The organism is Pseudomonas sp. CFII64 (assembly GCF_000416235.1).
Lineage (GTDB): Bacteria > Pseudomonadota > Gammaproteobacteria > Pseudomonadales > Pseudomonadaceae > Aquipseudomonas.
Genome location: NZ_ATLO01000028.1, coordinates 114,094 through 171,123 on the forward strand (window position 1 = coordinate 114,094; position 57,030 = coordinate 171,123).

Here is a 57,030-nt window from a genome sequence, read left to right on the forward strand (position 1 = left end):
TCGGTCGCCATGCGCGCCGGGCCAATTGGGCCAATACGTGAAACATCAGCAGGCTTTCGCGCCAGTAGGTTTCCGGTGCAGCGCCGAACAGCGCATGGTGCGCGATGGATTCGCTGGCCGAAGACCGGGACGCACCGAAACCAATCACGTAGGTATTGGCGTCCTGTGCTGCGGCGTTGCCCAGATAAGGCGAAGCGGCGTCGTCGGTGAGCACCAGTGCTCGCTGGCTGCCGCTGCGGCGCCGTGCATGCCAGTGCTCGCGGCTGCTGGCCAGACGTCCGGCAAACACTTCCACCTGCGCTTGTTCGCGGGCGATGGTGCGACGTATCCCGGCATCGCTGGCGGCTTGAGCAATGACTTTGGCCAGCGCTTGCCCGTGGGCGCTGGGGTCAGCGTCGATATGCACGCAGTTCCATTGCCTGCGCCTGAGCCAGGCGACCAGATCTTTGGCCAAATGCCGGTCCGCAGGGCAAAAGCGAAAGACATTGGGATTGTCCAGGGTCAGGCAATCAATGGTGGCTGCCGGGCTTAGCAAGCCGATGCCGGCCTGCCGATAGATATCCGCAGCCACCATGGCCGCGTCGGAGGAAAAGTGCCCGATAACCAGATCCACTTTGGCAGCGACCATTTGCCGGGCCACTTGCGCTGCGCGTTCGGCATTGGCGCCGTCATCGCAAAACTGCCAGTGCACCCGGTCAAAACCCGGTATGCCGTTGCGCGCCACGCTCATCGCCCGCAGAAAGGTTCGGGCGTGGGGGGTGTCCGCTGGATCGAACAGCGCGCTGACGCCAACCTTGAACCGGCTCATGGCTGCACGCTCGACAAGCTGCCCGCGCGGCCCATCGCTCGATTCGGCGACAACGCCGACCAGCTGCCATCCGCGTCCTGATGGCGCAAGTGCCGCTGCAGCTGCTCGAAGGCAATCTGCGCGATTCCCGGCGCCAGTTTGAAGCCCAGGCCACACAAGCCTGTTGCCAGATAAATCGGGCTTTGCTCGTTGCAAAAGCCCACCAGCGGCCGACCGTCCACGCTGTAGCTGTCGAAGCCTGGCAGCACGTCGAGCACCGCTGGGTCGTTGGTGCCAAGCAGGTGTTGCACCCGCTCCCGTGCGTCTTGCTGATTGCGAACATCGGGCCGCCCGAGATGTTCAGGAAACTCGCCCAGCTCGCGCAATCCACATCCGGCTTGCACCAGATGGCGACTCAGCGGAATGGCATATGCCTGGGTTTCGCTGTCGATGATCGGCATGCTGCAACCGCTGGCGGTGACGACCCGCGCCAAGGGAATCGAGCGGGTTTGCAATTGCAGTTCGGGCACGAGACGTCGGCTCCAGGCGCCTGCGGCAACCACCACCGCCTGACAGCGCAACGTTGCAGCGCCCAGATCAACATGGGCCTGGTGCCGCGAGCGACATTCAATGGCCTTGACCGCGCAGTGCTCCAGCAACAAACCGTCCCGGCGTACGCAATCGGCCAGCAACGCGGTTGCCAGGCGAACATTGCCGACGCACGCCTGGGGTTCATACAGATTCACCCGTTCCATGCTCGCAGCCTGGGGAAAATGCTCATTGCTGAGCTCTTCACTGGAGATCAGACGCATCGGATAGTGCGCGCTGGCGTGCTCTTCAATGGCCCGGGAAATCCGCTCCTGCTGGTCCAGCCCCGCTCGATACAGCACGCCGCTGCGACGCAAGGCGCGGGCATAAGTGCGGGCGAAAATCCCCTCGCGCATCAACCCAATGGAATAGGCGGCCAACTCCATCAGCAGCGGATCCGGGTCGTATAAACGCACCAGACCACCGGATAACGCACTGGCGCCGCTGGCCGCGCTGCCGTCCTTGTCAATCAATGCCACGGAAATTCCGGCGCGGCACAGCCTGGCCGCGATACTCGCGCCGATAATGCCGGCACCTATCACGGCAACCTGGTAATCCATGAACATCGCGTTCCAACCTGTCAGATGGAGTAATCGGGTGCGCAGCCGTTGAGAATCGTGGCGTTGACCCGATCCATTTGCAGCGAAAACGCCTCGGCGACGCGCTGCGCGGTGTCCGGGATCAGCGCCAGGCCGATGACCGCGATGAACGCGGCGAAATGGCTGAGCGCTCGACCTTCGGCCAGGCGCGGTCGAGTGATCGCGATCACGTCGAGCAGCACCGAGGCCATGCCTTTCATGGAGAACCTTTCTGGCCGGGACGCTTCAAGCCAGCGCAGACGCAGGGCTTCGAGCAGCGCGGCGTCGGGACCGCACATGCCGCTCCACCAACTTTCCGCGCTTGCCGCACCAGCGCTGAGCAACGCCGGGAAGAATCCGCCGAACACCTCTGCACGCCACGTCAGGAACTGCTGTAAACGGAAATCGCCTTCGCTTTCTTCCGGGGCGATGCTGGCCAGATACAAGCGTGCGCTGTCGGCGCAGGCCTGACGCGCCAGGTCCGCAACCCATATGGCGTGATCGCGACTGGTGGACAGGTTCAGACCGTCCAGCTTGAGGAACTGATTCGGCACGAAATGTTGGCTGACGCGCAGGTCATCCATCGTCGACAGCAGCGCCGGATAAACGATGGCGTGACTGAACACGCAATCGAAACCCAGAAAGTGCACCAGCGTGCCCTGCCCCGATTGCCAATACTGCTGATACAGCTCCGGTTTGCCGACTTGCGCGGCATATTCGCGAAAAGCCGCCATGTATCCGGCCAGCCCCATGAACCAGGTATGAATCCGGCACGAGCCATCGGCGGCGAGATCCAGCCCGGCATCGCCGGGGCGGGTCACACCCCAGTCATGCAGATGTTCAAGGGTGTCGACCAGCCAGGCATCCAGCGGCTGGCGCCATTGGTGATTGAGCAACACATCGCGCAACGCTGGTTTCAACTGCGCCAGCTTGAGAAAACCGCGATGCGCGTTTCGCCACTGCACAGGCTGGCCGCACAGTTTGCAGCGCAAATCAGCCATCAGTGGCGCATCCGGCGCCTGGGCGCAGTTCTCGCACTGGCTGGCGTCGGACTCCACGCCACAGTAATTGCAGAGGCCCCGGGCAAATGCCTCATAGCCCCAGACCGCGCAGTCCGGGCAATAGGCTTCCTGGGAATCCCGAAATTCGATGGCCCCGGCGTTCCGAGCCTTGTCGAACACTTCTCGCACGGCGTCTGCGAAAAAAGCGTTCTGGTACGGCCGCAGCCAGTTGTCCGGCGCAATATTGATCGCTGCCAGGGACGCTTGAATGCGGTCTGAATTACGGCTGGCGAGCAGCATCGGATCGACGCCCTGCTCCAGACCTTTGCGCAGCATGTACGACTGATAGTCGTCGGAGTAGGAAACCAGCACGCAATCATGACCGCGCTGGCGCTGCACACGGGTAAAAACATCGGCGGCGAGAAAAGGCCCGGCGATATGGCCGATGTGCAGGTCGCCGTTCGGCGTCGGCGGCGTGATGGTGACGATGTACTTAGTCATCCAGACACCCCGTTGTTTCGTCGTGCTGGGCCACGAAGTCGTTGACGTAGTTCATGTCCCACCAGATGACGTAGAAATGAAAATCGTCATCCGAGTCGTTGATGATGTAATGGTTGGTATGTTTGGGAATTGCAGCGATATCACCGACACTGAACTCAAGTTCACGTTCGCCAACGATCAATCGGGCTCGGCCTTTGATGGCGATGAATATTTCCTGATCAATCTGCGTGTGCGCTTCGCTGCGTGTTCCCGGACGCACCACGCACCAGCCGCCGGCAAACGGCATTGGATAGCCCGGCCACGGCAACAGGCGGCTGCCGTCCAGACCGTACTCATGAACGAGGCCGTCGAAATCGGTTGATCGGTGTATGGCGAACTTATGCATGGTTTGGCCCGTGCGTTTTAGATGGCCGCCAGCATGCAATCAGTGATAGTTTCCGGCTATCTCATCCATAGATATAACCCGCGTCACGTATCGATTTTTTTAATGTGCATCACTGCCAATGATGACGTGTATTGATAACCACCATTTCAGCGCGAGTGGATTGACGCCTAGAATTCACGGCAACAGCAAAGCAACCTTGAAGCTTTGCAGACCTGTTCATTTAATACTTTGGAGCTACTCATGAAAACTTATGCAATGTTCGCAGCGTTATCGTTGTTCTCGGTATTTGCCTCGGCCAACGGCCAGGTGGCTGATGCCAATAACGCCGCACAGCAAACGACTCCGGCCGTCCAATACAACTATTCACAACACCTTGATATCGCGAAAGTTATCAAGATTACGCCAAACAATGACAACGTCTGCGGCCAGGTGGATGCACACATGATCTACCTCGACAGCCAGGGCGTTCGCCACAATCTTGAATACACCCGCGCTGGCAACGGTTGCCAGAATGGTTGAGCGATCAACTACCGTAGTCGCCTGCAGGTTCGTTATTGCTGAGTCCAGTAACCCGGTCGGTTATAAACTTCTTTAAGAAACGCAATAAAGAACCTGACCTTGGCCGGAAGATAATGCTGTTGCGGATACACGCCTTGAATGTCGTAGTTGGGCAGCGCGAATTCATCCAGCACAGTGACCAGTTCGCCGGTCTTTAACTCATTCTGTATTTCCCATACTGAACGCCAACTCAATCCCAGGCCGCGTTTGGCCCAATCGAATAACAGCTCGCCATCGTTGCAGTACAAATTCCCCGCGACTTTTACCGCGACCTGCCTGCCATCGCGTTGAAACGTCCAGCCTCGGTGCTGCCCGCCTTGCAGGTTGAACGCCAGACAATTGTGCTCCGTCAGCTCTTCCAGGGTTTGCGGATAGCCGTGGGCGGCAAAATACGACGGCGCACCACAGACCACTCGCTGGTTTTCATACAGCTTGATGGCCACATAGTTGGGATCGAGCACTTCGCCAATGCGAATGCTCATGTCATAGCCCTCCCGCACCAGATCAATCACGTTGTCGGTGAGGTTGAACGACAGGTTCAGCTCGGGGAACCGTGCCTGGAATTCCGGGGCATGGGGCGCGACATGCCGCCGCCCGAAACCGGCTGGAGCTGACACCACCAAGTGCCCGCGCACCGCACTTTCGTGCTCGCTGACGCTGGCATCCAGTTCATCGAAGTGGCGCAACAACGCCCTGGCGTTCTCCAGATACGACTCGCCCAACTCAGTCAGGGTCAGGCCGCGAGTCGAGCGGTGAATCAACTTCACGCCCAACCTTGCCTCCAGCGCACTCAAGCGCCGGCCCATGATGACCGGCGTCACACCCTCGACCAGAGCGGCTGCGGCAAAGCTGCCCTGGGTGGCGACCAGGACGTAGCTGCGCAGTTCGATATAACGATCCATTCGATACTCCTGATACCGACAGAAATGCCCGGCGCTGCAATTCCCTTGGATATGGATTGAAAGCAGTCTAGGCCCATACAAAAACTATCGAGCTCAGGAGACTAACAAATGACCATCATGAGAGCCATCGAAGCCGCTGTACTGGTCATGCGTCGCGAAGGTATCGACAGTGCGTTCGGTATTCCTGGCGCGGCCATCAACCCGTTATACGCCGCGCTGAAAAAAATCGGCGGCATCGAGCATGTGCTGGCCCGCCACGTTGAAGGCGCGTCGCATATGGCCGAGGGATATACCCGCGCGGTGGCAGGCAATATCGGCGTGTGCATCGGCACTTCCGGCCCAGCCGGAACCGACATGATCACCGGCCTGTATTCGGCTTCGGCGGACTCGATTCCGATCCTGTGCATCACCGGCCAGGCGCCGCGTGCGCGAATGCACAAGGAAGATTTCCAGGCCGTGGACATTGCGAGTATCGCCGCGCCGGTTTGCAAATGGGCCACGACGGTCATGGAGCCGGGTCAGGTGCCCTATGTTTTTCAGAAAGCCTTCCAGCTGATGCGCAGCGGTCGCCCCGGCCCGGTCCTGATCGACTTGCCGTTTGACGTGCAGATGGCGGAAATCGAATTCGATATCGACGCCTACGAACCGCTGCCCATCGTCAAGCCGCAGGCCAGTCGCAAGCAGATCGAAAAAGCCTTGGCGATGCTCAACGCTGCCGAACGCCCATTGATCGTGGCGGGCGGCGGCATCATCAACGCCGACGCATCGTCGGCTTTGGTGGAATTCGCCGAGCTGACTGGCATTCCGGTAATCCCGACGTTGATGGGTTGGGGCACGATCCCCGACGATCACCCGCAGATGGCTGGCATGGTCGGTTTGCAGACGTCTCATCGCTACGGCAACGCCACGCTGCTGGAATCGGATCTGGTGCTGGGCATCGGCAATCGCTGGGCCAATCGCCACACCGGTACGGTATCGGTGTACAGCGAAGGTCGGCAGTTCATCCATATCGATATCGAGCCGACCCAGATCGGCCGCGTGCTCATGCCTGACCTGGGTATTGTCTCCGACGCAGGCGCGGCGCTGGACATGTTCATTGAGGTCGCCCGTGAATGGCACACCGCCGGCAAGCTGAAAAACCGCAGCGCCTGGCTGGCCAGCTGTCAGCAACGCAAACGCACCCTGCAACGCAAGACCCACTTCGACGACATGCCGGTCAAGCCGCAGCGGGTTTACGAAGAGATGAATCGTTTCTTCGGCAAGGACACCTGCTACATCAGCACCATCGGCCTGTCGCAGATCGCCGGCGCGCAATTCCTGCACGTCTACAAGCCTCGGCACTGGATCAACTGCGGCCAGGCCGGTCCGCTGGGCTGGACCATTCCCGCCGCGCTGGGCGTGGTCAAGGCTGATCCGGGCCGTAACGTGGTGGCGTTATCCGGCGACTATGATTTCCAGTTCATGATCGAGGAGCTGGCCGTTGGCGCGCAATTCAAGCTGCCGTACATCCATGTGGTGGTAAACAACTCGTATCTGGGCCTGATTCGCCAGGCCCAGCGCGGCTTTGACATGGATTTCTGCGTGCAACTGGCGTTCGACAATATCAACGCCCCCGAGCTGGAAGGTTATGGCGTTGACCACGTGGCGGTGGCCGAAGGGCTGGGTTGCAAGGCGATTCGGGTGACCGATCCGGCCCATCTGCAAGCCGCCTTCGCCGAAGCCCGGTCGCTCATGCAGCTGCACCGCGTGCCGGTGATCGTCGAGGTCATTCTGGAGCGCGTCACCAATATATCCATGGGCACCGAGATCAATGCCATCAACGAATTCGAAGCGCTGGCCGAAACCCGCGCCGATGCACCGACTTCCGTCAGCCTGATGGACTGACGCCAACTACACGAGGAACTGCCATGCCACGTCTTTGCGCCAACCTATCCATGCTGTTCACTGAAGTGGACTTTCTGCAACGTTTCGAAGCGGCGTCCCGTGCCGGCTTCAGCGGCGTCGAGTACCTGTTTCCGTATGAATTCAGCTCGGCACAGATCAAGGCAGAACTGGACGCCCATGGGCTGACCCAGGTGCTGTTCAATTTACCGGCTGGCGATTGGGCCAAGGGCGAGCGCGGCATCGCCTGCCACCCGGATCGGGTCGAGGAGTTTCGTTCCGGGGTCGATCTGGCCATCGCCTACGCCAAGGTGCTGGGCAACACCCAGGTCAATTGCCTGGCCGGGATTCCTGTGCCCGGAGCCAGTGCCAGGCTGACCGAGCAGACATTCGTCAACAACCTCAAGTTCGCGGCGGACAAACTGCAAGCGGCGGGCATTCGCCTGATCATGGAGATGATCAATACCCGGGATATTCCGGGCTTCTACCTCACCACCACGCGGCAAGCTCTGGACATTCTGGAGCAGGTTGGCAGCAGCAATCTGGCGCTGCAATACGACATCTATCACATGCAAATCATGGAAGGCGATCTGACCCGAACCCTTGAAAACAACCTGTCGGTGATCCAGCACGTGCAGCTGGCCGACAACCCCGGCCGCCACGAGCCAGGCACAGGCGAGATCAACTATCACTTCCTGTTCGGCCATCTGGACCGCATCGGTTATCGAGGCTGGGTTGGCTGCGAATACAAGCCGTTGACCAGCACCGAAGCGGGCCTGGGCTGGATGAAAGCCCATAACGTTCTTTGATCGCCAGCCTGTTCAATCACTCCAATAAGGAACAATTCCATGGCTACTATCGGATTTATCGGCACCGGCATCATGGGCTTGCCCATGGCCCTCAACCTGATCAAGGCCGGGCACAGCCTGCTGCTTTCCGACCATCACTCGCCCGCCCCAGAATCTTTGAGAGACAGCGGCGCGCACGTACTGCACAGCCCCAAGGCGGTGGCGCAGGCGGCTGAATTCATCATCGTCATGTTGCCCAATACACCCGATGTGGACCTGGTGTTATTCGGCGAAGACGGCATCGCTCTCGGCTGCGCTGAAGGTAAAGTCGTTATCGACATGAGTTCTATCTCCCCTTCGGCAACCAAGGCTTTTGCCGAGAAGATCAATGCCACGGGCGCCCGTTACCTGGATGCGCCGGTGTCGGGCGGTGAAGTCGGGGCCAAGGCCGCGACCTTGAGCATCATGGTTGGCGGGGATCAGGACACCTTCGAGCGCGCCCTGCCCTTGCTGCAAGCCATGGGCAAAAACATCACGCTGGTAGGTGGCAACGGTGATGGCCAGACCGCCAAGGTCGCCAACCAGATTATCGTCGCCCTGAACATTCAGGCGGTTGCCGAAGCGTTGCTGTTCGCCGCGAAGAATGGCGCTGACCCGGCCAAGGTTCGTGAGGCATTGATGGGGGGATTTGCCGGTTCGAAGATTCTCGAAGTGCATGGGGAGCGGATGATCAAGGGCACATTCAACCCCGGATTCCGCATTGCCCTGCATCAGAAGGATCTGAATCTGGCGCTGGAAGGGGCGCGTGAACTGAACCTGAACCTGCCCAACACCGCCAATGCTCAGCAAGTGTTCAGCACCTGCGCGGCCTTGGGCGGCAGCCAGTGGGACCACTCGGCGTTGATCAAGGGGTTGGAGCACATGGCGAACTTTTCGATTCGCGAGGATTGATAGATAGCAAGCCATCGAGCCAGGCCGCTCATTGCAAGCGGCCTGGCTGTCTTCAAATGATCAAGTGCAGCCGATCACGTTTAGCCGATCAGAAAATGTTGATCGGATAATCGGCGATCAGGCGCAGTTCGTTGTTATCCCCTTCCGCCTGATCCGCATTGCCTCGGTGAAAGGACTGCCGCATGCGCAATGCCAAATCCTTGACCGGTCCGGATTGCACCACGTATTTGGCTTCAATATCGGTTTCGTGGTGTTTACCGTCATCACCATAGCCGTAGTTGCGATACGGGCTGTTAGCGTCCATATGGCTGCCGTCGATATCATCACCGGTGATATAGCGTGCCATGAAACTAAGGCCCGGCGCGCCATAACTGGCCATGTTCAAATCGTAGCGAGCCTGCCAGGATTTCTCGCCCGGCCCGTTGAAGTCAGAATACTGCACGGAGTTGGCGACGAATATGGAGTCGGCAGTGTCACCTGGCCCATTATGGCCGAAGGCAACATAATCAAATGGCGTATCGCCATTAACTTTCTGGAATGCCAGGGTCACGGTATGCGCAGTCAGGAAAGAATAAGCAGCCGCCAGCGACCAGGTGGTGTTGCTGATATCCCCCGCCTTCGACTGACCCGAATCATTGGTGCGGTAGATATTGAAATCCAGATTCAGTGACTGTTGATCAGACAATGGCAGCGTGAAGTTGGTATTGGCGTAGTACTGGTTCCAGACATCTTCCAGGTCCGAACCGTACAGGCTGACGGTAAGGTTATCGTTGATAGCGTACTTGCCACCGGCGTAGTCGATGCTCTTGGCCGTTACACCCGCATAAGAGGCGTAAAGTTCCTGGCTGTTGTTGGTGGTGACCGGGCCGTTGCTGCTGGTGAAATGCCCAGCATCCAGGTCCAGGCCTTGAATTTCACTGCTCAACAGGTTGAAGCCTGTGGCCGTTTGCGGAAACAGGCGCGAGCCGCCAGCAGCAAATACCGGGGCTGTGGGTTGCAGGTTGCCCCAATGCAGCTCTGTTTTGGACAGCCGTACTTTCACCGAACCGCCAGCCGTACCGTATTCGTCTTCGGGTGAGCCATCGTTACGCACCGGCAGGTTGCCGGTGCCGGAGGTGCCTGCTCCGCCGTCCAGCTTGATGCCCCAGTAGCCATAAGCATCGACGCCGAAACCGACGGTGCCTTGGGTAAAGCCGGAACTGAAGTTACCCAGTACGCCCTGTGTCCAGTCCTTGCGATCGCCACCGCCGTTCTTGCCGTCGCGATTGAAGTAGTAATTCTTGAGGTGGACGTTCAGGCTGCTGCCTTCGACGAAACCGGTGGCTTCGGCCTGATCACTGACCGCCGCCGCAGCGGCGAGTTGACTCACGCCCACTGAAACGGCTAGCGTCAAGATATTGCACTTTACAAACTTCATTGTTTTCCCCTGTATCTCGAATAATTTTTATCGTTGCAATTCGCGAGTTGCGGGTTCACTCCGGACTCCACCGAATTCAACGATAAATGAGCATGTGATCGGCAGGATTACTTAAGGGTGTATAAGGTTGACAAGGCAGGATTGAGCAATGATTCTAGCGATCCGCTTCAATAGCCCGCTCCGCTCTACTGTGCACGGTGTGCTCCCATGCCCGGATTTTTTAGCATTTTTCGCCAAGTGCCATCATGTTAGTTTGATAATAGTCATTATCGATTATTGTAATAGTTGGACCCTATGATCCGGTGTTACTGTTTGCGGCGATGAAGCACAACGTTTCCATCACTTTCCGACTCCGCATCGGAAAGCAATCGAATACTTTGCTCCACTTCATCATTCCTTTGGTTAGAACTTTATAGCCACCACACGTTAGTGCGGTGGCTTTTTTTTGCGCGGTCTACAGCGCCAGGCTGCCCACGAAGGTCTTGATACGCTGGCATGCCTGAGTTAGATGTTTGTCGCTGACGGTGAAGGCCAGCCGCACGAAACCTTGCGACGGCTCACCGAATGCTGCGGCATCGAGTACCGAGACACCGCTCTCGCGCAATAATCGCCAGGCGAACTCCAGCGAGCTGAGCCCCGTGGCGCGAACGTCCAGCAGCACGAACATGCCAGCATCGGGCTTGAGCACGGTGATCGCCGGGCAGTCCTGCAACTCAGCCACCACCAGGTCACGCCGGCGCCGGTAAATCTTGCGCATGCCAAGCGTCACTTCAGCGTGGGCCGTCACTGCCACCAAAGCGGCCTCCATGACGAAACCGGGCAAGCCATACACCATGCTCAACGACAGATTTTCCGCATGGCGGATCAGTGCGGGCGTGGCGACTATCCAACCCATACGCCAGCCAGTCATCGCGTGCGACTTGGACAGGCTGCTGACCACGACGCAGCGCTCGGCCATGCCCGGCAAACTGGCCAGGCTGACGTACTCATGCTCATAGCAGAGGCTTTCATAGACTTCGTCGACAACGACCCACAAGTCGTGAGCAATCGCCAGGTCGGCGATGGTTTGCAGCTCGGCAACATCAAGCATCACGCCCGTCGGATTGTTCGGATTGGAAACAAATATCGCCCGGGTTCGCGGGGTAACTGCAGCGGCCAGCCGTGCAGCATCAAGGCGAAATCCAGAGTCCGGATCACAGGCGACTCGCACCAAGGTGGCACCGGAAGCCCTGAGCGTTGCCTCATAGGTGACATACATCGGGTCCAGGGAAATCACTTCGTCCCCTGCCTGCAGCAAACACAGGGATGCGACGAACAAGGCGTTCTGCGCCCCGGCCATGGTGATCACATTTTCCGCAAGCACCTCGCGGCCAAGGGATTTCGCGTAGCGTGCGGCAATCGCCCGACGCAACTCGGTACGCCCGGCAATGTGGGTGTAATGGGTATCGCCGGCGCGCAGTGCAGTGATTGCGGCCTCGGTAATAAAGTCCGGGGTTGCGAAATCCGGGTCGCCGACGCTGAGCAGGATCACATCCTCGCCGCGCTCCTGTGCCTCACAGGCCGCGTAATGAATGTCCCAGGCTGCAACGCCATGGCCGGCAATCCGGTCAACCAGAGGTGAAAAGCGCATATCCATGGCTCCCTGCTCAATGAATGAGCCGACGGCGCGGCGTCGGCAAAGGCCGAACCTTAAGGAAAACCTCAGGTTCGATCAACCGCAGCGTCCTGCTGCCGATTGATTAAAGGTCGAATCGGTCCACCACCCGCCGTCGTTCATTGTCGCCGCGCATGTCGTAGGCCGCCGTGGTGGCGATGTTGGTGTGGTGCGCGAGTTTCTGGGCAATGGAAAGATCAAACTCCTCGATTACCCGCGTGATGAAAGAACGTCGGAAATCGTGAGGCATGATCTCCACGCCGATCTGTCGGCCGCGCTGTTTGGCGATGAAATAGATGGCGTGTTTGGTGATGCGCTCACGAGTGATGTGGTTGCCGCGACGGATCCGGTTGAACAGAAACGGGTCGTCGTCCTGCCCTGCCGGCAAAACTGACCGGCGCAGTTCGAGCCATTGGTTGAGGGTGTCGAATGCCCATGCAGGGGCGTATTTGATCAACTGTTTATTGCCTTTGCCCAGCACCTGCAGGCTGCGTTCGACGAAATCGACCTGCGCCAGGTTCACGTTGACCGACTCGCTTTTACGCATCCCCGAGCCATACAGAATGGCGATGATGGCAGCATCGCGCCGTCCTTGGGGACGCGGGTCAGCGGCGCAGACTTCCATCAGTTCGCGGATCAGTGTGCGGCGGATATTCTTGCCCTTGGACAACCGGGTGCCGCTGACTGGCTTGACCGAGCGGATCTTCAGCAGCTGATCATGGCTGATCAGGTTCTGGCGCCACGCTTCATTCATGACGCCGCGAATGGCGTTGACGTACAGCGACGTGGTGTTGGGCGCGTAATCGTCGGCGCGCAAGGTTGCCACCAGTGCCGTCACATGCCCCGGTTCAACGCAATGCCAGGGAACGTCGTGAATGTCGATGTCGGCCATGCCCAGCCGATCCGCAGCGTCCTGCAGCACATAAGTCATGGTCACACGGCTCGAAGGGGCCAGTCGCGCCAGGTAGAGCGTCAAGGACGACGGCGGTTGGCCTGGAGAAATGCAATCGGTGATATTCAATGGATCGCGAATCGCTCAAAAAAACGCAACTTTACAGCAGGGCTGTATGGATATCCAGTAAACCTCAGGGCGCTCACCCGCCCATCACTAATTTATATAGCCATCATTAATCCAAACGACGACAGACATTCACAGTTGTTAGTGCAAACTGAACCAATAGTAGCCGTGTGATATCACATGGAGCCCCGCCTTCTCGGTTCAGGAAATTCGTCATGCTCGGACAACTTACAATAGCGAAACGCCTTGGGCTGGGATTCGGCCTGGTGCTGGCCTTGATGATCGCGGTGGCTGCCATCGGCGTGCAGCGTGTGGGGTTGATTGAAAACAGCCTCACACGGGTCAGCGAAGACGCCACTGTCAAACAGCGTTATGCGATCAACTTCCGTGGCAGCGTCCACGACCGGGCGATTGCCATTCGCGATGCGGTGCTGGTGCAGGATGATCAAAACCTGGCGATTCAGCTGCGTGATATTGAACGGCTCAACGGCCTGTACCAGATCTCGGCGACGGGCCTTGACCAGATCTACGCCAGCAAAGATGCCAACGCCGACGAAAAACGCCTGCTGGAGGACATCAAAAGCAGCGAACGGACCACGCTTACCCTGACCGCGCGGCTGTTGACCCTGCGCCAACAGGGCGATCTGGCTGGCGCTCAAGCTTTGCTGATGACCGATGTGTCGCCTGCCTACAAGGAATGGCTGAAGCGGATCAACGCGCTCATTGATAACGAAGAAGCCGCCATCGGTAGCGATGTCAGTTTCGTGCGGGTGACTGCCGCCAATTTCGCCTGGTTGATGTCGCTGGCAACCGCGGTGGCCGTGGCGATTGGCATCATCGCTTCGTTACTGATCATCAACAGCATCAAGTCGACCCTGGGTGCCGAACCCAACGAAGTCGCACGACTGATTCGCCGGTTGGCCAGCGGTGAGCTCAACGACAAAATCGACACCCGCTACCCGGACAGCGTCATGGGTGCGCTGAAAACAACTGCCACGCACTTGTCGGGCACAATCACTCAGGTTCGTTCGGCGGCAATGGAGTTGATGGGTTCTTCATCCCGTCTGCGGGCCAGTTCCGACAGCAACAGTGAGCAAATGCGTCTGCAAAGCAGCGAAACCGAACGCATGGCGTCGGCAATCGCTCAGATGACCGTTACGGTTCATGAAGTTGCAGGTTATGCGAGCCGGGCCGCGAACGCATCCCAGGCCGCCGATCAGGAAGTCGAGAAAGGTAAGCGCGTGGTGGAAGGTACGGCGCTGGCGATGGACGAATTGGCGCATGTTCTGGAAAACGCTGCGCAATCGGTTGGCCAGGTGGCGCAAGACAGCCAGCAGATCGAAACCATCGTCGCGGTGATCAATTCGATTGCCGAGCGCACCAACCTTCTGGCGCTGAACGCAGCCATCGAAGCTGCCCGCGCCGGTGAGTTCGGTCGTGGCTTCGCGGTTGTGGCGGACGAGGTTCGCTCGCTGGCGACGCGGACCCAGGATTCCACTCGAGAAATTCGCGAGATGGTCGGCCAGTTGCAGGCTGGCGCGGGCAAAACGGCAGATTTGATGCGTGATAGTCGTGAGATGGCACGGCACACTGTGGAGCAAACCCATCTGGCGGAAGCTGCCTTGATTCAGATTCGTCACGAGGTCGCGGCCATCAATGACATGAATGCGCAAATCGCCACGGCGGCCGCGCAACAAGGCGTTGCGGCCCAGGACGTCAGCCTGAATATCAATCGTATTCACGACTCAGCGATTGAAACTGCCGAAGGTTCCCATCAGGTGGCACGCTCCAGCAAAGAGCTGTCGACCCTGGCCGATGTGCTGACCGAACGGGTAAGTTTCTTCAAGGTTTAAGTCCAGGTTTGCGCAGATACGAGCACAGTCCTACAGCCCGGCTCGGAGGATTGTGCTCGCTTTTGTTGCCCTGTTCTTGACCTGAACACTGGAGTCGATCGGCAGTTTCTGGTCTAGTAGCCCGCTTAACTGCCGTTCACGCACCAATTCAGTTCAAGCAAACAGGTACCTTCAATGTCTGCCCTGCGCTTCAAAAACATCGCCCTCTCCCTCAGCCTTCTCGCCTCGGCGTCCCTGTCCAGCCTGGTTTTTGCCCACGCTCATCTGGAAAGTCAACTGCCCGCCGCAGACAGCACGGTCCCTGCGCCCAAGGAACTTCGCCTGCAGTTTTCCGAAGGCGTCGAAGAGAAATTCACCAAAGTCAGCATCACGTCCACTGCTGCCGGCGGCAAGACCATGGTTGAAGCGGTTCCCGAAATTGCCACCGACCCTGCCAATAACAAAGTCCTGATCGTTACCCCGGTCGCCCCGTTGAACGCTGGCGAATACAAAATCGAATGGCACGCGGTTTCGGTCGACACCCATAAAAGCGAAGGCACTTACCGCTTCACGGTAAGCCCTTAACTTCATGGCGACCGCGCTGATCCTGTGCCGATTCGTGCATTTTTCGGTGGTGCTGGTGTTGTTCGGTCTGTGTCTGTCGCGAGACGTTATTTTCCGTTCCAGCCTGGTTTCGGCGCGTCTCACCTTGCTGGACCGCCAGTTGCGCCGCGTCCTGTCATGGCTTGCGGCGTTGGGGCTGGCCAGCGCTGTGGTGTGGTTGTCGCTCACCGCCGCGAGCATGGCCGGGAATTGGCGGGATGCGGTTGATTCGCAGACCTTGCTGCTGGTGCTGGGCAATACGTTTTTCGGCAAGGTCTGGGTCTGGCATTTGAGCCTTGGCGTGCTGATGATTCTTGCGCTGGCGCGTTCGACCACAGGGTTTCCCGGCCTGAGGCTGATGGTCAGCGCGCTGCTGTTGGCAACGCTTGCTCCGGTTGGCCATGGCGCCATGTTCAGCGGCGTGTTTGGCCAATTGCTGATCCTCAATCAGACGCTGCACCTGGGTGCCGTGGCTGCCTGGCTCGGCGCATTGTGTTTGTTGCTGGCCCTGGTTTTACGGCCTGGAACGCTGGATGTGCGCGCGCTGCTGCTGAGGTTCAGCGGCATCGGTTATGGATTGGTGGCACTGATTATCGCCACTGGACTGATCAACGTTCGGGTCTTGAGTGGGGCTCCCTGGCCAATCCCGGCGTTTTCCGGATTTGGCTTGATCCTCGCCATCAAAGTCGGCCTGGTACTGTGCATGGTGTTGCTGGCGGCTCTGAACAGGATGCTGCTGCGCGGCGGTGACGTTCGTCTGGACAGGCTACGCATCAGCATTGCGTTGGAGTGTGCATTCGGCTTCGCGGCCGTTGCTGCCGTATCGTTGCTGGGTACGTTACCGCCCATGCTGGCTGCTTGAGTTTTTCGAGTTTGAGCGCAAGACTCGGAGTTCTCCTGGACTCGCAGCGCCCTACTCTAAGGTCATTCGAGTTCAGTCACAGGTAACCGAGCCATGAACAGCCTCCTTGCGATGACCAATCCCCTTGCTGAAGACGATCCGCGCTGGATTGCCGTGCAGGCTCGGGATGCCTCGGCAGATGAGCAATTTGTCTATGCGGTGCGCACCACCGGCGTGTACTGCCGGCCCAGCAGCCTTTCCCGCTTGCCACGCCGGGAAAACGTCGTGTTTTTCGACAGCGCGGCCGACGCCGAGGCCGCCGGATATCGCCCGAGCAAACGCGCTGCGGCCGATCAAACCCTGGTTGCAGCGCAGCACGCGGTGCTGGTCGCCAACGCTTGCCGCGCCATCGAACAGGCTGAACAACTGCCGAGCCTCAAGCAGTTGGCGGAGGTCGGCGGGCTGAGCCCTTATCATTTTCACCGGGTATTCAAGGCCGTAACCGGCCTGACGCCCAAAGGCTACGCCAATGCGCATCGAGGCCAGAAAGTCCGGCAGAGATTGTCCGCCAGCGGCTCCATTACCGATGCGCTCTATGACGCAGGCTTCAACTCCAACAGCCGTTTCTACGAAGCGTCCGGCACGCTATTGGGCATGAAACCCGGGCAGTATCGTGACGCAGGGGCCAATACTGAAATCCGCTTTGCGGTGGGGGAATGTTCGTTGGGGGCGATTCTGGTCGCGCAAAGCGCCTTGGGTGTCTGCGCGATCCTGCTGGGTGAAGATCCGCACACCTTGATCGATGACTTCCAGCACCAGTTTCGTAACGCCGCACTGATCGGCGCCGACCCCGATTTTGAATGGCTGGTGGCTCAGGTCGTGGGTTTCGTCGAGGCTCCGTCCAAGGGCCTTGATTTGCCGCTGGACCTGCGCGGCACGGCCTTCCAGCAGCGAGTCTGGAGCGCCTTGCAAGACATTGCGCCAGGCACCACGGCCAGTTATGCCGAGATTGCCCAGCGAATTGGCGCGCCCACGTCGTTTCGCGCCGTGGCCCAGGCCTGCGGCGCCAATCGCCTGGCCGTGGCTATTCCGTGTCATCGGGTGGTACGCAGCGACGGCAATCTTTCAGGCTATCGCTGGGGCGTGGAGCGCAAACGGGAGTTGCTGGATCGGGAAGCCAGATCGGCCCCGACGCCACCCCTCAACGCCTGACATCGACCACCACCCGGCCCCGAACTTCACCTTTGAGCAGTTGCGCAGCGGTTTCGATCACTTCGCTCAAGCCGATTTCATGGCTGATCAGCGGCAGCAGCAACAGGTCCAGGTCGCGAGCCAGCCGATCCCAGGCTTCGATACGGTCGACGCGAGGCCGGGTCACGCTGTCGATACCCGCCAGGGTGACGCCGCGCAAAATGAAGGGTGCCACAGAACCGGGAAAATCCATGCCTTGGGCAAGCCCGCAGGCTGCGACGGTGCCGCGATAACGCATGGCAGCGCAGACGTTGGCCAGGGTGTGGCTGCCGATGGAATCGATGGCGCCCGCCCAGCGTTCCTTGGTCAACGGCTTGCCTGGCTCGGACAAGGTTGCCCGGTCGATGACTTCAGCCGCTCCGAGTTTTTCAAGGTAAGCGCTCTCGTTCAAGCGTCCGGTGGAGGCAACGACTCGATAACCCAAGCGGGCCAGAATGGCCACGGCGAAGCTGCCCACGCCGCCATTGGCGCCGGTGACCAGAATGTCGCCCTTGTCGGGGGTTACGCCATTGCTCTCCAGCGCCATCACCGCCAGCATCGCGGTGTAGCCAGCGGTGCCGATGGCCATGGATTGAGCAGGCGTGAACGCTTTCGGCAGCGGGATCAGCCATTTGCCTTGCAAGCGCGCTTTTTCCGCCAGTCCGCCCCAATGCCCTTCACCCACGCCCCAACCATTGAGCAGCACGGCGTCACCAATGGCAAAATCAGCATCGCTGCTGGCGCTGACCGTGCCGACCAGATCGACACCCGGCACCATGGGAAAGCTGCGCACGATGGGGCCTGCGCCGGTAATCGCCAGGGCGTCTTTATAGTTCAGCGTGCTGTAGGAAACGTCGACGTTGACGTCGCCCTGCGGTAGCGAATCCTCGTTGAGCTTCGCCAGGGAAACGCGGTAGCCCGCCATGTCACGGCTGGCCGGGTCGTCTTTTTCGATCAAAATGCCTCTGAACTCAGTACCGTTGACCATGGTGCCTCCTGTTTAGACCGATCGTCTTTAAATATGCCGAAAGAATCACTGCGGCAGTCCGCGCAGAAATCCGCTGATGAATGTATTTAGGGGAACATCGCTTTTGACCAGCCGGGCGCGCAGTACCGCCCCTTCCCAGCCGATCCAGAAAAACGCGGCCAATTCGTCGCAGTCAGCGTCTCGGGCAAGCTCTCCGGCCCGCTGGGCCGCTCGCAGGCATTGGCTCAAACGCGCTTGCCAGGCGACAAAGATCGTTTCCAGCGTCTCTCGAAAACCTTCAGGGAGCATGCCGACTTCCTGCCCCAGGTTGCCCACCATGCAGCCACGTCGATAGTCATGCCTGGCCATCCCGGCCTTGGCGTTCTGCACGAAACCCACCAGCCGCTCCAGCGGAGTCAGGGTTTCGTTGAGCAGCCAGCGATCCAGCATTTGCGCGAAATACTCGGCGTAGTTGTCCAGCACCGCGCGCCCGAATGCCTCTTTGCTCTCGAAGTAGTGATAGAACGAACCTTTCGGCACGCCCACCTGCTTGAGAATGTAATCGATGCCGGTCGCCATGAACCCCTGCTCGGTGAACACTTCCGTGCCGCAGCGGATCAGTGCCGCGCGGGTTTCGAAGTTTTCCCGATCCACTTTGGGTGGACGGCCTGGGCGGCGGATTTTCCGGACGTCTGTGTGGTGAGCTTCTGTCGTCATGAACTGGATATTAGACCGATCGTCTTTTATGTCAATACGCCCTTTGCTCAGGTTGCCAAACGGCCGGAATCCACGCTCAATAGTGACTTCACATTTCGCGCGCAACGGAGCACACATGACTGCCTGGCCTGATCGTCGCATTCTTGAACTGTTCGATATCCAGCTTCCGATTCTGGAAGCCCCCATGGCGGGTGCCAGTGGTTCGGCGCTGGCAATCGCAGTTGGCAACGCAGGAGGTCTGGCCTCATTGCCCTGCGCGATGTTGAGCCATCAACAGATCCGCGATGAAGTCGCGCTTTTTCGTCAGCACAGCCAGGCACCGCTGAATCTCAATTTCTTCTGTCACCAACCGCCCGCCGATGACCCACAGCGAGTGGCTGGCTGGAAAGACGCGCTGCAGCCTTACTACCAGGAACTGGGCGTCGATTTTGCCGCGCCCTCGCCGGTGTCCAGCCGCGCGCCGTTTGATCCGGCCAGTTGCGAACTGGTGGAAGAGCTTAAGCCAGAGGTGGTCAGTTTCCATTTTGGGCTGCCGGATGCCGCGCTGCTGGCGCGCGTCAAAGCCACTGGGGCCAAAGTGCTTTCATCAGCAACCACCGTCGCCGAGGCGATCTGGCTGGAACAGCACGGTTGCGACGCCATCATCGCCATGGGCTACGAAGCTGGCGGGCATCGTGGCATGTTCCTCAGCGAAGAGCTGTATTCGCAAGTCGGCACGCTGGCCCTGGTGCCGCAAATCGTCGACGCCGTGAGTCTGCCGGTGATCGCTGCCGGCGGGATTGCCGATGGTCGTACGATGGCGGCGGCGTTCATCCTCGGTGCGTCGGCGGTGCAAGTGGGTACGGCATATTTGTTCTGCCCGGAATCCACCACCAACAAACTGCATCGGGAAGCACTGCGCACCGCCGACGAAAGCCAGACTGCCCTCACCAATATCTTCACCGGGCGTCCTGCGCGCGGCATCGTTAACCGGGTGATGCGTGAATTGGGGCCTATCAGCCCGATTGCCTCGGCATTTCCGCTGGCGGGCGGTCCGTTGATTCCACTGCGAGCGATTGCCGAACCGCAGGGCAATCCTGACTTCATGAGCCTCTGGGCGGGACAGGCCGTGGGCATCAAACATCAGTATTCGGCCGCGCAGCTGACCGAAACCATGGCGCAGCAAGCGCTGGAAAAACTTGTAGGCCGTTGAAACTCCGCTTCCCCTGATACGACCTGACGCTATATATTTCGATATATAGCGAATGGCCGGTAGCATCCGGCCAGTCATTCAGCGTGTCTCTGCATTCGGAGCTGTTCAATGGGTTTTCCCTCCACAAGTGTTGCGTTCAAATCCCTGGCTGGCATGCTTGCCGCACTGGCAATGGGCAGTGCTTTCGCCGATGAGGTGCAAGTGGCCGTCGCCGCCAACTTCACCGCGCCGATCCAGGCCATTGCCAAAGATTTCGAACAGGACACCGGCCACAAGTTGGTGGCTTCGTTCGGAGCAACCGGGCAGTTCTATACCCAGATCAAGAACGGCGCGCCTTTCGAAGTATTCCTCTCTGCCGACGACACCACGCCTGCCAGGCTTGAACAGGAAGGCGACAGCGTCAAGGGCTCGCGTTTCACCTATGCAATCGGCACTTTGGCGTTGTGGTCGGCCAGGGAAGGTTATGTCGATGACAAGGGTGAAGTGCTCAAGGGCAACTCGTTCGAACATCTGTCCATCGCCAATCCCAAGGCTGCACCTTATGGGCTGGCAGCGACTCAGGTGCTCGCCAAGCTGGGCCTGACCGACGCCACCAAGCCGAAGATTGTTGAAGGCCAAAGCATCACGCAGGCGTACCAATTCGTCTCCACCGGCAATGCCGAGCTCGGTTTCGTTGCGCTTTCGCAGGTTTTCAAGGATGGCAAACTCACCAGCGGATCGGCCTGGATCGTACCGGCCAACCTGCATGAACCGATCAAACAGGACGCCGTCATCCTGAACAAGGGCAAGGACAACCCAGCGGCCAAGGCGTTGATCGAATACCTCAAAGGACCGAAAGCCGCAGCCGTGATCAAATCGTTCGGGTACCAGTTGTAAATGCCACTGGACGCCTCTGACCTTGCTGCCATCTGGCTGACGCTGCAACTGGCGTCCCTGACCACGGCTATCTTGCTGGTGATCGGCACGCCCATTGCGTTATGGCTGGCGCACACCCGCTCGTGGCTCAAAGGCCCGATCGGGGCGATTGTCGCGCTGCCGCTGGTGTTGCCACCGACGGTCATCGGTTTCTATCTGTTGCTGCTGCTGGGCCCGAACGGCGCGGTAGGTCAATTCACCCAGTACCTGGGCATCGGCACGCTGACCTTCAGCTTTCCGGGTCTGGTGATTGGTTCGGTGTTGTACTCCATGCCGTTCGTGGTGCAGCCGCTGCAAAACGCCTTCGCTGCGATTGGCCCACGGCCGCTGGAAGTGGCCGCAACCTTGCGGGCCAATCCATGGGACACCTTTTTCAGTGTGGTTTTGCCCTTGGCCAAACCAGGCTTTATCACCGGTGCCATTCTCGGCTTTGCCCATACGGTCGGCGAGTTTGGCGTGGTACTGATGATTGGCGGCAATATTCCCGAGAAAACCCGTGTGGTCTCCGTGCAGATCTTCGATCACGTGGAATCCATGGAGTACCTGCAAGCCCACTGGCTGGCGGGTGCGATGGTGGTGTTTTCTTTCCTGGTTCTTCTGGCGCTCTACTCCAGCGGCAAGACCCAATCTGGCTGGAGCTGAGTGATGACGTCGCAAATACAGGTGCGCTTGCAGGTTGCCTACCCGGAGTTTTCCGTCGACGTAGATCTGGCCCTGCCGGGCAAAGGCGTTACCGCGCTGTTCGGTCATTCCGGTTCCGGCAAGACCACTTGCCTGCGCTGCATTGCCGGTCTTGAAAAAGCTCAAGGTGGTTACATCAACATCAACGGCGAGGTCTGGCAGGACAGCGTCAACGGCGTGTTTCTGCCACCGCATAAACGCGCGCTGGGTTATGTGTTTCAAGAAGCCAGCCTGTTTGCGCATCTGTCGGTGCAGGACAATCTCGAATTCGGCATGCGGCGGATCCGCAAAGCCGAGCGCCGCATCGATCTGACTCAAGCCACACAGCTATTAGGCATCGAGCATCTGCTGGGACGTCGGCCTGACAAGCTTTCCGGAGGTGAACGGCAACGAGTCGGCATTGCCCGGGCGTTGCTCACCAGCCCTCGCCTGCTGTTGCTCGACGAGCCGCTGGCCGCATTGGACGCCAAACGCAAAAGTGAAATCCTGCCGTATCTCGAGCGGCTGCATGACGAGCTGGACATCCCCATGCTCTATGTCAGCCACTCCCAGGACGAAGTCGCGCGCCTGGCCGACCATCTGGTGTTACTCAGCGAAGGTCGAGCGTTGGCCAGTGGGCCGATTGGCGAAACCCTGGCCAGACTCGACCTGCCGCTGGCCATGGGCGACGACGCGGGCGTCGTCGTTCAGGGTTTGGTCAGCGCCTATGACGCGGGCTACCAGTTGCTGAGCCTGCGCCTGCCTGGCAGTGATCTATTGATGCGCGTCGCTCATACGCCGCTGGCAACCGGCACGTCGCTGCGTTTCAAGGTCCAGGCCCGTGACGTCAGCCTCACCCGGCAACCGGACGAGCACAGCAGCATCCTCAATCGTTTGCCCGTCACGGTGATCAGCGAAGTTGCAGCGGACAACACTGCGCATGTATTGGTACGTCTCGATGCTGCCGGCACGCCATTACTGGCGCGAATTACCCGTTATTCTCGCGACCAGTTGCAGCTGTCTGTGGGCCAGCAGTTATGGGCGCAAATCAAATCGGTGGCGGTGCTTGCCTGATCAAGCGGCGCCTCGGGCGTTGTAAATAGTCGGCACCACTGAGCAAGGCTGCGGTCAATGGATTTAACTGCCTTACGGACCGATTGCCATGCCCGACACCACCGTCATTGCACAACTTCCCTCTGACCTGCACTACGTTGAAGATACCCAGGCTGGCCTGAGCCGGAAGATCCTGCGGGGCAAATTTGTCTATTTCGACGCGCAAGGCCAACGCATCAAAGATCAAGCTGAAATCAAACGCATCAATGCGCTGGTGATACCGCCCGCCTACACCGACGTGTGGATCTGCGCCGATCCGCAGGGTCACCTACAAGCGACCGGGCGCGACGCACGGGGGCGCAAACAATATCGCTATCACCCGCGCTGGCGGGAAGTTCGGGATCAGAACAAGTATTCACGCATGGTCCAGTTCGGTCTGGCCCTGCCTAAGGTACGCAAGAAAATCGAAGCGCAACTCGCGCAGCCGGGTATTGGTCGGGACAAGGTGATGGCGACAGTGATTTCACTGCTCGATGCAACCCTGATCCGCATCGGCAACAGTCAATATGCACGGGATAACCGTTCGTATGGATTGACGACCCTGCGCAACAAGCACGTGGCCGTGCGTGGCAATTCGATCCTGTTCGAGTTTCGCGGCAAAAGTGGCGTCGAGCATAAGATCAGCGTGACCGACCGGCGTCTGGCCAGAGTGATAAAGCGCTGCATGGAACTGCCGGGCCAGAACCTGTTCCAGTACCTGGATGACAACGGCGAGCGCCACACCGTGAGTTCATCGGACATCAATGCGTATCTGCAAAGCCTGACCGGGGCGGATTTCACCGCGAAGGACTATCGCACCTGGGCCGGAAGCGCATTGGCACTGGCGACGTTGCGCAAGCTTGATTGGGAGCCGGAGGGTGATGCGAAGAAGCATATTGTCGACATGGTGAAGGCGGTCTCCCGACAGCTGGGCAACACACCTGCCATTTGTCGGAAATGTTATATCCATCCCGCCGTCATGGAAGGGTTTCTACAGGGTGAGCTTGCCAAGTTGCCGCGCAGCCGACAGCGCAAGGGACTGCGCGCCGAAGAGGTGGCGCTGGCGTGTTTCCTGCAGAACCTTATGGATAAAGCCGCAGCACTGGTTGTGCCGGGTGATTGAGCGCGGGGCCTGTCCGGGCCGGTGAGTGGTTTGCGTCCGCTCACTGGCCAGTTAGTTAGTTAGTTAGTTAGCTTTTCATCGTTTCCTGACGGGGTCTCGCGACATATCAAGCGCCGACGTTGCTCTGTTTGCCGTTGACGTCGTAGGTATTGGACAGCTCCTCGATCGTGGCAAGGAAATGCTTGACCGCGTGTTGGACCTCGGTCAGTAGGACATCCGATTGCACAGCTGGGTTTTCAAACCGGCTGAACAAATTGTCTACGCCAAGCCCCGTAGCGCGGCGACTGGTCAGTACATACAAGACGTCAACACCGATGCTCGCCAACGCTGCAAGATAGTCAGCCTTGGGCACGCGCTCCCCACTTTCGTACTTGCCTTGAGCATTCGCAGCCACCCCGCCCAGCTGGCCCATTTCCCGCTGAGACAAACCCAGGCGCTTGCGTTCTTCTCTCAGTCTTGTGCCTATTTCACTCATGGATCTGGATACTCCCGCCATCACGAGTCGCAAGTTTCTCAAAAAATACGACGGATTAAAATGGTCTGTCGGGCTTTCCAGATACCAAACATTACCGTAGGACAATTCGCACTTGGCAATAAGCCATTTCCTACGCTACAACAGTAGTGTTAGCTGTTCCAGTGCCAACCCTTCTCATTTTTCTGATGGCCCTCGCGCCGTTGGCTGCAGTATTAAATAAGGGCTATTGAAACTTAAAACTTGATAAACGTGGTTTATCGCTTCAAGGAAAGCTTGTGACTGAACGCCCTATCATCTTTAGTGCCCCCATGGTCAATGCGATTCTGGCCGGCAAGAAAAACGTAACTCGTCGCATCGTTAAATTTCCTCTGCGTCCGATGGTTTCCAAGGATCAGCCCGGCCCTGAGACGCACTACGGAGGCGGCATGCAGCGGGAATCGGACGATAGCCCGGCACAAATTGACCTGCAAAGTCATTTCGCGGAAGGTGCCGCTGGTCTTTGCCCTTACGGAGATGCGGGCACCAGGCTGTGGCTCAAAGAGGCGTTTTATGCCTTTGGTCGTTGGGAAAAGCATCCAAGTACGAAACGCGGCCGTGATGTCTGGCGCTTTATCGATATGACCCTCCAGTCCGGCCACGATTATTGCTTCGAAGAGCCCGCGCGCTACGTCAAGACCTCACGCAACGATCCAGGCCCGACATGGTGGCTGCGGCCAAGCCTGTTCATGCCCCGTCGCGCTTCCCGAGTTGACCTGGAAGTCACCGACATACGCATCGAGCGCTTGCGTGATATCACCGATGAACAGGCGCGGGCGGAGGGGTTTTCGCCGATGCATGACGGTGTCCACATGTATTTCGTCAATCACCTGCCCCATCCCAGCACCGGCATGAGTATCACGGCGGTGATTGCCTTCGCCCTGTATTGGCAGCGCCTGCATGGCAGTGATTCATGGAACGAAAATCCCTGGGTCTGGGTGGTGAGCTTTCGCCGACTGGACCCGCCGCTCAAGCCGTAGTGTTGCCCTGAGGTTGCTGATATGGACTGAACGATCCGACCTGTTGCCGGATCGTAGTCCTATCAACCCAAGGAGACATTTGCGATGGCACACGACAAACGCACCGTTCGCGGCGACAACATCAACGACCCCGATGCGAGCCCGGCCGACATCGCTGACCATCAACAACGCACTGAAGAAACCCGCCAGGAGCAAGAGCAAACCGGCGGTGATCACGATGATCAGGGCCACGCCCCCAAGGTGCCGGACTCGACCAATCCTCGCTGACCGGACCCTCTCGCACTTACACTGACGTTACGGCGTCTTGCCCGTTTATGCATTTGTACAAGGCTGGACGATGACCTCACAGCGCAACATGCCAGACAACCACGCCCTGTCTACTCTGCCGGTAACGAATCACACAGGTTTCGTGCGGGTGCGGGGTGCACGTGAGCACAATCTAAAGAACGTCGATGTCGACATACCCCGTGACGCATTGGTGGTGTTCACCGGCGTCTCGGGGTCCGGCAAATCGTCGTTGGCGTTCTCAACCTTGTATGCCGAGGCACAGCGTCGTTACTTCGAATCAGTAGCACCGTATGCCAGGCGTCTGATTGATCAGGTCGGCGTGCCGGATGTGGACGCCATCGAAGGGTTGCCGCCTGCTGTGGCGCTGCAACAACAACGGGGTTCGCCCAGCGCCCGGTCTTCCGTTGGCAGCGTGACCACGCTTTCCAGCCTGATCCGCATGCTCTACTCCCGGGCCGGCAGTTATCCGCCTGGGCAGCCGATGCTCTACGCCGAGGATTTTTCACCCAACACCCCGCAGGGCGCATGCCCGCAATGCCATGGGCTGGGCCGGGTTTACGAAGTCACAGAGCAAACCATGGTGCCGGATGATTCGCTGACCATTCGCCAGCGCGCCATCGCCTCCTGGCCGACCGCCTGGCAGGGCCAGAACCTGCGCGACATTCTCGTCACCATGGGTTACGACGTGGACACTCCGTGGCGCGATCTGCCGAGAAAGCAGCGCGACTGGATCCTGTTTACCGACGAGCAGCCAACGGTTCCGGTCTACGCAGGCCTGACGCCGGAAGAGACCCGAGTCGCGCTCAAACGCAAACTCGAACCGAGCTATCAAGGGACGTTTACCGGTGCCCGGCGCTATGTGCTGCACACGTTCAGCCATTCGCAAAGTGCGCTGATGAAGAAGCGTGTAGCGCAATTCATGATCGGCAGCCCGTGCTCGCTGTGTGACGGCAAACGCCTCACCCGCGCGGCGCTGTCGGTAACCTTTGCCGGCCTGGACATCGGCGAGCTGTCGCGCATGCCGTTATTGCAGCTGGCCCAGGTGTTGAAGCCCGTGGCTGACGAGAAATTCCTCGCCCAGAACCTTGGCGAGGGTGATGTCCTGACTCCCGAGGAGTCCAGACGGACCCGTGAACAGCGCGCGGCCCAAGGCAAATCTGATCATTCGGCGGCGCCGGACGTCAGGCTGACCCCCAGCCTTTCCATCGAAAAACGTTTGGCCGCACAACGTATCGCCGAAGATCTGCTGGCCCGAGTCAGCACCCTCACCGAGTTGGGGCTCGGGTACCTTTCACTGGACCGCAGCACCCCGACGCTGTCATCCGGGGAATTGCAGCGCCTGCGCCTGGCCACTCAACTGGGTTCACAACTGTTTGGCGTGATCTACGTCCTTGACGAGCCATCCGCAGGCTTGCATCCGGCTGACGGCGAAGCGTTGTTCAGCGCTTTGCAACGTCTGAAAGCCGCAGGCAACTCGTTATTTGTCGTGGAGCATGATCTGGAGACCATGCGCCGGGCTGATTGGCTGATTGATGTCGGCCCGGCGGCGGGTGAGCAAGGTGGCCGCATTCTGTACAGCGGCCCTCCTGCAGGACTGGCCGAGGTCGAAGCCTCGCAGACCCGGCTGCACCTGTTTGCCGAACACCAACCCCAGGCTCATGCCCGACGTGAACCCTCGGGCTGGTTACGTCTGGAAGGTGTTACGCGAAATAACCTGAACGACCTTAGCGCTGAATTTCCGCTGGGCTGCTTTACCGCCGTGACGGGAATTTCAGGTTCCGGCAAATCCAGTCTGGTCAGTCATGCACTTCTGGAGCTTGTTGGCGCACATCTGGGGCGTCCCGCTCAGGAGCAAGCCCAGGAAACGCCCAGCCTCGAAGACGACGCACGGCAGACCAGCGACGGCAGAGTCACGGAAGGGCTTGAAGGCATTCGTCGTCTGGTACAGGTCGATCAGAAACCTATCGGGCGCACGCCGCGCTCCAACCTCGCGACCTATACCGGGTTATTTGATCAGGTCCGGAAGATCTTCGCTGCAACACCCCAGGCTCAAAGCCAAGGATACGATGCTGGGCAGTTTTCTTTTAACGTCGCCAAGGGTCGCTGCCCTATCTGTGAAGGGGAAGGTTTTGTCAGCGTTGAATTGCTGTTCATGCCCAGCGTCTACGCGCCCTGCCCGACGTGTCGCGGCGCGCGCTACAACCCGCAGACCCTGACAGTGACGTGGCAAGGGCTTAACATTGCGCAGGTCCTGCAGCTGACGGTTGATCAAGCTGTGATTCAGTTCGCCGGTGAGCCGGCGGTGCTTCGGGCCCTCGAAGTGCTGCGCGATATCGGTCTGGGGTATTTACGTTTAGGTCAGCCGGCAACTGAATTGTCTGGCGGCGAAGCGCAGCGCATCAAACTGGCCACCGAGTTACAGCGCACGCAACGCGGTGCGACGTTATACGTTCTGGATGAACCCACTACGGGTCTTCACCCGACCGACGTCGATCGGCTGCTCATACAACTCAACACGCTGGTGGATGCCGGCAATACGGTCATCGTCGTCGAACACGAGATGCGCGTGGTTGCGCAGAGTGATTGGGTCATCGATATCGGCCCAGGCGCGGGAGACGAAGGTGGCCGCATCGTTGCCTGCGGCACTCCGGCAACCGTCGCCAAGGTCAGGAAGAGTCGGACCGCACCGTTTCTCAAGCCATTATTGGGTCATTAACGAGTGAATTCGCTGGCCGCAATTGAAAGCGGTCGGCAGTCCCGTTGTGCGTCAACACCCGCATTCCATCTGATCGGAGATGCCTTGCGGTCAGTTGGTGATAGAGTGGCGGCCTGTACAGTGGTAGCCATCAGGACGCCACTACACGCAGTGTGTATTTCTGAGGTTCACGGCATGCGTTTTATCTTTCCAACATTGGCACTGAGTTTTCTGATCACCCAAGGCGCGATGGCGGCCGGCGACGGTACCGCAGCAATTGGCGGCGGCCTGGGCGGCGCGCTGGGTAATGTCATTGGCCAACAAATGGGCGGCAGCACCGGCGCGGCGGTAGGCGCAGGCGTCGGCGGCGCTGCGGGCAGTGCGGTAGGCGCTCGCAAAGGCAGCAAGACCGAGGCAGCCATTGGTGGCGGTATCGGTTCTGCGGGTGGTTCGTTGATTGGCAACCAATTGGGCGGCAGCACGGGCTCGACCATCGGCGCTGGCCTGGGTGGCGCGGCAGGCGGTGCAGTGGGTAACAACATTGGCAGCAGTGGCAACGACAAAGGCCATTCCCGCAAGCATAAGAACAAGCGTAATCATCGTCGTAACTGATCTTTAGCTTGTCCGCTCCGGCCTGCCGGAGCGGACTGGTAAGGCACTGAAACAGAGCCTGACCTGTCAGACGTCCCGCCACATGGATCTGGCAGTCCTCAACTAAAGATTGCTCCGGCTTGCTGCTGCATCCAAACGCGCAACATAGAGAAAGTCTCGCACTCAAATGGATAGTTCATAGTCCGGACTTATCAAGCATGACGTAATATTTTTATAACGCCCCACCCACTTTGATGCCCACGCTAGAGACCTTATCCAGTCCATAGCGGTTAACTCGAACTGCATTTGTTTATCAGCGCTGTTTACTCGTAAAACCTGTCTTGCTAAGTTATCAGCAAATGGCTCGGACTTATGACATGATTTCATTAGCATCCGCTTATTTGGCAAAAGCACTCGGCGCTCGTCTGCAGCATTACAGGGTTCAGTGTAAATTTCTCAAGAATGGAACATTAGAGTTAGTGTTAACTCACATTGACAGTCGTGAAACATACGCTATTTCAGGGATCGCTAAAATGAATTACTTCAATACGCTTGCCGTGACCCGGCTGGCCGGTTTTTTATTGTCCGAAATTGAAACATGTCAAAGGTGGAGTCTTCTGAATTCTGGCGCTTTGCCTGCAACCCGTCAGCGCAAGACAGAGCGTCGCTCTGTAAAAAATCCGGTGCCCACTGCGGGCTTTTCTCTGTTCGGCGTATGAACACTTTGCATGTCAGGTTGCGCGACGAGCGGATCCGGGTCGGTATGCCTCAGTACTCCTTTGCAGCGATAGGCGGCGTCAAGCCTAACGCGCAGGTCAAGTACGAGAGCGGGCGTCGGCTGCCCCGGGGTGACTATCTGGCTGCAATTGCCAGCACCGGCATCGACCTGCTGTTCATTCTCACAGGAAAACGCTCGGTCGGACTGTCGCAACTCGTCGGCCACGAACGAGTATTCATCGCGGCCTATCGGAATATAGGGGGTATTGACAGACAACTCATGGAGCATCTTCTATTCCGCTTGAATGGCTTTGTGAACGATAGCCCTGAAGCGCGTAGAGTTGCATTCCATGACGGGATCGATGCAACACGAATGTTCAATGGATAACAATTAAGCACAGGCAATGCCTTTCGTACTCTAAGGAAGAGGAGTCGTTATGAAGCTGCTGTCCAATCATCAGATAAGCAATGTTCTTGAAGCCCGACTTCGGGATTATAAAGTTTCGTGTAAAGGAACCGATAACAACGTGATCTCGCTCGTGTTAACACACGCTTACACACAGGCTGTTTATGGCGTGTCCGGTATCCGGCCAGCGGATTATAGGGGGCCTTATGGCGCTACTATCCTGGCTAAAACTCTCCTGGAAGCTATCCAGAGCGAGTGCGTTGCAGAGGGATCGGGAATAGGGAAAGTGATCTCAATCACACGGCCTGTAGAACCACGGCCTGCCCCACGCAACCTGACGGTATTGAAGCTGCTCGCTGGACACTGAAAGGTCCAGGGATGATGACAGGCCCCGCTTGAATCGGGGCCTTGGGAGATTGGCGCTTATTTACGAGCAATGAGCCCGATCGTGAATCCGGTCACCGAGGCAATTTTCCCACGCCACAGCACACCTTCTGCGCAGATGGGGTTCTGCTCGTTTGAGTAAGTCTTGCAGTCCTTCAAATGAATGAAGTGGAACTCCGGGGTATCGTCCGAGGATTCGCCTGGGCGAAACGACAGAATCATTTCCTTCATCGAGGCGTCGGTACCGTTGTTGAACTGGGCAAAGGGCGCAGAAATATCGGCTGCCAATTGCTCAAAATAGGCGTCGTGGGAAATCAGCTGACCTGAGACAAGGTTGCCACCGACAGTTAGCGTGATGCCCATCTCGACCTTGGTGTTTGCGACAAATTTGACCAGCCACTGCAGCAGCCAATCGATCTGTTTGCCCTGCCACTTCAAATGCGAAAGCGCGTCCTCGATTTCACCGCTGGCTGACGTATCCGACTGCTGGTTCTGGCGTGCGTCTGTCATTGTTGCCTCCGTGCTACACAAAATGGAGTCCAAGCTATACACCACCGAGATCCAAAACAAAACAGCGCAATGTCCGTGCCGAGAGGACGAAGTCAATGCTCATTATCAGACGCAGATCACGTTTGCCTCGGCTTGGCTATCATGGACAAGCCGCGTAGAGCCATGATTCTCAAGCGTTTTATTTTGGTGACCTGGCAAGATTCTGTTGCAGATAAGGGGTCTGCAAGCTTGCTTCAAGGGAGCTGGATGTATATCCTCGCTGCTCTTCTGCAAGACCGCCCCGATGGCGAAATTGGTAGACGCAAGGGACTTAAAATCCCTCGTTCTAGGACGTGCCGGTTCGACCCCGGCTCGGGGCACCATTCTTGAAAGCCGCGCACTGCGCGGCTTTCGTCGTTTCAGGGGGTTGAACAAGCCCTTTCAAAATTGGCAAACAACTCATACCGTCCACAAAACGACCACATCGATGATTAATGAACCCAGTCTTCGTAAGAGAGTCCCTCCACGCGACTGAACTCGCGCACGTTGTTTGTGACCAACGTGCAGCCCATAGCAATCGCATGGCCGGCAATAGCGGTGTCGTTATCACCAATGCCCTGCCCTGACTGAGTGAGAATTTGCTTGACCTCAATCGTGGCGTCTACTGCGCTTCGATTCCAGGGTAAGACCTCGTCCAGTCGCGTCACAAATTCATCAACCAGTGTTTTATGTCTGGGCGACGCCTTTTTGCCGATCTGCCCGTAACGCATTTCGGCGTAAGTGATTGCAGATATAACGATCCGGTTATTGCGCGCTACTTCGGCTGCCAGACGCTGCAGAACAGACTCTGGCCGCTCGCGCATGATGAAAGAGCAAATGCAGGTATCGAGCATGTACGTTGTCACAGATTGAACCTGCCTTCATCACTGACAATACTCGGCCGCTCGTTTAGATAATCCACGTCCGCCTTGGGTAGTTCGGCTAGAGATGTCCAGCTTGGACGCACCGGGCGCAGGGTAATCGTGTCACCCACGCGAGTAATTTCCAGCTCGCCTACACCGTCATAGGCCATGTCATTGGGCAAGCGGATCGCTTGATTTTTGCCGTTTTTGAAAATTGAGACCGTCCGCATAACATCGCTTCCTCTACATATGTCTGACCTATGCATTGTAGTAAGACGCCAAAGCCTATGCAAGGCATATGCACGAAAACCTGCCTGTGCTTTCTTGCGCAGATCTTAAATGTTGTCTGATCGCAAACTGAGCAAAACCGGCATTCGAACCCTATGCCATCGAAACGGAGGTCGAATCAGCTCTGCTGCGCCAATATCACCGCCAGTAAACCCGGAAAGCGACTGTCCAGTTCTTCCCTGCGCAGTGAGTTCATGTGGGTGGTCCCCACGCTTTGGGTCCTGACCAGGCCAGCGTCGCGCAATACACGAAAGTGGTGGGACATGCTTGACTTGGGTCTTCCGCCGTCCAGTTCGCCACAACTGGCATCGATGACCCGGCCGAGGTGGCGAACGATTTCCAGGCGCACGGGATCGCTCAGGGCATAGAAGACCCGTTCGAGGCTGAAATCAGTCACTGGAGGATGTTTGAATGGTCGCATGGGCGGATCATACACAGGGATTTGCCAGACGGCCATTGTTCGAATAGTATCGAACAACCGAATTTTCAATTGACCTGAGGTCTGACCATGTCTGCTTTGTTCCAACCCTACACCCTCAAAGACGTCACGCTGCGCAATCGCATTGCCGTGCCGCCCATGTGCCAATACACCGCTGTCGATGGCTTGATCAACGAATGGCACCAGGTGCATCTGGCCGCCATCGCTCGCGGCGGCGCGGGCCTGGTCATCGTGGAAGCCACGGCGGTTGCCCCTGAAGGCCGTATCACGCCGGGCTGCACCGGCATCTGGAACGACGAACTGGCCCAGGCGTTCGTGCCGGTGGTGCAAGCGATCAAGGCTGCCGGATCGGTGCCGGGCATCCAGATCGCCCACGCCGGTCGCAAGGCCAGCGCCAACCGTCCATGGGAAGGCGACGATCATATTGCCGCCGATGATGCGCGCGGTTGGGACACCATTGCGCCCTCTTCCATCGCCTTCGGTGCCAATCTGCCGAAACAACCCAAAGCAATGACTCTGGACGATATCGCCCGTGTTCGTGACGATTTCGTCGCGGCGGCCCGTCGTGCGCGGGATGCAGGTTTCGAGTGGCTGGAACTGCACTTCGCCCACGGCTACCTGGCGCAGACGTTCTTCTCCGAGCACTCCAATCATCGTGAAGACGCTTACGGCGGCAGTTTCGAAAACCGCAGCCGCTTCCTGCTGGAAACGCTGGCGGCAGTGCGCGATGTCTGGCCGGAAAACCTGCCGTTGACCGCCCGTTTCGGTGTGCTTGAGTTCGATGGCCGCGACGAGCAAACCCTGGTGGAGTCCATCGAATTGACGCGTCAGTTCAAAGCCGCCGGCCTGGACATGCTCAGCGTCAGCATCGGCTTCACGATCCCTGAAACCAATATTCCCTGGGCGCCAGCGTTCATGGGCCCGATTGCCGAACGTGTGCGTCGTGAAGCGGGTATTCCGGTGTCCTCGGCATGGGGCTTCGGCACTCCGGCAATCGCCGAGCAAGTGGTCAAGGACGGGCAACTGGATCTGGTCATGGTTGGCCGTGCTCACTTGGCGAACCCGCACTGGGCCTATTTCGCTGCCAAGGAACTGGGTGTGGAACGCGCTTCCTGGACATTGCCCGCCCCTTACGCTCATTGGCTAGAACGTTACTGACAGCGAGCGGCATCAAACAAAAAGGCGACCAACAGGTCGCCTTTTTCACAGCTGTAATCTTTGCATCACTGCGAATTGGCGCCCCAGATCCAGTTCCACATCCCTGGCAAATGCACCGGCTCGTCGCCGTTCTGAACGGTGCGCGCCAGTGCTGCGCGCAACAATCCCGACTGTTCATCGTAAAACGGCTTGTCGGCAGTCCTCACCCCTGTTGCCTTGGCGCTGTCGAGCAAAATCTGCAGGTATTCCCGAGCGTGCCGGGCTGAATAGCGATTCAGGTCATGGAAGGTCACTACTACCGGAACCACGCCATCCACCGTGGGCAGCTCACCGGCTGCGATGCGCTGGCGAACTTCGGAAAGTTGCCTGAGCATATTGGCGCGCCTGCGCGGGCTGGCATTGAAACCCCAGATTTTTCCGTCATTGGCGCTTACGTCGGTCAGCAAAACCTGCAGGCCGTGACGCTGATAAGCGGCAAAGGTGCGTTTGTCGTAATTCCAGAACGGCGGGCGAACCAGCGCAGGCGGCGCACCCGTGATCGCAGCGATGGCAGCACTGCCAGCGCTCAGGGATTGCTCAAGGGCTTCAGGCGACAAGGATCGATGATTGGTGTGCCTGGGCGTTGCGGTATGGAACGCCAGGATATGCCCTGCCGCGTTTTCCCGACGCATCACCCGCTGGCCGCGCTCGCTGCCGCCTGCTCGCGCCGCGCCGGTTTGCACAAAAAACACGGCCTTTATGTTCGGCTGCACTGGATTGCTCTTCAGGCTGTCCAGAACCGTCAGGGTTGGATTGGCGAACCCCGACGCGCTTGGACCATCGTCAAAGGTCAGCAAAAACCGGATCGGGGCTTGTGACTGGAGACGCTGGGACGTCTCTGCGGTCAACGAAATCGGCGCGGAAATACAACCGGCGAGGCTCGCCAGCATGGCGAGCCCGGTTAAAGCGTTGACGATACGTCTCATTGATCTGCTGTTGTCCGAGTGACCGACGTTGATCGCCGTGGATTATCCGGCGCTCAGTCTACTGGCCTCTTGCCGTCCCCGCATCCGCGTTTATCACCGGATCTGACACCACAATGGCGTCAATCGTCATGAACCGGCGGCTGACCGTGCCATAAAGCGTCCAGCCCAGCATGGTGACGATCCCGCCCAGCATCATTGCGTTGGCGCCCGCGCTGTACAGCGCGTAATAGCTATACGCTGCGGCGATATAGGCAATTGCATTGGTGAACATGGCATCGCGCGGCGTCACACCCGCGACTTTCTGCATGGTCATCAGTGCGGCCATGGACATCAGATAGGGAACCAGGTTGGTGACCACCGCCAGATTGACGATCATGTCGAACTGCTTGCTCAGGTCCGGGCTGATGGTCATGAGGGTCAGCGCCACCTGGCAGGCCAACAGCACCAGCATGCCGACGATAGGCACGTCTTTGGCAGTGGTTTTGGCGAACAGCTTGAGGAAGTAGCCCACATCTGCAGAGCTCTTGAACACCTGGGCGATGGTGAACTGCCAACCCAGCAGCGAACCGATGCAGGCGATCACCATCAAGCCCATGATGATCTGCCCCACGATGGGGGTGAACATGGTGGCGAACGCCAGGCCAAACGGCGCATTGGAGGCCGCCAGGTCCATGTTGGGGACGATCCCGGCGATCACGTTGGTGGACACGATGTAAATCACCGCCGACCCAAGGGTGCCACCCAATACGGCGATTGGCACATTGCGCTCGGGGTTCTCCACCGCATCGGTGTTGGCACACGCAGATTCCAGACCGAGAAACGCCCACAGGGTGATTGAAATCGAGGCGCCCACGGCTTCAAAGAGCGGCATGTCATGGGGGTTCCAGGCTGCAACGTATAGCGATTTATCGAACCAGAACCAACCCAGCACCGAAACGCCCAGGACCGGAATGACTACGCCCCAAATCGTCACGTTGCCGATTTGGCCGGTAATCCGCGCGCCACCGAAGTTGGCCACGGTGGTCAACACCAGAAGGCCTGCGGTAGCCATTGCGACGCCAATCGGGGTCAGCGTCATGTTGAACAGCACCGTTGCGTAGCCCACGGCGGTGATCGCAATGGCCACGTTGGCAATCAGCAACGATACGCCATAGGTATAGTTGGACATGAAGTTGCCGGACCGGCCAAACGCATATTCGGCATAGCCGCCCATGCCGCCAGGCTTGCGGCTGAACCGTCCGCACTTGGCAAAGGCATAGGCCAGCGCCAGGGAACCCAGCGCGGTGACGATCCAGGAAAAAATCGAGATCGTCCCCACCTGCGCCAGCTTGGACGGCAACAGGACAATCCCCGAGCCCAGCATGTTGATCGCCGTCAGCACCGTCAGCTGGACCACGTTCATTTTCTTGACTGCGCTAACCATGTTGCACTCCTGCGCCTTCTACAAAGCGCGGTATTCCAGTGAAAACGCCGACAAGGGTTTGCCGGCGCCCCTCAAGATGGATCACTGCTTGATGACATAACCGTAGGCGCGAGTTCGGCCGTCGTCTTCGACGCGCAGATACACACCTTGCAACTCGGGGTTGAAGCCAGGGAAGTGATTGATTGCGTCTTCGAGGGCCAGGAAGTATTCCAGGACCGGGCCTTGCCAGACCTCGCCGGGCACCACGCAGAGCAAACCCGGCGGATACGGCAAGGCGCCTTCGGCCGCGATCCGGCCCTTGGCGTCTTGCAAGGCGATCAATTCGCAATGCCCGCGCACAAATTCCAGGTGAGCATCCCGTGGGTTGAGCTCAATCGGCGGCATGCTGACCTTGCGGAACATCTCCTTCTGCAAACGCTTGACGTCATGGCGCACGTACAGCTGGTGCATTTCGCGACACAGTTGGCCGATGGTGTAGTCGTGGTAACGCACCTGATTGGCCTGATACAGATTGGGCAGCACTTCAGAGAGGAGCGCATCGTCATGAATAAAGCGCTCGAAACGCGCGATCTGCGCCACCAGATGCTGCATCTTCGCTTTGCCTTCAGCGGGCGTCAGCAGGAACAGAATGGAGTTCAGGTCGCTTTTTTCCGGCACGATGCCGTACTGGCGCAAGAAAGTCGCCAATATCCCGGCATGCACGCCGAACTCGGTATAGGCGCCGGTCACGGCGTCGATACCCGGCGTGGTGAACAGCAGCTTGCACGGATCGATGAAGTATTGATCGTCGGTATAGCCCTCGAATGCGTGCCAACGCTCATCGGGGTGAAACTTGAAAAAGCGCAGGTCGTTGGCAATCACGTCCGTCGGGTAGTCCTGCCAATAACGACCGTCGATGGTTGGCGGCACGAACGGCCGAATCAAGGTGCAGTTGTCCATGACCAGCTTGCGCGCCTCGATGCCAGCATGAACGCACTCGCTCCACAGACGCAGGCCGCTGCGTCCGCTGTGCATGCGGGCGTTGACGTCCAGCGAGGCGAACAGCGGGTAAAACGGGCTGGTTGACGCTTGAGCCATGAAGGCATTGTTCAGGCGATGGTGATTGCAGTAGCGATCCTGGCCCTTGATGTGCCGGTCTTTCTTATGGATCTGCGATGCCTGGGAAAAGCCGGCTTGTTGCTTGTGGATCGACTGGGTCACGAAAATGCCAGGATCTTCCGGGCCCAGCTCCAGCAGCATCGGTGAGCAGTCTTTCATCATCGGGATGAACTGCTCGTACCCGACCCAGGCGGAGTCGAACAAAATGTAGTCACACAAATGCCCGATGCGATCCACCACCTGCCGGGCGTTATAGATCGTGCCGTCGTAGGTGCCCAATTGGATGACCGCGAGGCGGAACGGCCGAGGCTGATCGGCTTTATGCGGCGCTACGGTGCGCAGTTGTTCGCGCAAATAGTCTTCGTTAAAGCAGTGGGCGTCGATACCGCCGATAAAACCGTAGGGATTGCGCGCGGTTTCCAGATACAACGGTGTCGCGCCAGCCTGAAACAAGGCTCCCTGATGCACGGACTTGTGGTTGTTGCGGTCGAACAGCACCACGTCCCCAGGGGTCAGCAAGGCATTGGTCACCACCTTGTTCGACGCCGAGGTACCGTTGAGCACGAAGTAGGTCTTGTCGGCGTTGTACACCTTGGCCGCGCGTTTCTGTGCTTCCAGCGGGGCGCCTTCGTGGATCAGCAGGTCACCCATCTCGACATCGGCATTGCAGCGGTCGGCGCGGAACAGGGTCGGGCCGAAAAACTCGACGAACTGGCGACCGGCCGGATGTTTGCGAAAGAACTGACCGCCTTGGTGGCCCGGACAAGCAAACGTCGAATTGCCGCGCTCCACATAGTGCTTCAACGCCCCGAAGAACGGCGGCAACAAGGCTTCTTCATACTGGGCTGCGGCGGTTTCGAGTTTGTCGCCGTAGAATTGCGCATCATCGACGCCAAGGTCAAACACGCCGCTGATTTGCAGCAGCACATGTTCAATGCTCGGCAAGTTCTCCGGGGTCAGTTGGTCTTTGGCGGTGACCGCGAAGAAAATCGGGATATCGAACCCCGAGGTGCGGATGACTTCCAGCAGCCCGTTGCGCACATCGTCGGCACTGATGACCGCTGCTGCAATGTCCGTCAGGTCGGTTTCGTTGAACTCCAAAACTGTTCGCGAGGTGGCGAAACTGCTGCGGCTGGCGAGACTGGCCGCAATTTTCAAACGATTCACTGGGTAACCTCTGCTACGGATGGGGTGGCGCTGGGCGTTGTCAGGCAGCGAACTTTGTAAAGACCGTCCTCCACTTCCACGCCATGGGTGTCGTGGGTGAAGCCCGGGAATCGATGATCAAAGGCTTCCAGCGCCTTGAGATAACCGAGCAGCGGGCCGTCTGCGGGGCCGGCGTTTTCGCCGGGCATCAGTAACGGAATGCCAGGTGGATAGGGCACCACGCCAGTGGCCACAGTGCGCCCCGCCATTTGCTCAAGGCTCACGACTTCGACGTTGCCGCGAACCAGCTGCTCGTAAGCGCGCACCGGGCTCAAGTCTGGAACCGGCAAGGTCGAGAAACCCCGGGACATTGCGGCGGTGGTGTCCAGTTGCGCCATGCTGGCGAACATGGTTTCGCACAGATCGCGCAGGCCCAGACCGCGATAGCGCGCGCCATGGGCGGCCATCAAGGCTGGCAGCACCATTTCCAGCGGTGCGTTGCTGTCGAAGTCACGCTTGAAGTCGAGCAATGCATTGACCAGCGTGCCCCACTTGCCTTTGGTCACGCCGATGGAGAACAGGAACAGAATGGTGAAATCAGTGGTTTTCTCGGCGACGATGCCTTGCCGATCCAGATAAGCCGTCAACACCTGGGCAGGAATACCCTGCCCGCTCATGCCGCCGCCGGCGAGAATGCCAGGCGAAGTGATCGAGACCTTGATCGGGTCCAGCAGGCAATAACCGTCCTCGATGTCACCAAATCCGTGCCAGGCTGCATTGGGCTTGAGTACCCAGCAGGCAGGTTCGCTGGCCAGCAGATCATCGCTGGCAGTATGAAACGCAATGTCTTTGCCTTGCTCCGGATCGAATACAGTATCCGGCTGCCAGACACTGAAGAACCACTCGCCCTTCTCCAGGAACTCAGCATTGAGGCGCGCCAGCATGCGCCGGAACGAGACCGCCTCGCGGATCGAATCGTCGGTCAACGCTTTGCCGCCCGGGCCTTCCATCATGGCGGCGCTGACATCATTGGAGGCGATGATCGCGTAATTGGGCGACGTCGAGGCATGCATCATGAACGCCTCGTTGAAACGGGCGTGATCAATCGGGCGACGGCCATCGCGGATGTGAATCATCGACGCCTGGGACAACGCGGCGAGCAGTTTGTGAGTGGACTGGGTGGCGAAAACCGTCGGCCGATCCGGGGTGTGACTGGCCGGTTCGCCATGCATGGCAAAACGCTCGTGGTACATCGGGTTGAAACGCGCGTAACCAAACCAGGCCTCATCAAAATGCAACCGGTCGACGCTCTCACCCAGCAGCTCTTCGACCCGCCGCACGTTGTAGCAAAGCCCGTCGTAGGTTGAGTTGGTGATGATCGCGTGCATCGGCGTCGGATCGATCCCGCTGTGTACCAGCGGATTATTGGCGATGGATTCGCTGATGTAACTGGCGCTCAGGCGTTCTGGCGGAATCGGCCCGATCAGGCCGTAATGGTTGCGCGACGGGATCAGGTAGGTCGGGATGGCGCCAGACATAGTCATGGCGTGTTCGACCGACTTGTGGCAATTGCGATCACACAGCGTCACCTGATCGCGGGTGACGCTGGCCATCAGAATCACTCGATTGGAGGTCGATGAACCGTTGGTGACGTGGTACGTGCGATGGGCGCCGAAGACGCGTGCCGCATACACTTCGCTGGCGCCGATGGGGCCGGAATGATCGAGCAGCGACCCCAGCTCGCCGACGGAAATCGACAGATCGGAGCGGAACAGGTTTTCGCCGAAATAATCGAAAAAGGCCCGCCCGGCGGTGGATTTCAGGAATGCAGTACCGCCGGTATGCCCCGGCGTGTGCCACGAGTACTCATATATCTGGGAAAACTTTACCAATGCCGAGAACATGGGCGGCAGTACCGCTTCCCGATAACGCTGGATGGCCGCGACGATACGCCCGCCAATAAAGGCGATGGTGTCTTCGAGTAGCCAGATAAAGTCATCGGACTTCTGCATGGCTTCCAATGGAACAGTGGCGGCACTGCTGCGATCAGCCAACAGGAAAATAGGCAAAGCTTCACTGCGGGCGCGGACGGCATCCAGCACAGTCATTGCCTTTTCATGGCCATCGTCCAGGTCGAGGTCCCAGTCCAGCAGGACGCATTGCACCATGGGATCGGCGTTGATAATGGCTATGGCATCCAGCGCACTTTGCGCGAGAATCACTTCAACCTGGCGCTGCTCCAGCACCTCAGCCATTTCTCTGACGGCCCTGCCAGCCGCCGTCAACGCCGTGAGATCTTCATGAATGAGCAGGGCTTTCATGCCCAAGCGGGCTTGCTGTTTACGAGGCATATTAAAACTTCCTGTTCTAAGAGCGCATCACATCGCTATCGATTGCTATAGGCAATCTGAAAACCGTCTTGGCGAAGTATTGGGGAAGTTGAGTTGTTGAGTGACGACGTGTACAGCGATCAGAACTAGCAGTGACGCAGAGGTGATAAACAAGCGTAGCCGGGTTATTAAAACTTTCACTGACGCCGTGCCTCTTTTGAACGAGCCGTTGAAGCACAGATTTAAGAAGTAAGTGGCCATAGGGCTGGATTGAGGCTGGCAGACAGCTATTTTTGCAGAGTTGCAAACTCGGGAATTGATCTGAATCAATGCTCAGGACCGGATGACGTGCGGTCCGGGGCTTAGTGCCGGTCGTCTGGAACTCATCGCTTTTTATTTAAAAATGAATTTTTTCCGTTTGATTTCGCTCAGATGTGTGGGAACAACAAAAATGGATCCAACGTTGCAGTGCTCCCGGATTTTTAATGTGCAGGCTGAGGGAACCAAAAATGACTCAATCACCGCAGTACGAAGAGGCCCGAACCACAATGAGTCTGGTGCTTGTTGTTGAAGATGAGCCAATGATTCGGGACTTCGTGTGCGAAATCCTGACTGAAGAAGGGCTTAAAACCAAAGCCGTCGAGAACGCTGACAAGGCTGTCGACTACCTCAATGCGCATGGCAACGAAGTCGCCTTGCTGCTGACCGACGTACGTATGCCTGGCACTATGGATGGCATCGCCCTGGCTAATCTGGTGGCTGAGAAATGGGTCGACATACCCGTCGTGATCATGTCCGGGCACGGTACGCCTGGCAGCGATCAGATCAAGCCTGACGTGCTGTTTATCGCCAAGCCCTGGACAATTACCCAGCTGCTCAACGGTGTAATGGCGCAACTTGACCGGGTCAACAGCCCACTGGAATCGATGAGCAACATCCCCCGCTAATGCCTTAAGCCTGTGCGCCCACTACCGACAGGTACTTGTCTGCTGCCAGGCTTTGCTTCCCGCCTCCTCATTTAAAGTCACGACTGCGAACATCCAGTCCGGCGAGCAGCGGAGTCAAATCGAACAGGCGCTGCGCGATCACATGCCGTACGCCTTTCTGCGACTCCAACCGTCCGAACACCTGCATCAACCGGGACCCCACCAGAACCTTGCGTTGACGTTGAGCCAGGTCGAGCCAGACCACGACATTGATCATGCCGAACTCATCTTCCAGAGTCACAAAGGTCACGCCACTGGCAGTACCCGGACGTTGGCGTCCCACTACCAGCCCGGCGACACTGATCATGCACCCATGCTCGATATCGAGTAGATCGTGTGAACTGCGAAAGCGTTTGGCGGCCAGTTGGCGGCGCAACATGGCCAGTGGATGAGGGCCCAATGTGGTTCCGGTCATGGCGTAATCTGTGAACACATCCTGCGCCACTGTCGGTAAAGGCAAGGCGATTTGTGCCTCTTCTACAGTGTGCTCCGGGCCAAACAGCGGACGTTGCGCTTCGACGCCGGCGACTTCCCAGCGTGCCCGATGACGATGACCGATCAGCCCGCGCAACGCACCCGCATCGGCCAATGACTCCAGTGCACGGTTGTCCAGCGCTGCGCGCAGGCTCAGGTCGGTGGCATCGACAAATGTCCTGTTCACCCTGGCGGACTCGATTTGCCGGGCATCCTCTTCACGAAAACCGCGAATCATGCGCAGGCCCATGCGAATCGCAAGGGTTCGGTGGCGCTCCTGATGTTCGACAGGCTCCAGTGAGCAATCCCAATCGCTGTAGCGCACATCCACGGGGCGAATTTCGATGTGGTGACGCCGCGCGTCCTGAAGTATCTGGTCGGGGCTGTAAAACCCCATGGGCCAGCTGTTGATCAGCGCGCAGGCAAAGGCCGCTGGCTCGTGGCATTTGAGCCAGCAACTGGCGTACGTCAGCAAGGCGAAGCTGGCCGCATGGGATTCCGGAAAACCATAACTGCCGAAACCCTTGATCTGCTCGAAAATCCGGGTGATGAACTCTTGCTCATACCCATTGGCCTTCATGCGCTGCGCTAGACGCAGGCGGTGCGGCTCCAGCCCGCCATGACGTTTCCAGGCAGCCATGGAGCGGCGCAGCTCATCGGCTTCACCGGGGGTGTAATCGGCCGCCAGGATCGCGACTTCCATCACCTGTTCCTGGAACAGAGGGACGCCAAGGGTGCGCTCGAACACCTTTTTCAGCCTTGGCGGGTAAGTGACCGCTTCCTCATTGTTGCGCCTGCGCAGGTAGGGATGAACCATGTCACCCTGAATCGGCCCCGGCCGGACGATGGCCACTTCGATGACCAGATCGTAAAAAGTCTTGGGTTGGAGACGCGGCAACATGGCCATCTGCGCTCGGGATTCGATCTGGAAGACCCCGATGGTGTCTGCCCGGCCGATCATTTCATAAGTGGCAGGATCTTCTTCCGGCACTGACGCCAGGGTCCATTGCTGGCCTCGATAAGTACGCACCAGATCGAAAGTACGCCGCAACGCACTGAGCATGCCGAGGGCGAGGATGTCGACCTTGAGCAGGCCCACCAGATCCAGATCATTCTTGTCCCACTGAATAATGGTGCGTTCGGCCATTGCCGCATTTTCCACCGGCACCAGTGTCTCCAGCGGATGCTCGGAAATGACAAAACCGCCAGGATGCTGGGACAAATGCCGGGGAAAACCGATCAGCGTGTCCGTCAACGCCAGCACCCGGCGTAGAATCGGCGCCTCGGGGTCAAAGCCGTTTTCGCGCAGACGTTCCACAGGAGGCATTTCATCGCTCCAGCGGCTGAAACATTCCGCGAGTGCGTTGATCTGGTCCGACGGCAAGCCCAGCACCTTGGCCACATCGCGCACCGCTCCAGTGCCGTGATAGGTACTGGCAACGGCCGTCAGTGCCGCCCTACCCCGGCCATAACGTTTGAAAACGTACTGCAAAACCTCCTCGCGGCGCTCATGCTCGAAATCCACGTCAATATCCGGCGGCTCGTTGCGTTCCCTGGAAATGAACCGCTCGAATAGCAGATTGCTTTTTTCGGGATTCAATTCGGTGATGCCCAGGGCGAAACAGACCACCGAATTGGCCGCAGAACCCCGGCCCTGACACAAAATATCGCGACTGCGGGCAAAGCAGACGATGTCGTGGACCGTGAGGAAATAACTCTCGAACTTCATCTCGCCAATCAGCTGCAATTCCTTTTCGATCTGCATCCGGGTCGCTGGCTTCAGCCCTTGAGGCCAGCGCTTGCGCACGCCTTGCTCAGTCATTTCCCGCAGCCATGAGCCCGGCGTATGTGCTGCTGGCACCAACTCGTGGGGGTATTCATAACGTAACTGGCTCAAGTCGAAGGTGCAGCGCGCAGCGATTAACAGCGTTTGCGCCAATAGCTGCTCGGGATACAGCTCAAGCAAGGCGCTGCGCGGACGCAGGTAGCGCTCACCATTGGCGAACAGCCGATGCCCGGCCTCAGCCACGGTGGTGTGATAGCGGATGGCGGTCATGGTGTCTTGCAGGGCACGACGTCCGCGGGCATGCATGTGCACATCGCCACTGGCGACCAGCGGGATATTCAATGTGTGCGCCAGTGCCTGGAGTTGATCGAGTCGCCGTCGATCATCCGGACCACGATGCAGTTCAACCGCCAGCCACGTTGCATCGGGAAATAGTTTTGCCAGCCACTGCCCGTGGTTCTCAAGCGTTGCCGCTGGCAATTCGGGATCCGGCAGCCATAACGCCAACAGGCCGCTGCCCGCCTCCGGGAAATCTTCACGCAACGACAGGTATTCACCTTTCTTGGCCCTGCGCCGGGCCAGGGTTATCAACCGGCACAGCGCCTGATAGCCACTGAGGTTTTCCACCAGCAGCACGACTTTGGGGCCATCGACGACGCTGATCTCACTGCCGATGATCAGCGCAAGATCGTTATCCATCGCCGCCTGCCAGGCGCGTACGATGCCAGCCAATGTGCATTCGTCTGTGATCGCCAAAGCCTGGTATTCGTGCTCCTTGGCGCGCTTGAACAACTCTGCTGCGCTGGAGGCCCCGCGCTGGAAGCTGAAATTCGACAGGCAATGCAGTTCAGCATAAGGGCTGCTCATGCGAACCAGCCATGCAGCAACAGGTCGCCGCCCTCACCCACTGTTCGATAGGCCCAGCCGCGTTGACCGGTGCGGGTTTCCACCAGGAAATAGTCGCGCCGAACGTCGCCGCCGTCCCACCAACCCGACTCGATGCGCTCAGGCCCGGCGAGGATTCGCGTACCCGCCTCCGGCAGCGGCGATGGCTGACTCAACAGCCAACCAGGACGCGGCACTTTAGGCGCAGAAGGCCTGACTCTGGTTTCAGGGTCCGTTTGCCAGGCACATTCAGGCCGGTGATCGGCGCGCAGGCGCAAGCCACTGACTGACTCGTCCCCCAACCGGGCGCGCAGCCGTTCGCGTAATTGTTCCCACGGCAGTGATTGCTGGGGGCGCTCATCAAACAGCTCCCGATGAGCCGGGACAAATGGCGGCAAATCCCGGGCGTGCAAGCGCACTGCCCGCACCGGGGACGGCACCTGAATCTGCTCCAGGCGGCCACGCGCCAGTTCAAACAACATGGCGCTATCGCGTTCTGCGCTGAGCAGCCCGACCGGCACCAGCGTGTCAGCGCCTTCGACATGTTCCAGATGCAGGTTGAAGCGCTGGACGCCACTGTCCCGTCCGCCAAGAAACATCGCCAGATCGGAAACCAACCGTTTCAGGGGAAACAGCAAGGCCTGATGCGACTCGACGTCAAAATTGAGCTCGATACGCACATCGAAATAGTCCGGCGGCGTATAAAACTCCAGCGCCACGGGCCGCTCACCGAGCAAGGTATCCAGATGCTGCAGGACCTGCGCCGGAAAACGCCGGGCCAGGCTGTTACGTTGCAGTCCGAGAACCTGCTGCAGATTGCGCAGGCCCATGCGCGTGAAGGCCGTTGCCGTCTCGCGGGTCAGGCCGATGCGATCTACTGGCATCTGCTCCAGAACCCGTTTCAAGCTGTCGCTGCAGGTGACCGCCAGTCCGTCATGGACATTGGCCAGCATGCGCGCAGCCACCGGATTGGGCGCCACGACGATTCGGTGGGAAAACCCCAAGGCGTTCAACTCGGCACGCAGCCGGGCCTCGAACACTGGCCACGGTCCGTACAACCCCAGGCTTGATTCGACTTCCATCATCAATACGCGCGGGTATTTCAGACTGACTTGCGAACTGAAGCGATACGCCCAGGCTGCCAGCAGACGATGCCAGCGCTCGGTTTCCGCCGGGTCGAATTCAGCGGTAGCGAAATCCCGGACCATGGCATGGGCACTGGTCAAGGATTGACCGGGCCGCAGCCCCAAGGCTCGGGCAGCCGGATTGACCGCCTGCAATATCCGTCTTTGCGGCGTACCGCTCAGCAGTGCCAGCGGTTCATCGGCATTGGTGCGACGACGCATAACGCCGTCGAGCGCCAGTTGCGGCAGCAAGACACAGGCCCACAACATAAGAACCTCAAGCGTCTGTCGTGAAAGGGATGGGAACTGCCGGCGCCATACCGCCCCGACATTTGAGCACCCGCAATTGCAGGGGCCGGGTGTCAATGGCAATGCGCAGCGCAGCGGGCGACGGATTGGCTGCGGCCAATATGGGGCGGCAGGCAAAGGCCAGGGTCTGCCCGGTTTCAGCGGCCACTTGCAAACGACGCAGCGCCCGGTCATCTGCTTGCCGGGGCCAGCACACCACCGCACCACAACTGCCGGAGCGCAAGCATTGCTCGACCGCCCACAAACCGTCGCGCTCGCTGGCCTGAATCACCGCCAGCCAGCGTAGATCGACGCCGGCCGCTTCCCACGCCTGGGGATAAGGAATGAACGGCGGTGCAACCAGAACGATACGCTCACCCTTGTCAGCCAGCCGCGCCAGGGTTGGCCATAACAGACGCAACTCGCCACTGCCATCGGCCGGGATCAGGATTTCACTGAGCGCCGAGGCGGGCCAGCCACCGCTAGGCAGCGCGGCATCCAGGGCTGAATGGCCGGTGGGCTGGGGACTGACCGGAGGCGTACTTTGCCGGCCTTTCCAGACTCGTCGCTCGTCCAGCAACGCATCGAGGCTGACCACGGTGCCCATCATTCACGCCTGACCAGGCCGCAGAACACGCCTTCGATGGCGAAATCCTGATGAGGCTCGACCACAATCGGCGCATAAGCCGGGTTACGCGGCAGCAGGAGAAATTGGTTCTGCCCGGTTTGCAGGCGTTTGATGGTGACTTCGCCGTCCAGCCGCGCAACCACGATCTGTCCGTCATGTGCTTCGCTGCTTCGATGGACGCCGACCAGATCACCATCAAGGATGCCGTCCTCGATCATCGAGTCGCCCTGCACCCGCAGCAGATAGTCCGGCACGCGGGAAAACGTGGCGCGGTCGAGCAGCAGGGTATCGTGGGTGCCGACATCCGGACCGATCGGCATGCCAGCGGCCACGCGGCCCATGACCGGGATTTCCAGCAGCTCGGGACGCGGGGCGGTCTGTATGAGGCGAATGCCTCTGGCCTGATTGGGCATGACTTCGATCAGACCGGCCTCGGTCAAGGCCAGAATGTGTTTGCGTGCCACGCTGCGCGAGGCAAAACCGAAGGCTTCGGAGATTTCCGCAAGGCTCGGTGATTGGCCCTGCTGCGCGATGCGATCGCGAATGAAGGTAAGAATTGCGCTACGGCGGGGAGATAATGTGCTCATGGAGTACATTTGTACTCCTTTGCGCTTTTGTTGCCTAGAGCATTTGGTCGCCAGACTCGAAATCAGCGACCGGCTAAGGCTGAATCAGGTCGGACAGCCTTCGGCACCGTCGTTCAGCCCTTGCTTGTAGTTCTCGTACTCAAGCGTTGCTTTGCCGTTGGTCCACTTGAGGGTCAGCACGGATAACGAGTCAAAATCATCGCCCGTCCAGTCGTCTACAAGTTTCATTTTTTGCCCGGACGCTTCCTCTGCCACCTTGTTGATCAACTCAGGCAGATAGCCGTGGGACCAGGCCGTATAAATAGTCGCATCGCGGTACTTGTCATTCATCAACTCGTCGGCCAGATCGCTGGTGTCATTGGCGGCGAAGTCGATATTGATGGGCAGGCCAAGCTTTATCGCGCTGGGCCCAACCGTCATCAAGGGACGCAGATAGCTGTAGGAATGATCGCCCTCGCCTTCTTCAACATGACGGCTGGGGTTGGCGGCAAAGATGAAATTGGCCTTGCCGAATTCCTTGGGCAGCAGTTCCGACAGATCGATGGCGCGATTCAGGCCCTGACAGTTCAACTGCCCCAGGCCCATGGACGGCTTTTCCGCGTGGCGCATGAAGACCAGCGTCTGGGTACCGTTTTTGGGTTCGGCATGCACGCCTTTGCCCACGCTGAACAAAACCGCCGAGGACGCTACAAGCAAGACAGGGAGAACGAAGAATGCACAGCGACGCTGGAATCGGCTGATGAGGGGCGCTTTGAAAATTTTCATTATTCTCGGATTCTGGTACGCATTATTGGAGATATAGCGCCGATCGCCACTGCGAATATGCTTCCCTGACTGGGTTCGCACCCCGCAACTCCATGTTTCGATCAGCATCCGGCTGGCTGTGATGACTGCTCACAGGCTAGTTGTCCAATGTGTCGATTTAAAGAATGTGACGATAAGAGTCGAATAAGGCCTGAAGGTTGCATTCAGGCGCATAAATACTCGAACTATCAATGACTAAAGAATTGTCTCGTAAGAGAGAGACCTGACGACGATGACTCGAAAGCTACTTGCGAAGCCCGCAGATAATGGCGCTTATCGCGATCGCAAGACCGGCGCCAGCATACACCCATGTGGCAGACGCCACCGGCAATAACACCCCCGCCAACAATGGGCCGAGTCCGGCACCGATGTCTCGCCAGACAGCGTTGGCGGCCAAGGCCTGCACTCGACCCGGTCCAGGGTTGCGTTGCGCAACCAGCGTGGTCACCAAGGGCAGTTGCACCGCGCGCAAGATCAACACGCTGGCCGCCCCGAGAATCAACCAATGGGAACCAAACGCCGTGAGTGCGATGCAGGTCAGCACCGAGCACACCACCAGCATGTTCACCGCGCCGACATGATCTGCAAGGCGACCGCCCAATGGGCTCAAGAGCATTTCCGAGACATAACGCAAGGCCAGTAACACACCCGCAACCAGAACGGCATTGGTGCCCATCACGGCTTGCGCCTGCAGCGACAAGCCAAAAATGAACAGCCCGTCCAGCGCGACGCCTTCAACAAATGACCAGATGGCAACACTGTCCGGCACCTTGAAACGGCGGCCCGAAGCGGTGGGCATGACATGTGCGAGGCCTGGCAAGCCACGGGCCACCCAGCAACCGAGCAGCGCCGCCAGGGCCAGCACAATAAACACCGGCCGGGGGCCGAACTGGATACTGAGCAATGCCCCCAGCGGCAAGGCCAGCATTGGGCCGATCGCGATATAGGCCCGAGAACGACCTGAGCGATGCGCTGCCCCTGCTGGTTCCGAGGTGGCCAGAACCTGAGTCGACAAATTGAGCGCCGCATAGGCCAATCCCCAACCCAGGCGCAGGACCAACAGCAACCAGAATCCGGAAAGGACTGCATTGCCCAGTGCGCATACCGTCGCTGTCGCCGCAGCCAGCATGACTGTAGGACGATCACCATGGCGTGCGTAGTACCGCACCACGTAGCTGTAACCAAAAATCCTCACCAACCGATTGGCCGCCAGCAGCACTCCGGCCTGGGCCAGGCTGATTCCAAATGCCTGCACATGCATGGGTAACAGCAGGTACAACAACACGTCACTGGGTAAACACAGCGCCAGGACTATTGCCGAACGACGAGAGGCAGCATCAACGGAAGGTTTAACCGCAGACATTTCGAGAAACAGCCGGTTACAAAACGGACGTGCAGCATGAGGCTCTGGAATGCGGCCTGACAACTCTTCTTTCATAAAACTGTCACGGCACGGGTCCGGGCGGGATTGGGGGTTGAGCAATAAAAAGGCCATTTACACTTCGGCGTCAGACCCACAAATACTGCCTTTCATCCGGCGCTGTGTTGACGTGAGCGCGGCTTTGGTGTCTTCTGAAACCGTTTTCAGAGCCCGAAAATAGCCCGTAAAAACAGCCCGCCAATAAATCCAACAGGGTGTTCAATGTGAGTAGTTTTCCTCCGTCGGCGCGTGCGCGCGTGACCATGAATGATGTTGCTGATCTGGCCGGTGTATCCAAGGCCAGCGTCTCGCGTTTTATCGGCGACGACCGGCAATTACTCTCCGATGCCATCGCCTTGCGCATCGAACAAGCCATCGAAACCCTCGGTTATCGCCCCAATCAAATGGCCCGTGGCCTGAAACGCGGTCGTACGCGATTGATCGGCATGCTCGTCGCTGATATTCGCAACCCCTATTCCATCGCAGTCATGCACGGTGTCGAAACCGCCTGCCGACGGCACGGTTACAGCCTTGTGGTGTGCAATACCGATCGCGATGACGAGCAGGAACGCCTGCATCTGGCGGCGCTGCGTTCCTACAACATCGAGGGTTTGATCGTGAATACCCTCGGGCATCATCTGGATGAACTGCGCGATCTGCATCGCGAATTGCCCATGGTTCTGGTGGATCGCCGGGTTGACCAACTGGACAGCGATCTGGTCGGACTGGACAACAGCGCAGCGGTGCAGCAAGCCATCGATCATCTTCAAAGCTGCGGCTACCGCGACATTCTGCTGGTCAGCGAACAGCAGGACGGCACCAGCACCCGCCTTGAACGAACTGAAGCCTTCACCCGCCTGATAGAGCAGCGACCCGGGCTTCGTGGCCAGGTCACGCAAACCGACGAGCAATTGGCCGACAGTCTGCGCACCTTTCTCGCCGCACCGGGCCCAGGCCCCAAGGCGCTGTTCACTGCCAATGGCGTGGCGACGCTGACATCCACCCGACTGCTTCGTGAACTTGGTTGTGATCTTTTCGACGATATCGGCCTGATCGCCCTGGATGAACTGGACTGGTATCCCTTGGTGGGCAGTGGCATCACTTCCCTCGCCCAACCCACCCATGACATCGGCATTACCGCATTCGAATGCCTGCTCAACCGGCTGCGTGGCGATCAGGCACCCAGCAGGCTGTTCGACTTTCCAGCCAAATTGATTGTGCGCGGCTCGACTCGACTGCGCTCCTGACACGAACGACCGCTGTTCGATTCAACTTTTACGTAAAAATGAAACCGGTTTCAGAGGATAAAAATAATGCACATGAATCCCGTCTCCATCAGTCTTTCCAGCTTCGGCGCCGATCTGGTTCGCCAGCGCGGGCAAGCCGCCTTTATTCCATTGCTGGTTGATAGCCATGTTTCGCGCATCGAGTTGCGCGAAGAGCTGTTCACGTTTGAGGATTTTCCCGCCCTGGCCCTGGCGATTCAGGTCCAAGGCCTGGAGTGCCTGTATTCGGCGCCGCTGGAATTGTGGCTGGCTGATCAGACGCAGCCCAATCCCGAGCTGGCAGTCACCCTGCAACGAGCCCATGCCTGCGGCGCGAAGTGGCTGAAAGTTTCCCTCGGCCATTTCACTCAAGCCTGTGATCTACAGGCGCTGAGCAAAGAACTGGGTCACCACGATGTGCAACTGCTGGTGGAAAATGACCAGACGGCCCACGGCGGAATAATCGCGCCCTTCTGCGGTTTCTTCGCGCAGGTAGAGGCCCTGAAACTGAACATTGGCATGACCTTCGACGTCGGCAATTGGCAATGGCAGGACCAGAATGTGCTCAGTGCCGCGCAGCAGCTGGGCCGCTTTGTGCAGTACGTGCATTTCAAGGCTGTGACCCGCAACGCCAGTGACAAGCTGGTTGCGATCCCGCCGACCGAGGCTGACCTGCCCGCCTGGCGTCAACTGCTGGCGTATATGCCGAACGCCGTCCCGCGTGCCATCGAATACCCGTTGCAAGGCGAAGATCTGCTGGCGATCACCCGCCAGCAGGTGGACATCCTGGCGCGCCTCGTTGCGGATTCGCAGATTCAGCCGCGGGAGGCATTGAGCCATGTCTGAGATCGATATCCTTTCATTTGGCGAAACCATGGCGATGTTCGTCGCCGAGCAGCCCGGCGACCTGGCACAGGTCAGTCATTTTGAGAAACGCATTGCCGGTGCCGACAGCAATGTTGCCATCGGCCTGGCGCGGCTGGGGTTCAAGGTTGAATGGTTGAGCCGCGTCGGCGATGACTCCCTGGGCCGTTTCGTCGTTGACAGCCTGCAACGCGAAGGCGTGAGTTGTCAGCACGTGACCGTGGATCCGCTGCACCCCACCGGTTTTCAGCTCAAGTCCCGGGAGCTGGAGGGCGCAGATCCTGTTGTTGAGTATTTCCGCAAGGGTTCGGCGGCCAGTCGCCTGTCGCTCAAGGACATCGATCCGCGCCTGCTCACCGCGCGGCATTTGCACGCCACCGGCATCCCGGCTGCGCTGTCGAACAGCTGCCGTGACCTGTCCCGGGAATTGATGACCTGCATGCATAGCGCCGGACGCAGTGTGTCGTTCGACCCTAACTTGCGCCCATCCCTGTGGCCGAATCAGGCGCGCATGGTCAACGAGATCAATTACCTCGCCAGCCTGGCGCACTGGGTGTTTCCAGGTCTGGCCGAAGGTCTGGTGCTTACCGGCTATGAAGATCCACCGGACATTGCCGCGTTCTACCTGGACCAGGGCGTCGAAGCGGTGGTGATCAAACTCGGGGCTAACGGCGCGTATTACCGCACGCAAAACGACCAGGGGTTTGTCGCTGGCGTACCGGTCAGCCAAGTGGTTGACACCGTCGGCGCCGGAGATGGTTTCGCCGTCGGCATGATCAGCGCCCTGCTGGAAAACCAGGGTTTTGCCCAGGCCGTGGCCCGGGGCAACTGGATCGGCAGTCAGGCCGTGCAAAGCCGTGGCGATATGGAAGGCCTGCCATCGCGCGCGGCCCTCGACGCGGCGCTGCCCATCAGCCGAAAACTGACGGAACTGGCCTGAACCACCCCTGCTCCACTGAATAACAGTACCTGCTGCGACAACAACAAAAAGCTCAGGAGATCGAAATGGAAAAGTTACTCGATAGCGTTAAAACCAGCGGTTTGAAACGTCGCTGGCTGTTGATCATGCCCATCGTCTTCATCACCTACAGCCTGGCCTATCTGGATCGGGCCAACTATGGTTTTGCCGCCGCCTCGGGCATGGCCGAAGACCTGCACATCACCCCAGGCATGTCGTCGTTGCTGGGCGCCCTGTTTTTTCTCGGCTACTTCTTCTTTCAGGTTCCCGGTGCAATCTACGCACAGAAGAAAAGCGTTAAAAAGCTGATCTTTGTCAGCCTGATCCTATGGGGCAGCCTCGCGACGCTGACCGGCATTGTTTCCAATGCCTACATGCTGATCGGCATCCGCTTCATGCTCGGCGTGGTTGAAGCTGCGGTAATGCCCGCCATGCTGGTCTATCTCTGCTACTGGTTCACTCGCGCCGAGCGCTCCCGGGCCAATACCGTGCTGATTCTCGGTAACCCGGTGACCATGCTCTGGATGTCAGTGGTTTCCGGTTATCTCGTAGCCCATTTCAGTTGGCGCTGGATGTTTATCGTCGAAGGCTTGCCAGCCGTTATCTGGGCGTTTATCTGGTGGCGTCTGGTGGACGAGCGCCCTGCCCAGGCCAAGTGGCTGAGCGAAGCCGAGAAAACCGAACTGCAGGCGCGCCTGGACGCCGAGCAAGTCGGCATCAAACCGGTGAAGAACTACGCCGAGGCGTTTCGCTCGCCAAAAGTGTTGCTGCTCGCCGCGCAGTATTTCTGCTGGAGCATCGGCGTGTACGGCTTCGTGCTGTGGCTGCCGACCATCCTGAAAAAAGGCATGCAGATGGACATGGTCGAGGCCGGTTGGTTGTCGGCCTTGCCTTATCTGGCTGCGGTGATCGGCATGATTGTGGTGTCCTGGGCGTCGGACAAACTGCAAAAACGTAAGTTGTTTGTCTGGCCGCCGCTGCTGCTGGCCGCGATTGCCTTCTACGGTTCCTATGCCTTGGGCACTGAACATTTCTGGTGGTCCTATTCCCTGCTGGTGATTGCCGGTGCCTGTATGTATGCGCCCTACGGGCCGTTCTTTGCCATCGTTCCGGAAATCCTGCCGTCGAATGTGGCCGGTGGCGCCATGGCGCTGATCAACAGTCTCGGCGCCTTGGGTTCTTTTGCCGGCTCGTATCTGGTGGGTTACCTCAATGGCGTGACCGGAACCCTGAGCGCTTCGTATCTGTTCATGAGCGGCTCGCTGTTGCTGTCGGTATTCCTGACCCTGATGCTCAAACCAGACAACAAAACCAAGCCTGTCGCTGACCCGCGCAATGCACCCCGCGCCCCGGCCCATCCTTGAAAGGGAAATGTCTACGATGAAAAAGCATGTCGTTCTCTACAAGCAACTCTCGCCTGCGCTCATGGAGCGTTTGCAGGCTCACGCTGAAGCCACCTTTATCGACGATCCCAAGCGTGACGATTTCGCCCGATTGCGCGCGGCCTTGCCTGATGCGCAGGGGCTTTTGGGCGCGAGCATCAAGCTGGATGCAACTTTGCTGGACCTCGCGCCGCAACTGGAGGCGATCGCCACTGTTTCGGTGGGCGTGGACAATTACGACATCGAGGATCTGGACCGGCGTGGTATTGCGCTGTGCAACACCCCGGACGTGCTGACGGAAACCACCGCCGACACCGGCTTTGCCCTGATCATGGCCACGGCTCGGCGGGTGGTGGAACTGGCCAATATGGTGCGCAGTGGCGACTGGAAGCAGAACATCGGCGCGGCGCATTTCGGCAGCGATGTGCATGGCAAGACGCTAGGCATCATCGGCATGGGCCGGATCGGTGAGGCACTGGCCCAACGCGGCCATTTTGGTTTTGGCATGCCGGTGCTGTATCACAGTCACTCGGCAAAACCGGCCGTGGAAGCCCGTTTCAATGCGGGCTATCGCAGCCTTGAGGCGTTGTTGCGTGAAGCCGACTTTGTTTGCCTGACGGTGCCGCTGACCGCTGAAACCGAGGGCTTGATCGGCAAGGAGCAACTGGCGTTGATGCGCCCGCAAAGCATCCTGATCAATATCGCCCGGGGCAAGGTGGTGGACGAGCAGGCGCTCATCGAGGCGCTGCAGAGCGGCCGGATACGCGGGGCGGGACTCGATGTGTTCGAGCGTGAACCGCTGGCCACCGATTCGCCATTGCTCAGGCTGAAGAATGTCGTGGCGACGCCGCACATGGGCTCGGCAACCCACGAAACCCGTGAGGCCATGGCCCGCTGCGCGGTGGACAATCTCATCAGTGTGCTCAAGGGCGAGAGGCCGACGAATCTGGTTAATCCGAAGGGTTGGGAGGCTCAGCGCTAAAGACCTCTTCGCGGGCAAGCCTCCAACGATCTAGCGCAGGCTTCAAGCCAGAATGGGCCGCTGGCCCGTTCTGAAAGATGTTTAAGGAATAACCAACATGACCTGGATCATAAAAATACAAAACTTCGCCCTTTTGGGAAAAAAGTTTTCTGTTTGTAACCGATGCAGTGCTATTTTTGTTTCTCGATAGGACTGTTCAGATTTCTTATCAGGAAAGCGCCCCGACCATCGTGGGAATCTTCCCCAAGACCCCACCTCCAGGTCCACCAGTGCTTTCGCTGGCCATCTCGACCGGTCCTTCCCTACCCATTGGAGATATCGCCAGTGCCGATGTAGACGAGGTGGGCTGAATGAACAAAGTCACGTTCCCCAACGCTTGCCAGCTGATGCGCTGGTACTTCCACCCGGTCGGCTTCGAAGCCACCATGGACGCACCCAGCAGCATGGTTGCCCGATTGTTCGATCGGGCCAGCGGCGAAACAGTCATTGCCATCGCAGGCCTGCCTTGCGCAACGGTGATGAATGCAACGGAGGTGGAACTGATTATCGAGGCCATCGAAGCGGAACTGGAGTCGTTCCGCCCACCCAGAGTGTTGAATGCGTCCTGAGCCTTAGGTGTTGTGGCGCAAATCCTCGAAAAAGACCTTTCCAGCGTCGATCCGATCCGACGCTCTGGTCACGTTCACGCCCTCCTTCCCGCTGCCATCGATAAACCAGTAGCAATGCCGGACAGCGCGGGTGATCGCGACATAGGCCAGACGCATGACTTCATCTTTTTGTGCATTATCAAATGCATCTGTATCCCCGGCATTACCCAGCCCGGCCAGGCGATACAGCTGATTTTTGTAAGGCGAATGGGTCAGATGCTGGCAATCGCCCAGCAGAAACACCGCATCGGCTTGTAGCCCTTTTGCGCTGTGATAGGTCAATTGCTTGAAGCGACGCTTCTCGGGCGATTGCGCATAATCTGCATTAATAAGTGCCTGTAAGCCTTTGGATAAAGACGCTTTTTCACTGCTTTTTCTATAAAGCAATAAAATCGAATCGCCGTCCTGGTAATGCTCCATCAGCCGTTCTTCAAGGGCCTGATCTTCCCGATTCAGCACAGTGACCGGCAGCAGTTCCTGAGCAGCACCGCAGGCGCGGGCTTTTTTGCCGGGGATGGCTGGCGCGGCGCGGACGATATGCTCGGCAGCATCGATGATGTGCTGGTGGCTACGATAGTTCTCGCTGAGCATCACCTTGGTGGTCGCCGGCGAGGAAAACTCTTTGGGGAATTCCATGAAGAACTTGGGTGAGCTGCCGCGCCAGCCGTAGATGGATTGCCAGTCGTCGCCGACACACAACAGTGAGCCGTGCTGTGCCTTTCGGCCGATATGCAATGCCGGTCCTCTTCGGCGAATTTCCCGCAGGCTTGCCCGAACCCAGGAAACGATCTGTGGCGATACGTCCTGAAATTCATCGATCATCAAGTGCGACAGGGGCCTGAGCTGCGCATCAGTAACCACTTTCAGGTTTTCCGGAGAATTCTCGCCAAACAGGGCAAACATCCGGTTATAGGTCATGACCGGCGGCGTCTGCGCCAGCAGGTGGTTTTCGAAGGCTT

The 57,030-nt window shown here is 58.6% G+C and carries 52 protein-coding genes, 1 tRNA gene and 2 pseudogenes (2 of these 55 cut by a window edge); 29 read left to right on the forward strand and 26 right to left on the reverse strand.

Features of this window, described 5'->3' with window-relative positions:
• The 4 genes in view from CFII64_RS13475 to CFII64_RS13490 are tightly spaced (at most 14 nt apart) and all read right to left on the reverse strand, a layout consistent with a single transcriptional unit that may run on beyond the window.
• Window positions 1-808: the 5' portion of an ABC transporter substrate-binding protein gene (locus CFII64_RS13475; RefSeq protein WP_020291335.1), read on the reverse strand. 140 nt of this gene lie to the left of the window's left edge; only the first 808 of its 948 coding nucleotides appear in the window; its start codon is at window positions 806-808; the stop codon falls past the left edge of the window.
• Entirely contained in the window at window positions 805-1,941 is a 1,137-nt protein-coding gene (locus tag CFII64_RS13480; protein ID WP_020291336.1) for an FAD-binding oxidoreductase, read from the reverse strand. Before CFII64_RS13480 ends, CFII64_RS13475 begins: the two co-directional genes overlap by 4 nt.
• 14 nt (window positions 1,942-1,955) lie before the next feature.
• Complete coding sequence (locus tag CFII64_RS13485; RefSeq protein WP_020291337.1) at window positions 1,956-3,455, reverse strand: methionine--tRNA ligase; 1,500 nt, start codon at window positions 3,453-3,455, stop codon at window positions 1,956-1,958.
• Window positions 3,448-3,840 (reverse strand): cupin domain-containing protein, encoded by a 393-nt coding sequence (locus tag CFII64_RS13490; RefSeq protein WP_020291338.1) that lies wholly within the window; start codon window positions 3,838-3,840, stop codon window positions 3,448-3,450. Before CFII64_RS13490 ends, CFII64_RS13485 begins: the two co-directional genes overlap by 8 nt.
• 240 nt (window positions 3,841-4,080) lie before the next feature.
• Here CFII64_RS13490 and CFII64_RS13495 point away from each other — a divergent pair, with 240 nt between their 5' ends.
• A complete protein-coding gene (locus CFII64_RS13495) occupies window positions 4,081-4,359 on the forward strand; it encodes a DUF2790 domain-containing protein (protein ID WP_020291339.1) in 279 nt (92 codons plus the stop codon).
• Window positions 4,360-4,391: 32 nt separating this feature from the next.
• Here CFII64_RS13495 and CFII64_RS13500 read toward each other — a convergent pair whose 3' ends face one another.
• Window positions 4,392-5,300, reverse strand: a complete 909-nt coding sequence (locus CFII64_RS13500) for a LysR family transcriptional regulator (protein ID WP_020291340.1) — start codon at window positions 5,298-5,300, stop codon at window positions 4,392-4,394.
• 108 nt (window positions 5,301-5,408) lie between these two features.
• Between CFII64_RS13500 and gcl the strand changes: the two genes are divergently transcribed.
• The 3 genes from gcl to CFII64_RS13515 are packed head-to-tail and all read left to right on the forward strand — an operon-like array spanning window position 5,409 to window position 8,920.
• The gene (gene gcl / locus CFII64_RS13505; RefSeq protein ID WP_020291341.1) at window positions 5,409-7,184 is read left to right on the forward strand and encodes a glyoxylate carboligase; all 1,776 of its coding nucleotides are present in this window, start codon (window positions 5,409-5,411) and stop codon (window positions 7,182-7,184) included.
• A gap of 23 nt (window positions 7,185-7,207) precedes the next feature.
• A complete protein-coding gene (gene hyi, locus CFII64_RS13510) occupies window positions 7,208-7,990 on the forward strand; it encodes a hydroxypyruvate isomerase (protein ID WP_020291342.1) in 783 nt (260 codons plus the stop codon).
• Window positions 7,991-8,029: 39 nt separating this feature from the next.
• On the forward strand, window positions 8,030-8,920 hold the full coding sequence (locus CFII64_RS13515; protein ID WP_020291343.1) for a 2-hydroxy-3-oxopropionate reductase: 891 nt from the start codon (window positions 8,030-8,032) through the stop codon (window positions 8,918-8,920).
• A gap of 88 nt (window positions 8,921-9,008) precedes the next feature.
• Here the strand turns inward: CFII64_RS13515 and CFII64_RS13520 are convergent, their stop codons facing one another.
• The 3 genes and pseudogenes from CFII64_RS13520 to xerC form a co-directional block, all read right to left on the reverse strand.
• Window positions 9,009-10,337 (reverse strand): OprD family porin, encoded by a 1,329-nt coding sequence (locus tag CFII64_RS13520; RefSeq protein WP_020291344.1) that lies wholly within the window; start codon window positions 10,335-10,337, stop codon window positions 9,009-9,011.
• 472 nt (window positions 10,338-10,809) lie between these two features.
• Window positions 10,810-11,967: pseudogene (locus tag CFII64_RS13525) on the reverse strand (pyridoxal phosphate-dependent aminotransferase); the annotation flags it as partial.
• Window positions 11,968-12,076: 109 nt separating this feature from the next.
• The gene (gene xerC, locus CFII64_RS13530) at window positions 12,077-13,012 is read right to left on the reverse strand and encodes a tyrosine recombinase XerC (RefSeq protein WP_256208082.1); all 936 of its coding nucleotides are present in this window, start codon (window positions 13,010-13,012) and stop codon (window positions 12,077-12,079) included.
• Between the two features lie 212 nt (window positions 13,013-13,224).
• Between xerC and CFII64_RS30530 the strand changes: the two are divergent.
• The 5 genes and pseudogenes from CFII64_RS30530 to ada all read left to right on the forward strand — a co-directional run.
• Window positions 13,225-13,725: pseudogene (locus CFII64_RS30530) on the forward strand (MCP four helix bundle domain-containing protein); the annotation flags it as partial.
• A gap of 549 nt (window positions 13,726-14,274) precedes the next feature.
• Window positions 14,275-14,862 carry a methyl-accepting chemotaxis protein gene (locus CFII64_RS30535; protein WP_371106443.1) on the forward strand — a complete coding sequence of 196 codons (588 nt, stop codon included), beginning with the start codon at window positions 14,275-14,277 and terminating at the stop codon, window positions 14,860-14,862.
• A 174-nt stretch (window positions 14,863-15,036) separates the two neighbouring features.
• Window positions 15,037-15,426, forward strand: a complete 390-nt coding sequence (copC, locus tag CFII64_RS13540; protein WP_020291348.1) for a copper homeostasis periplasmic binding protein CopC — start codon at window positions 15,037-15,039, stop codon at window positions 15,424-15,426.
• Between the two features lie 4 nt (window positions 15,427-15,430).
• Window positions 15,431-16,306: a copper homeostasis membrane protein CopD gene (gene copD / locus CFII64_RS13545; protein WP_020291349.1), complete on the forward strand. Its 876-nt coding sequence runs from the start codon at window positions 15,431-15,433 to the stop codon at window positions 16,304-16,306.
• A 93-nt stretch (window positions 16,307-16,399) separates the two neighbouring features.
• The gene (ada, locus tag CFII64_RS13550) at window positions 16,400-17,497 is read left to right on the forward strand and encodes a bifunctional DNA-binding transcriptional regulator/O6-methylguanine-DNA methyltransferase Ada (RefSeq protein WP_020291350.1); all 1,098 of its coding nucleotides are present in this window, start codon (window positions 16,400-16,402) and stop codon (window positions 17,495-17,497) included.
• Here ada and CFII64_RS13555 read toward each other — a convergent pair.
• Both CFII64_RS13555 and CFII64_RS13560 read right to left on the reverse strand, forming a co-directional pair.
• Window positions 17,487-18,503, reverse strand: a complete 1,017-nt coding sequence (locus CFII64_RS13555; RefSeq protein WP_020291351.1) for an MDR family oxidoreductase — start codon at window positions 18,501-18,503, stop codon at window positions 17,487-17,489. The genes ada and CFII64_RS13555 overlap by 11 nt on opposite strands.
• A gap of 45 nt (window positions 18,504-18,548) precedes the next feature.
• Window positions 18,549-19,199 carry a TetR/AcrR family transcriptional regulator gene (locus CFII64_RS13560; protein ID WP_052026627.1) on the reverse strand — a complete coding sequence of 217 codons (651 nt, stop codon included), beginning with the start codon at window positions 19,197-19,199 and terminating at the stop codon, window positions 18,549-18,551.
• 115 nt (window positions 19,200-19,314) lie between these two features.
• Here CFII64_RS13560 and CFII64_RS13565 point away from each other — a divergent pair, with 115 nt between their 5' ends.
• The 5 genes from CFII64_RS13565 (at window position 19,315) to CFII64_RS13585 (ending at window position 24,181) form a co-directional block, all read left to right on the forward strand.
• The gene (locus tag CFII64_RS13565) at window positions 19,315-20,391 is read left to right on the forward strand and encodes a nitronate monooxygenase family protein (protein WP_020291353.1); all 1,077 of its coding nucleotides are present in this window, start codon (window positions 19,315-19,317) and stop codon (window positions 20,389-20,391) included.
• Between the two features lie 153 nt (window positions 20,392-20,544).
• On the forward strand, window positions 20,545-21,267 hold the full coding sequence (gene modA / locus CFII64_RS13570; RefSeq protein WP_177325419.1) for a molybdate ABC transporter substrate-binding protein: 723 nt from the start codon (window positions 20,545-20,547) through the stop codon (window positions 21,265-21,267).
• Window positions 21,268-21,948 (forward strand): molybdate ABC transporter permease subunit, encoded by a 681-nt coding sequence (gene modB, locus CFII64_RS13575; protein ID WP_020291355.1) that lies wholly within the window; start codon window positions 21,268-21,270, stop codon window positions 21,946-21,948.
• A gap of 3 nt (window positions 21,949-21,951) precedes the next feature.
• Window positions 21,952-23,040 (forward strand): molybdenum ABC transporter ATP-binding protein, encoded by a 1,089-nt coding sequence (modC, locus tag CFII64_RS13580; protein ID WP_020291356.1) that lies wholly within the window; start codon window positions 21,952-21,954, stop codon window positions 23,038-23,040.
• Between the two features lie 88 nt (window positions 23,041-23,128).
• Complete coding sequence (locus tag CFII64_RS13585; protein ID WP_020291357.1) at window positions 23,129-24,181, forward strand: DNA topoisomerase IB; 1,053 nt, start codon at window positions 23,129-23,131, stop codon at window positions 24,179-24,181.
• A 106-nt stretch (window positions 24,182-24,287) separates the two neighbouring features.
• On the opposite strand, the gene CFII64_RS13590 is transcribed toward CFII64_RS13585, so the two are convergent.
• The gene (locus CFII64_RS13590; protein ID WP_020291358.1) at window positions 24,288-24,656 is read right to left on the reverse strand and encodes a helix-turn-helix domain-containing protein; all 369 of its coding nucleotides are present in this window, start codon (window positions 24,654-24,656) and stop codon (window positions 24,288-24,290) included.
• Window positions 24,657-24,964: 308 nt separating this feature from the next.
• Between CFII64_RS13590 and CFII64_RS13595 the strand changes: the two genes are divergently transcribed.
• From CFII64_RS13595 to CFII64_RS13615, 6 genes are all read left to right on the forward strand, one after another.
• Window positions 24,965-25,672, forward strand: coding sequence for a hypothetical protein (locus CFII64_RS13595; protein WP_052026623.1), 708 nt, complete (start codon window positions 24,965-24,967; stop codon window positions 25,670-25,672).
• A gap of 84 nt (window positions 25,673-25,756) precedes the next feature.
• Window positions 25,757-25,939: a hypothetical protein gene (locus CFII64_RS13600; RefSeq protein WP_020291360.1), complete on the forward strand. Its 183-nt coding sequence runs from the start codon at window positions 25,757-25,759 to the stop codon at window positions 25,937-25,939.
• Window positions 25,940-26,009: 70 nt separating this feature from the next.
• A complete protein-coding gene (locus tag CFII64_RS13605) occupies window positions 26,010-28,676 on the forward strand; it encodes an excinuclease ABC subunit UvrA (RefSeq protein ID WP_020291361.1) in 2,667 nt (888 codons plus the stop codon).
• A gap of 174 nt (window positions 28,677-28,850) precedes the next feature.
• Complete coding sequence (locus CFII64_RS13610; protein WP_020291362.1) at window positions 28,851-29,267, forward strand: glycine zipper domain-containing protein; 417 nt, start codon at window positions 28,851-28,853, stop codon at window positions 29,265-29,267.
• A 356-nt stretch (window positions 29,268-29,623) separates the two neighbouring features.
• Window positions 29,624-29,965, forward strand: coding sequence for a hypothetical protein (locus tag CFII64_RS29755; protein ID WP_156883176.1), 342 nt, complete (start codon window positions 29,624-29,626; stop codon window positions 29,963-29,965).
• Window positions 29,962-30,351: a helix-turn-helix domain-containing protein gene (locus CFII64_RS13615; protein ID WP_020291363.1), complete on the forward strand. Its 390-nt coding sequence runs from the start codon at window positions 29,962-29,964 to the stop codon at window positions 30,349-30,351. The genes CFII64_RS29755 and CFII64_RS13615 overlap by 4 nt, the downstream gene beginning before the upstream one ends.
• Window positions 30,352-30,792: 441 nt before the next feature.
• On the opposite strand, the gene gvpU is transcribed toward CFII64_RS13615, so the two are convergent.
• Window positions 30,793-31,263 (reverse strand): gas vesicle accessory protein GvpU, encoded by a 471-nt coding sequence (gene gvpU, locus CFII64_RS13625; protein ID WP_020291365.1) that lies wholly within the window; start codon window positions 31,261-31,263, stop codon window positions 30,793-30,795.
• Between the two features lie 277 nt (window positions 31,264-31,540).
• On the opposite strand from gvpU, the gene CFII64_RS13630 reads away from it, so the two are divergent.
• A tRNA-Leu gene (locus CFII64_RS13630) sits at window positions 31,541-31,625 on the forward strand.
• A 108-nt stretch (window positions 31,626-31,733) separates the two neighbouring features.
• Here CFII64_RS13630 and CFII64_RS13635 read toward each other — a convergent pair.
• The 3 genes from CFII64_RS13635 to CFII64_RS13645 form a co-directional block, all read right to left on the reverse strand.
• A complete protein-coding gene (locus tag CFII64_RS13635) occupies window positions 31,734-32,147 on the reverse strand; it encodes a type II toxin-antitoxin system VapC family toxin (protein WP_020291366.1) in 414 nt (137 codons plus the stop codon).
• A complete protein-coding gene (gene vapB / locus CFII64_RS13640; protein WP_020291367.1) occupies window positions 32,144-32,374 on the reverse strand; it encodes a type II toxin-antitoxin system VapB family antitoxin in 231 nt (76 codons plus the stop codon). Before vapB ends, CFII64_RS13635 begins: the two co-directional genes overlap by 4 nt.
• Before the next feature lie 176 nt (window positions 32,375-32,550).
• Window positions 32,551-32,889 carry a helix-turn-helix transcriptional regulator gene (locus CFII64_RS13645; RefSeq protein ID WP_020291368.1) on the reverse strand — a complete coding sequence of 113 codons (339 nt, stop codon included), beginning with the start codon at window positions 32,887-32,889 and terminating at the stop codon, window positions 32,551-32,553.
• Between the two features lie 51 nt (window positions 32,890-32,940).
• Between CFII64_RS13645 and CFII64_RS13650 the strand changes: the two genes are divergently transcribed.
• Window positions 32,941-34,029 (forward strand): NADH:flavin oxidoreductase/NADH oxidase, encoded by a 1,089-nt coding sequence (locus CFII64_RS13650; protein ID WP_020291369.1) that lies wholly within the window; start codon window positions 32,941-32,943, stop codon window positions 34,027-34,029.
• A 65-nt stretch (window positions 34,030-34,094) separates the two neighbouring features.
• Here the strand turns inward: CFII64_RS13650 and CFII64_RS13655 are convergent, their stop codons facing one another.
• The 4 genes from CFII64_RS13655 to CFII64_RS13670 all read right to left on the reverse strand — a co-directional run bounded on the left by CFII64_RS13655 (window position 34,095) and on the right by CFII64_RS13670 (window position 41,012).
• Window positions 34,095-34,994 (reverse strand): polysaccharide deacetylase family protein, encoded by a 900-nt coding sequence (locus CFII64_RS13655; protein ID WP_020291370.1) that lies wholly within the window; start codon window positions 34,992-34,994, stop codon window positions 34,095-34,097.
• A gap of 58 nt (window positions 34,995-35,052) precedes the next feature.
• Window positions 35,053-36,417 (reverse strand): putrescine-ornithine antiporter, encoded by a 1,365-nt coding sequence (potE, locus tag CFII64_RS13660; RefSeq protein ID WP_020291371.1) that lies wholly within the window; start codon window positions 36,415-36,417, stop codon window positions 35,053-35,055.
• 81 nt (window positions 36,418-36,498) lie between these two features.
• A complete protein-coding gene (locus CFII64_RS13665; protein WP_020291373.1) occupies window positions 36,499-38,682 on the reverse strand; it encodes an ornithine decarboxylase in 2,184 nt (727 codons plus the stop codon).
• Window positions 38,679-41,012 carry an Orn/Lys/Arg decarboxylase N-terminal domain-containing protein gene (locus CFII64_RS13670; RefSeq protein WP_020291374.1) on the reverse strand — a complete coding sequence of 778 codons (2,334 nt, stop codon included), beginning with the start codon at window positions 41,010-41,012 and terminating at the stop codon, window positions 38,679-38,681. Before CFII64_RS13670 ends, CFII64_RS13665 begins: the two co-directional genes overlap by 4 nt.
• Before the next feature lie 488 nt (window positions 41,013-41,500).
• Between CFII64_RS13670 and CFII64_RS13675 the strand changes: the two genes are divergently transcribed.
• Complete coding sequence (locus tag CFII64_RS13675; protein WP_052026624.1) at window positions 41,501-41,938, forward strand: response regulator; 438 nt, start codon at window positions 41,501-41,503, stop codon at window positions 41,936-41,938.
• Window positions 41,939-42,005: 67 nt separating this feature from the next.
• Here CFII64_RS13675 and CFII64_RS13680 read toward each other — a convergent pair whose 3' ends face one another.
• From CFII64_RS13680 to CFII64_RS13705, 6 genes are all read right to left on the reverse strand, one after another.
• Complete coding sequence (locus CFII64_RS13680) at window positions 42,006-45,104, reverse strand: error-prone DNA polymerase (RefSeq protein WP_020291376.1); 3,099 nt, start codon at window positions 45,102-45,104, stop codon at window positions 42,006-42,008.
• A complete protein-coding gene (locus CFII64_RS13685) occupies window positions 45,101-46,516 on the reverse strand; it encodes a DNA polymerase Y family protein (protein WP_020291377.1) in 1,416 nt (471 codons plus the stop codon). The genes CFII64_RS13680 and CFII64_RS13685 overlap by 4 nt, the downstream gene beginning before the upstream one ends.
• A gap of 7 nt (window positions 46,517-46,523) precedes the next feature.
• A complete protein-coding gene (imuA, locus tag CFII64_RS13690) occupies window positions 46,524-47,141 on the reverse strand; it encodes a translesion DNA synthesis-associated protein ImuA (RefSeq protein ID WP_020291378.1) in 618 nt (205 codons plus the stop codon).
• Entirely contained in the window at window positions 47,141-47,758 is a 618-nt protein-coding gene (lexA, locus tag CFII64_RS13695) for a transcriptional repressor LexA (protein ID WP_020291379.1), read from the reverse strand. Before lexA ends, imuA begins: the two co-directional genes overlap by 1 nt.
• A gap of 75 nt (window positions 47,759-47,833) precedes the next feature.
• Window positions 47,834-48,514, reverse strand: coding sequence for a hypothetical protein (locus CFII64_RS13700; protein ID WP_020291380.1), 681 nt, complete (start codon window positions 48,512-48,514; stop codon window positions 47,834-47,836).
• 283 nt (window positions 48,515-48,797) lie between these two features.
• On the reverse strand, window positions 48,798-49,916 hold the full coding sequence (locus CFII64_RS13705; RefSeq protein ID WP_044901377.1) for an MFS transporter: 1,119 nt from the start codon (window positions 49,914-49,916) through the stop codon (window positions 48,798-48,800).
• 320 nt (window positions 49,917-50,236) lie between these two features.
• On the opposite strand from CFII64_RS13705, the gene CFII64_RS13710 reads away from it, so the two are divergent.
• The 6 genes from CFII64_RS13710 to CFII64_RS13735 all read left to right on the forward strand — a co-directional run bounded on the left by CFII64_RS13710 (window position 50,237) and on the right by CFII64_RS13735 (window position 56,032).
• Window positions 50,237-51,220 carry a LacI family DNA-binding transcriptional regulator gene (locus CFII64_RS13710; protein WP_195759022.1) on the forward strand — a complete coding sequence of 328 codons (984 nt, stop codon included), beginning with the start codon at window positions 50,237-50,239 and terminating at the stop codon, window positions 51,218-51,220.
• 66 nt (window positions 51,221-51,286) lie between these two features.
• Entirely contained in the window at window positions 51,287-52,084 is a 798-nt protein-coding gene (locus CFII64_RS13715) for a hypothetical protein (protein ID WP_020291383.1), read from the forward strand.
• On the forward strand, window positions 52,077-53,042 hold the full coding sequence (locus CFII64_RS13720; RefSeq protein ID WP_020291384.1) for a sugar kinase: 966 nt from the start codon (window positions 52,077-52,079) through the stop codon (window positions 53,040-53,042). The genes CFII64_RS13715 and CFII64_RS13720 overlap by 8 nt, the downstream gene beginning before the upstream one ends.
• A 65-nt stretch (window positions 53,043-53,107) precedes the next feature.
• Complete coding sequence (locus CFII64_RS13725; protein ID WP_020291385.1) at window positions 53,108-54,424, forward strand: MFS transporter; 1,317 nt, start codon at window positions 53,108-53,110, stop codon at window positions 54,422-54,424.
• A 16-nt stretch (window positions 54,425-54,440) separates the two neighbouring features.
• A complete protein-coding gene (locus tag CFII64_RS13730; protein ID WP_020291386.1) occupies window positions 54,441-55,424 on the forward strand; it encodes a D-glycerate dehydrogenase in 984 nt (327 codons plus the stop codon).
• A gap of 350 nt (window positions 55,425-55,774) precedes the next feature.
• Window positions 55,775-56,032, forward strand: coding sequence for a DUF1652 domain-containing protein (locus CFII64_RS13735; protein ID WP_020291387.1), 258 nt, complete (start codon window positions 55,775-55,777; stop codon window positions 56,030-56,032).
• A 3-nt stretch (window positions 56,033-56,035) separates the two neighbouring features.
• Here CFII64_RS13735 and CFII64_RS13740 read toward each other — a convergent pair whose 3' ends face one another.
• Window positions 56,036-57,030, reverse strand: the 3' portion of a protein-coding gene (locus CFII64_RS13740) for a UvrD-helicase domain-containing protein (RefSeq protein WP_371106444.1). 1,402 nt of this gene lie beyond the right edge of the window; only the last 995 of its 2,397 coding nucleotides appear in the window; its start codon lies beyond the right edge, outside the window; its stop codon occupies window positions 56,036-56,038.

Coding starts and splice junctions, on each gene's coding strand:
- CFII64_RS13480 (WP_020291336.1), bottom strand. CDS start 1,941: ATGTTCATGGATTACCAGGTTGCCGTGATAGGTGCCGGCATTATCGGC.
- CFII64_RS13485 (WP_020291337.1), bottom strand. CDS start 3,455: ATGACTAAGTACATCGTCACCATCACGCCGCCGACGCCGAACGGCGAC.
- CFII64_RS13490 (WP_020291338.1), bottom strand. CDS start 3,840: ATGCATAAGTTCGCCATACACCGATCAACCGATTTCGACGGCCTCGTT.
- CFII64_RS13495 (WP_020291339.1), top strand. CDS start 4,081: ATGAAAACTTATGCAATGTTCGCAGCGTTATCGTTGTTCTCGGTATTT.
- CFII64_RS13500 (WP_020291340.1), bottom strand. CDS start 5,300: ATGGATCGTTATATCGAACTGCGCAGCTACGTCCTGGTCGCCACCCAG.
- gcl (WP_020291341.1), top strand. CDS start 5,409: ATGACCATCATGAGAGCCATCGAAGCCGCTGTACTGGTCATGCGTCGC.
- hyi (WP_020291342.1), top strand. CDS start 7,208: ATGCCACGTCTTTGCGCCAACCTATCCATGCTGTTCACTGAAGTGGAC.
- CFII64_RS13515 (WP_020291343.1), top strand. CDS start 8,030: ATGGCTACTATCGGATTTATCGGCACCGGCATCATGGGCTTGCCCATG.
- CFII64_RS13520 (WP_020291344.1), bottom strand. CDS start 10,337: ATGAAGTTTGTAAAGTGCAATATCTTGACGCTAGCCGTTTCAGTGGGC.
- CFII64_RS30535 (WP_371106443.1), top strand. CDS start 14,275: ATGGACGAATTGGCGCATGTTCTGGAAAACGCTGCGCAATCGGTTGGC.
- copC (WP_020291348.1), top strand. CDS start 15,037: ATGTCTGCCCTGCGCTTCAAAAACATCGCCCTCTCCCTCAGCCTTCTC.
- copD (WP_020291349.1), top strand. CDS start 15,431: ATGGCGACCGCGCTGATCCTGTGCCGATTCGTGCATTTTTCGGTGGTG.
- ada (WP_020291350.1), top strand. CDS start 16,400: ATGAACAGCCTCCTTGCGATGACCAATCCCCTTGCTGAAGACGATCCG.
- CFII64_RS13555 (WP_020291351.1), bottom strand. CDS start 18,503: ATGGTCAACGGTACTGAGTTCAGAGGCATTTTGATCGAAAAAGACGAC.
- CFII64_RS13560 (WP_052026627.1), bottom strand. CDS start 19,199: ATGACGACAGAAGCTCACCACACAGACGTCCGGAAAATCCGCCGCCCA.
- CFII64_RS13565 (WP_020291353.1), top strand. CDS start 19,315: ATGACTGCCTGGCCTGATCGTCGCATTCTTGAACTGTTCGATATCCAG.
- modA (WP_177325419.1), top strand. CDS start 20,545: ATGCTTGCCGCACTGGCAATGGGCAGTGCTTTCGCCGATGAGGTGCAA.
- modB (WP_020291355.1), top strand. CDS start 21,268: ATGCCACTGGACGCCTCTGACCTTGCTGCCATCTGGCTGACGCTGCAA.
- modC (WP_020291356.1), top strand. CDS start 21,952: ATGACGTCGCAAATACAGGTGCGCTTGCAGGTTGCCTACCCGGAGTTT.
- CFII64_RS13585 (WP_020291357.1), top strand. CDS start 23,129: ATGCCCGACACCACCGTCATTGCACAACTTCCCTCTGACCTGCACTAC.
- CFII64_RS13590 (WP_020291358.1), bottom strand. CDS start 24,656: ATGAGTGAAATAGGCACAAGACTGAGAGAAGAACGCAAGCGCCTGGGT.
- CFII64_RS13595 (WP_052026623.1), top strand. CDS start 24,965: ATGGTCAATGCGATTCTGGCCGGCAAGAAAAACGTAACTCGTCGCATC.
- CFII64_RS13600 (WP_020291360.1), top strand. CDS start 25,757: ATGGCACACGACAAACGCACCGTTCGCGGCGACAACATCAACGACCCC.
- CFII64_RS13605 (WP_020291361.1), top strand. CDS start 26,010: ATGACCTCACAGCGCAACATGCCAGACAACCACGCCCTGTCTACTCTG.
- CFII64_RS13610 (WP_020291362.1), top strand. CDS start 28,851: ATGCGTTTTATCTTTCCAACATTGGCACTGAGTTTTCTGATCACCCAA.
- CFII64_RS29755 (WP_156883176.1), top strand. CDS start 29,624: ATGATTTCATTAGCATCCGCTTATTTGGCAAAAGCACTCGGCGCTCGT.
- CFII64_RS13615 (WP_020291363.1), top strand. CDS start 29,962: ATGAACACTTTGCATGTCAGGTTGCGCGACGAGCGGATCCGGGTCGGT.
- gvpU (WP_020291365.1), bottom strand. CDS start 31,263: ATGACAGACGCACGCCAGAACCAGCAGTCGGATACGTCAGCCAGCGGT.
- vapB (WP_020291367.1), bottom strand. CDS start 32,374: ATGCGGACGGTCTCAATTTTCAAAAACGGCAAAAATCAAGCGATCCGC.
- CFII64_RS13645 (WP_020291368.1), bottom strand. CDS start 32,889: ATGGCCGTCTGGCAAATCCCTGTGTATGATCCGCCCATGCGACCATTC.
- CFII64_RS13650 (WP_020291369.1), top strand. CDS start 32,941: ATGTCTGCTTTGTTCCAACCCTACACCCTCAAAGACGTCACGCTGCGC.
- CFII64_RS13655 (WP_020291370.1), bottom strand. CDS start 34,994: ATGAGACGTATCGTCAACGCTTTAACCGGGCTCGCCATGCTGGCGAGC.
- potE (WP_020291371.1), bottom strand. CDS start 36,417: ATGGTTAGCGCAGTCAAGAAAATGAACGTGGTCCAGCTGACGGTGCTG.
- CFII64_RS13670 (WP_020291374.1), bottom strand. CDS start 41,012: ATGCCTCGTAAACAGCAAGCCCGCTTGGGCATGAAAGCCCTGCTCATT.
- CFII64_RS13675 (WP_052026624.1), top strand. CDS start 41,501: ATGACTCAATCACCGCAGTACGAAGAGGCCCGAACCACAATGAGTCTG.
- CFII64_RS13680 (WP_020291376.1), bottom strand. CDS start 45,104: ATGAGCAGCCCTTATGCTGAACTGCATTGCCTGTCGAATTTCAGCTTC.
- CFII64_RS13685 (WP_020291377.1), bottom strand. CDS start 46,516: ATGTTGTGGGCCTGTGTCTTGCTGCCGCAACTGGCGCTCGACGGCGTT.
- imuA (WP_020291378.1), bottom strand. CDS start 47,141: ATGGGCACCGTGGTCAGCCTCGATGCGTTGCTGGACGAGCGACGAGTC.
- lexA (WP_020291379.1), bottom strand. CDS start 47,758: ATGTACTCCATGAGCACATTATCTCCCCGCCGTAGCGCAATTCTTACC.
- CFII64_RS13700 (WP_020291380.1), bottom strand. CDS start 48,514: ATGAAAATTTTCAAAGCGCCCCTCATCAGCCGATTCCAGCGTCGCTGT.
- CFII64_RS13705 (WP_044901377.1), bottom strand. CDS start 49,916: ATGTCTGCGGTTAAACCTTCCGTTGATGCTGCCTCTCGTCGTTCGGCA.
- CFII64_RS13710 (WP_195759022.1), top strand. CDS start 50,237: ATGAATGATGTTGCTGATCTGGCCGGTGTATCCAAGGCCAGCGTCTCG.
- CFII64_RS13715 (WP_020291383.1), top strand. CDS start 51,287: ATGCACATGAATCCCGTCTCCATCAGTCTTTCCAGCTTCGGCGCCGAT.
- CFII64_RS13720 (WP_020291384.1), top strand. CDS start 52,077: ATGTCTGAGATCGATATCCTTTCATTTGGCGAAACCATGGCGATGTTC.
- CFII64_RS13725 (WP_020291385.1), top strand. CDS start 53,108: ATGGAAAAGTTACTCGATAGCGTTAAAACCAGCGGTTTGAAACGTCGC.
- CFII64_RS13730 (WP_020291386.1), top strand. CDS start 54,441: ATGAAAAAGCATGTCGTTCTCTACAAGCAACTCTCGCCTGCGCTCATG.
- CFII64_RS13735 (WP_020291387.1), top strand. CDS start 55,775: ATGAACAAAGTCACGTTCCCCAACGCTTGCCAGCTGATGCGCTGGTAC.